The sequence below is a fragment of the Streptosporangium sp. NPDC001559 genome (assembly GCF_042893955.1).
In the GTDB taxonomy this organism is placed as follows: Bacteria; Actinomycetota; Actinomycetes; order Streptosporangiales; family Streptosporangiaceae; genus Streptosporangium.
Genome location: NZ_JBIAVG010000003.1, coordinates 565,377 through 610,946 on the forward strand (window position 1 = coordinate 565,377; position 45,570 = coordinate 610,946).

Here is a 45,570-nt window from a genome sequence, read left to right on the forward strand (position 1 = left end):
CGGACGCGGCGCGAACCAGAATCAGACATCCCATGCGAATCTGATCGACCGGCTGGTCGAGCGCGCTTCGCTGGCCGCGTTCGGCCCTGACCTGGCGCTGCTCACCTACGCGGTGCCCGACGATTTCCCTTACAAGACCGTCTCGACCTACCTGAACACGGTGACAGGCGGTAAGGCGCACAGCGTCGCGCTCTCCGGGCAGGGGCTGGGCGCCCCCTTCACCGCGTTGCGTGTCGCGAGCGCGTACGAGCGGACCGGCCAGAGCCTGAGATCGCTGGTCGCGGTCGTCGAATGCGCCACGCCCGCGGACGCCGACCGGCCGGAGCCCGCGGAGGTGGACTCGGGGGTGCTGCTGGCATTCGACGGGCAACCCGGTACGGGGGTTGTCGACACGGTGTACTTGTTCGACCGGCCCCAAGAACTGGCGTCCCGGTTGGCCGAGCTTGTGCCGGAAAGCGGGCGGCTGCTCGTGGTGCTGGGTCCGGGAGGGGATCCGGCGGTTGTGCCGGACAGCGGCTCGGATCTGCATCGTGCCGCGGCCGGAAGCTACTGCACCAGCGTGTGGCTGGCCCTGGCGCGCCATTGGGCCGTGTGGGAGGGCGTGTATCCCGTGGTCGCGCTCTGCGACACAGATCCTGTCTCCGGAACCAGTCACCTCGCCGTGCTGAGGAATCCGGGCGACGGCGTACGGCACCGGGACGGCGGCGCGGCAGCCCGCACGGCCACTGCTATCTAGGAGCCCGAAATGGGAGAAAAGGTTCGTAACGGACGTTTTAGTGTCAAAAACGATGATGAGATCGTGCTATTCCTTGTCGGGATCCGCATCAACAAAATACGAGCCGTTCGCCAGTGGCTTCCGATGATCACCGCGATGAAGCCGATGTTGCGTGAGGCGAGCGCGGACAAGGACAGCGGCCTGCTGGGCTACCGCATCCAGTTCCACGGACTGCGAGAGATGGTCGTGATCCAGTACTGGCGCAGCACGGAAGAGCTCATGAGGTTCGCGCACGGAGAGACGCACCGCCGGGTGTGGAAAGAGTTCTACCGCGTGGCCACAGCCGGCGCCGCGGCCGGGCTCTGGCACGAGACCTACGTCGTACCGCCGGGCCGCTACGAGGCGATCTACGGCATGGTGCCGCCGCTTGGGCTGGCCACCGTACGCGAGCTGGTGCCGGTCGGCCGTCGCAACGACAGCGCCGCGACCCGGCTCGGCGAGACCGGGCCCAAGGACCGGCGGCAGTAGCACACGCACGGCAGAGCGGTCCGCGCCTGGCGGTCCTGTGTCGCCGGCCGTTTTCCGCCGCACGGGACAGGCCGGGCCGCGGCCGTACGAGCGGCCCGGCGACCCGCGCCTTCGACACACCACGTGCTTCAGACAGACCGAACTGGAACGGACCTCAACTTCTAGGAACAACAGGTCTGAAAGGTCATCATGAAAGCGCTTGTACTCGCGGGCGGCACCGGTTCCCGGCTGCGCCCGTTCAGCCATACCACGCCCAAGCAGCTTGTCCCCGTCGCCAACAAACCGGTGCTGTTCCACGGCCTGGAGTCGCTGCGCGCGGCGGGGATCACCGATATCGGCCTCATCGTCAACGCCTCCGGCACGGCCATCCGTACAGCGGTGGGGGACGGGTCCGCCTTCGGGGTCGAGGTCACCTACATCCCGCAGGACGAACCCAGGGGATTGGCGCACTGCGTCATGATCGCGCGGGATTTCCTGGCCGACGACGACTTCGTGATGTATCTCGGCGACAACGTCTTCGCCGAGGGCATCGCCGGACCGGTGGCGCAGTTCCAGACCGAGCGACCGGCCGCCCAGCTGGTGCTGGTGAAGATAGCCGACCCCTCCGAGTACGGCGTCGCCGAGCTTGACTCCTCCGGCCGGATCGTCGGCCTGCAGGAGAAGCCGGCACGGCCACGTAGCGACCTCGCCGTGACGGGCGCCTATCTTTTCTCTCCGCAGATCCATGACGCGGTCCGCAGGATCCGGCCGAGCCGGCGCAACGAACTGGAGATCACCGACGCCGTCCAGTGGCTCGTTGAGCAAGGACGTGACGTACGCGCGCACATCTGCACCGGTTACTGGAAGGACTCAGGAAACGTCACCGACCTGCTCGACTGCAACAGGGCGTTGCTGGAGAAGCTCACACCCGGCGTCCGGGGCACGGTGGATCCGCTCACCCAAATCGGTGCCTCGGTGGTCATCGAAGCCGGGGCGACGGTGACGGCGTCCCGGATCGACGGACCGGCGATCATCGGCAGCGGTACCGCGGTCAAGAACAGCTACATCGGACCGTACACCGCGATCGGCAGCGGCTGTTTGGTCGAGGACGCGGGGGTCGAGGACTCGATCATGCTGGATCGGTCGTCGATCCGGGGCGTTCGCTCCGTCAAGGGGTCCCTCATCGGCCGGGAGGCCGACGTCCGGCAGGGACGGCAGGAAGTACGCGTACATCACCTGGTCGTGGGTGACGACAGCCTCGTCGAGGTGCCCGCGTGAGGCTGCTGGTCACCGGCGGCGCCGGCTTCATCGGATCCACCTATGTCCGTGACCTGCTCGACGGCCGCTACGCCGGGTCGCCGCAGGACGTCCGGGTCACCGTACTGGACGCGCTGACCTACGCGGGCAGCCTCGCCGGCCTGCCCGTGGGGGATCCGCGCCTCACCTTCGTGGAAGGCGACGTGTGCGACGCGCGACTGCTCGCCGACCTGCTGCCCGGCCACGACGCGGTCGTCCATTTCGCGGCTGAGTCGCATGTCGACCGCTCGCTGGAGAACGCGGCGCCGTTCGTCATGACCAACGTCGTCGGCACCCAGACGCTGCTGGAGGCGTGTCGGCACGCGGGAGTGGAACGCGTCGTACACGTCTCCACCGACGAGGTGTACGGCTCCATCCCGTACGGGTCGTGGACGGAGGAGACCCCGCTGGCGCCCAACTCCCCGTACTCGGCGTCGAAGGCCGCCAGCGACCTGTTCGCGCGAGCCTACTGGCGTACTCACAAGGTGGCGGTCTCCGTCACCAGGTGTTGCAACAACTACGGGCCCTACCAGTTCGTCGAGAAGGTCATCCCGCTTTTCGTCACCAACCTGATCGACGGCGGTGACGTTCCGCTCTACGGCGACGGTCACCACGTGCGCGAGTGGCTGCACGTGGCGGACCACTGCAGGGCGATCCACCTCGTCCTCACCCAAGGACGGGCCGGGGAGGTCTACAACATCGGAGGCGGTACCGAGCTGACCAACCTTCAGCTGACCGAGCGCCTGCTGGAACTGTGCGGCGCCGGCTGGGAGCGTGTGCGCCGAGTACCGGACCGCAAGGCGCACGACGAGCGTTACTCCCTGGACAGCACCAAGATCAGGCAGGAGCTCGGGTTCGAGCCTGAGATCTCCTTCGAACAGGGGATCGCGGCCGTGGTGGACTGGTACCGCGAGAACCGCCGGTGGTGGCAGAAAGGAAGGGGCCGTCAGTCTTCACCGGGACGCGATGGCGGTTCCGAGCCCGACGGCATCGTCCCGGTGCCGGAGAGACCGACCGCGGAACACCGCGCCTGACGACTTCACCGGGTGCCGCGCCGCCGTCCAACGTCGGCCTCGCGCGCCCGGCCCCCCTCCGGCAGGAGGCGGCCGGAGAACGTCTCGCGGGAGACCTGAAAGCGATGAAGTCCTACTGGGAGGTTGCCGTATGGAAACTGTCCGCGGGTTTCCGGATCAGCGGCGAGGCAGGGTGGGACCGGCCGCCGGATCCGCCCGTGCCGCTGAGGACGCCGCGCCGGTCCGGTTGGGCGTCCTGGGATGCGCCTCGATCGCCTGGCGGCGGATGCTGCCCGCCCTGGCCGGGCGGCCGGAGGTGGAGCTGGTCGCGATCGCGAGCCGGGAACTGGCGAAGGCGGAGCGCTTCAGCGAGCGGTTCGGAGGAGAGGCGGTGGAAGGCTACGAGCGCCTGCTCGCCCGCGACGACATCGAGGCCGTCTACATCCCGCTACCGCTCACGCTGCACGCCGAGTGGGTCGAGCGGTCACTGCGGGCGAACCTGCACGTGCTCTGCGAGAAACCGCTGACCGGCGACCTGGCGGACAGCGAGCGCCTGGTCAAACTGGCGGATGAGCTGGGCCTGACGCTCATGGAGAGCCTCATGTTCGTACGGCACTCCCAGCATCGCGCGGTTCGCGAGATCATCGATGCCGGGGTGATCGGGGAGATCCTCAGCCTGACGGCTGAGTTCGCCTTTCCCTCAAAACCGTCGGGGGACATGCGCCACCACCCCGTAGGAGGCGGTGCCCTCGCCGAGATCGGCGTGTATCCGATCCGTACCGCACTGCTCTACCTGGGGGATCGGCTCGACGTCCTGGGCGCCGGCATGCGCCGGGAGCCGCGCCTGGGCGTCGACCTGTCGGGAGCGGCGCTGCTGGCCACCCCGGACGGTATCCCCGCCCACCTGACCTGGGGCATGGAGCACGCCTACCGGTCGGCGTACGAGATCTGGGGCAGCGTCGGACGGGTGGTCGTGGAATGGGCCTACACCCTGCCCGCCACGCACGCCCCGGTGATTCGGATCGAAACGCAGGGCAGGGAGGAGCGACGCACGTTGGCGCCGGACGACCAGTTCGGGAATGTGCTCACCGCCTTCGCCCGCGCGATACGCACCGGCGAGGACGACGGCCTTCAGCGGGAGGAGATCCTCCGGCTGGCGGCGCTGCTGGACAGGATCCGCGCCCACGCCGTGGCGCCACCGGGCGGCGATGACGAGTGACGCCCATGAGCCCGTCCTCGAACACCACCGTGAACAGGAGCGGCAGCGGTGGTTCGTCCGGTCGCGCCGCCGGACGCGGCCTCCCTCCCGCGCCGTCGAGACATCGCCCGGCGGCGACGCGGATGTGGTGAAAGCCCGGCTTCAGGACTTCCGGTCCCCGAGCCTCTCGCGGAGGGAGTCCAGAGAGGTGAAAAGGTGTCCCCCCATGCCCATCGCCTCAGCGGCGTGGACGTTCTCGGCGCGGTCGTCGATGAAGACGGTCTCCGACGGTTGAACGCCGAGCGCCTTCAGACACCAGGCGTAGGCGTCCGGCTCGGGCTTGGCATGGCGGATGTGGCAGGAGAAGCCCCGCACTTCGAACGCGTCGAGCCAGGGATGGCGCCGTTCGAAGTGGGCCGCCAGGTCCGCGGGGATGTTCGACAGCAGGGCGAGCCGCACGCGGGAGCTCATGCCTGTGACGTAGTCGACCATTTCCTCGTCCACCTCGCTCCAGCTCTCCAGGTCCGCCGTGACCAGTCTCTCGATCTGGCCGTCGTCGAAGTGGGTCCCGACGGCGCGGGCTACGGCCTGCCAGTACTCCAGGGAGGAGCTGTCATCGCGGTCATAGGGCGGTCGCAGGTCCCAGTAGGCCCTCCAGAACTCGGGGCTCGACAGGCCGGCCGCGTTTTCGATCGCCGTCAGTCCCCTCCGGGACTGATGCCTGGCGATGACCCCGAACAGGTCGAAGACGAGTATGGGCATGTCGGCTCCTCGGAAGGTCTCGGCCGCGATCCCGATGCGGCGTAAGAAGATCACGGGTACAGGTTCCATGATCCCAACGCGGTGTAGGAGGATTCACGCGTACGGGTTTCACGCGGAACCGGCACCTTCGCGTGGAAGCCCCGCACGCCGGTGCGTCGTTCACCAAGGCCGTCCGAACGCGGTCCGAAGCCCCGCTCGTCGTCCTCTCGATCCGAGTGGAACCTCCCTGTGACGTGACCTGGAAAGGCGTGACATGCGAGTACTGTTCACGACCGCACCACTGGTCGGGCACTTCTTTCCGATGGTTCCTCTCGCGTGGGCGTTTCGGTGTATGGGGGACGAGGTGCTGGTGGCGACGGCCGTCGAAGCCTTCGGCGGGACCGTCACCCAGGCCGGGCTGCCTGTGAGCGTGGTCTCGCGGGCCATCGGCCCGGAGGAGTACCCCCGTGTGAGCGCCGCCGGCCTTCCCGGGGATCCGCTTGAGGCCGGCCTGGCCGCGAGCGGTCGAGGCTGGGGAGCCCTGGCGGCCAGAGCGGTCAAGGACATGGGCGAACTCGTCGACTCGTATCTGCCCGATCTCGTCATCAGTGAGCCCGGGGAGTTCGCGGGCCGGATCGCCGCGGCCGAACGCGGCCTGCCGTGGGTGGAGCACAGCTGGGCTCTGCCTTTCCCCCCGGGATACACGGCGGCGGCAGGCTCGTCGCTTTCCACGGAGTTGAGCCGCCTGGGCTTGGCGGACCTGCCGGCGCCGGTCGCGACCGTCCATCCTTCACCACCCAGCCTGTGGCCGGACGCCGAAGCCGACGCCATCGCGATGCGCTACGTGCCCTACAACGGCCAGGCCGTCTTCTCCGACAGGAACTTCGTCAAGAGCGCCTCCCCCCGCGTGCTGATCACCTTCGGCAGCCTCCAGCTCAAGTACGGTGACGGGCAGGTCTCCACGCTGGTGACGGAGCTGGTGGAACGGCTCACGGGCATCGGCTGCGAACTCGTCCTCGGCATGGACGGCGCTCTCGTCCCCGGCCTGCGGCCCCTGCCTGCGGGGGTGCTCCACGTGGGATGGACGCCGCTGAACCTGGTCCTCGCCGACTGTGACCTGGTCATCCACCACGGAGGCTCGGGCACGTCCATGACGGCGGCGGCCTTCGGCCTGCCCCAGTTGACCCTTCCCCAGGCGACGGACCAGTTCATCACCTCTGGGCGCCTGGCCGCCCATGGCACGGCGATCAGACTGGAGCCGGAGCGCTGTTCCTCCGCCCAGTGTCTCGACGCGGCCGTGCGCCTGCTCGACGACCCCTCCTACCGGACAGGAGCCAGGGCCCTCGCTCGTGAGCTCGCCGATCTGCCGAGCCCCGCGGCCGTCGCCGAGGGGCTACGACGAAGAGTCGCGATCTAGAGCGGCACCGGGCTCATGGCGCGTTACATGGTGCTGCCGGTTTCCAGGCGGTGGGCGAGGAGCCGCAGTCCCTCGGTGACGCGCTCGGCGCGGATGGAGCCGTAGCCGAGCACCAGGCCGAGGTGCGACCGGTCCTCGGCGCAGTACGACTCCAGACTCTCGATGGCGACGCCCGACGCGCGCGCCTCCGCCGACATCCGGTTGAGATCGACGGACACACCGGGCCTGAGCCTGGCGCACAGGTGCAGGCCCGCGGCCGACGGCACAGGCTCGAACCAGTCGGTGAGGTCGTCGCGCAGCGCCGTGAGGACACGTTCGCGGCGGTCCGCGTAGACGCGGGTCGCCTTGCGGACGTGCCGGGACAGCTCGCCCGAGTCGATGAAGCGGGCGAGCGCGGCCTGCGCGGCGTGGTCGCCCTGCCAGTCGGTCAGCCGCCTGGCCGCGCGCAGCGCCGGACGCAACGAGGCGGGGGCGACCAGGAAGCCGAGCCGCAGCATCGGCAGCAGCGTCTTGGAGAACGTGCCCACGTAGACGACCCGGCCGTCCCGGTCGAGGCTCTGCAACGGGTCGAGAGGACGCTGACCGAAGCGGAACTCGCTGTCGTAGTCGTCCTCGACGATCACGGCGTCGTGACGCGCGGCCCAGTCGAGCAGCGCGGCCCTTCGCGCCGGGGACATCGGCGTGCCCAGCGGGAACTGGTGCGACGGGGTGACGTAGACCAGCCGGGTGCCGGAGGAGAGCGCGTCCACGTCGAGTCCTTCGCCGTCCACGGGCACCCCGCCGACCCGGGCGCCGAGGGAGGCGAACAGCAGCCGCGCCGGGGGATAGCCGGGCTCCTCCACGGCCACCCGGTCACCTGGCTCGATGAGGACCCGGCCGACGAGGTCGAGGGCCTGCTGCGCGCCCTGGGTGACGACGACGTCCCCGGCGTCGGCGCGCACCGAACGGGACAGGCCGACGTGGCGGGCCACGGCCTCCCGGAGGGCGGGGTGGCCCGCGGGCTCGCCGTACCCGGAGGTCCTGACCGTCGAGGCGCGCAGTTCGGCGGCGAGGAGGCGGCGCCAGGTGGCGAGCGGGAACAGCTCACCGTCGGGCCTGCCGACCCGGAAGTCGTAGCGAGGGATCCCGGGGTTCTCCGCGGCGTCGGGGAGATCGTCCCAGAAGGGGCGGGGACGCACCCCACGGCCCTGCGGGGCGCCACGCCGTACGGCTCCGGCAGGTGTGGTGGGTTCGGCGACGAAGGTGCCCGCGCCGACGCGGGCGAGGAGGAAGCCCTCGGCCGTGAGTCGTTCGTAGGCCGCGCAGGCCGTGTTGCGCGACACGCCGAGGCGGCGGGCCAGCTCCCGCGAGGGCGGCAGCCGCTCCCCGGGGCGGAGCCTGCCGTCCAGGACCGCCTCGCGGAGCTGCCGGTAGATGCGGGAGGCCAGGTCACCGGGGCCGTCCAGGCTGACGTGCGGGTCCACGCGGAGACTCTACATTGGCTCTTTTCGTTTCCAGGGAATTGGCTCTTCTGAGGAGCCAATCGAGGCCGTTGGATGGACTCGACCAACGGGGAAACAGCCGAGGAGTTACGTCTTGACCGTCGCCGACATGTGGTTCGACCCGAAGTGCCCCTGGGCGTGGAACACCTCACGCTGGCTGCTGGAGGTCGAACGCGTCCGTGACGTGGAGGTCCGCTTCCACGTGATGAGCCTGTGGCTGCTCAACGAGGACAGGCAGGGCCTGGAGGAGTGGTACCGGCGCTGGCTCGCCGACACGCTCGGCCCGGTCCGGGTGCTCGTCGCCGCCGAGCAGAAGTACGGCACGCCCGTCCTGCGCGACCTCTACACCGCCTTCGGTGACCGGATCCACCATGGAAAGGTCCCGATCGGCCCCGGCCTGTACGGCGACGCGCTGGCCGAACTCGGCCTCGACCCGGGACTCGCCGAGGCGGCAGAGAGCACCGACCACGACGAGGCCCTCCTGCTGAGCCACCGGGCCGGTCTCGACCCGATCGGTGAGGACCTGGGCACCCCGGCCATCCATGTCCCCGGCCCTGATGGGCGGGTCAACGCCTTCTTCGGGCCGGTGGTCAGCCCGGTGCCGCGTGGTGAGACGGCGGGCAGGCTCTGGGACGGCGTGCTGCTGGTCTCGGCGACCCCGGGCTTCTTCGAGCTCAAGCGGAGCCGTACGGAATCTCCCCGGGTCGACTGACCCGTTGCCTCCGCGTGACCGGCCACGCGGATGATCGCCGCTTCGTGGACGGGGAGAGTATGACGCGATTACCCTCCTGGGTATGACCAAGCGGATCACGATCTCCCTGCCCGACGACCTCGCCGACGAGGCGCAGCGCTCGGGCAACGCCTCCGGCTACATCGCCGAGGCACTGCGGGAGCAGCGTCGCATCAGGGAGGGCATGGCGGCCCTGGAACGGCTGTGGGGACCCGGCTGGCAGGACGACATCACCGACGCCGACAGGGAGCGCGCCAACCGCCTGTTCGGCTCCGCACGGGAGGTCGCGTGACCCCGGGCGCGCGGGAGGCCGGGTGACCCCGGAGGACGACGGTCTGACCGGCCACGTCCTCGATCTCGACGCGGTCTGCCACCTGCTCGACGTCAGGAGCAACTACGGGCGTGAGATCGTCCGCCAGTCCGTGCTGCGAAACACCACACTCCTGCTGCCCGCGGCCGCCGCGCAGTGCGTGACGGCCCTGCGGCCCGAGCAGGCCGAGGCCCTGCTCGGGGTGCCGGTGGTGACGGTGGGGAGCCTGACGGCCGCCGACGTCGCGCACGCCGCCGGGCTCGGCCCGAGGATCGCGGCCAACCTGGAACGGCACATCCCGGGCCCCGTCACGGGAACCGACCTCGTGGCCGTCCTCGCCGCGGCCCACGCCGTACTGCTGGCCGAGTCCAGAGGCGGCTGGCGCGTCATAACCCCGGCCCCTCACCTCTACGACGACATCCCCGGCGTCCGCCTGGAAATCCTCCCCTGATTCTCCCGGATGATTCCCTGGGTTTCCCTCCCGGAGGGAAAACGTTCGGCTTTCCTGTCTTCGGGCATTTCTCGGTGAGAAGGACGGGTCACCGTTCGTGATATCGGCTGGGAAGAGGCGAAGCCCGACGTCACGCGGGGCAGAGGGGTGTGCACGCTCCGTCGCGGCGCATTCCGTGAATGTGTGGAGACGTAATGGGGTTGTGGTGTTAACCGGTATTGCCGCACGTGTTCACCTTGAATGTGAGAACACCTGGAAGGCCTCGCGTCAATATGGTGTGATAAATCTTACAAGAGGGTCGCTTTTAATATTTAAAATGTGATCATTGCCGATGAATCGCCCTGTGTGGGTGTATCCGTACCGATCGGAGTTCATCGGAATGCAGCTCAGGCGAAACCTCTCCTTGGCCGCCGCGTCGATACTCGCCGTGGTCGGCCTGGTCGCCTCACCCCCCGCGGCGTCGGCCGCGCCGCCGGACGGCGGCCAGTCCAGTGTCACCTCCGACGTCTTCCCCGGCGCCAGGCTCGGTGAGCGCGTCGGCCCCAAGGCCGTCAAGGACCTCGCGGGGAAGCCGGAGACCGCACGGGTCAGCCCCCAGTTGGTCGCCTGCGACGGTGACGGCACCAGCGGCAAGCGCGTCGAGACCCTGTACGTGCGCGAGGCGACGATGCCGGACCGCTACACGCAGCTCCTGCCCATGTTCCGGGCCTGGCTGGCCAACGCCGACGACCAGTTCAACGACGCCGCCGCGACCTCCAACCGCAGCAGGCACATCCGGTACGTCACCACGGCGGTCAGCGGCGGCTGCGTCCCCGTCGTGCGCAACGTGGTGGTGCCCGCCGGTTCGCTGGCCACCTTCGACACCGGTAAGACCGCCCTGCAGGCCCTCGGCTACAACAGCAACGACCGGCACTACCTCATGCTCACCGAGGCCACGGTGATCTGCGGTGTCTCCGACATCAAGAACGACGACCTGACCACCGGGTCGACCAACCTCAACAACGGCCTCGCCTTCTCCCGGGTCGACGCCAGCCCCAACTGCTTCGGGGCGAACGCCATCGCCCACGAACTGGGGCACAGCTTCGGCGCCGTGCAGCTCAGCGCGGCCCACTCGGACGGCTCCTGGCACTGCCTCGACCAGTGGGACATCATGTGCTACGGCGGCACACCCACCTGGAGCTGCCTGCAGTGGAACGACTACCGGCTGCCCGACTGCAACCGGGACGACTACTACAACGCGGTCCCGACCGCCGGAAGTTACCTGGCCACGCACTGGAACGTCGCCAACAGCGCCTACCTCATCGCGGGTTCGACGGCCGACAGCGACCCCCATCCCAAGGTGGGCAACACCTACGTCATAACGAACGCCTCGACAGGGGGCGCGCTCGAACCCATCGGCGGCGCGACCACGACGCTGACCGAGCTGAGCCAGCGCACCCGGGTGGACACCCCCAGCCAGAAGTGGCTGATGAGCTACAACACCGGACTGCAGTTCATCAACGTCGGCAGCCGCCTGTGCGCCGACAGCGCCTACAGCGGCACCACGCCCGGCACGACGCTGCTGCAGTACTACTGCAACGGCCAGGACGGCATGCGCTTCGCCTACCTGCAGACCGGCACGAACACCTACGCGATCTTCGACTGGCTCTCCGGGCTGGCGCTGACCGCGGGCGGCGCCTACCCGGCGGCCGTCACGCAGCAGACCTACACCGGCGCGGCCAACCAGCAGTGGGTGTTCAACCAGGTCACCGACGCCTCCCCGGTCAACGGCACCTCCTACTACCTGAACGGGTTCGCCAGCCACGACAACGTCGAGCCGGCCGGTGGTTCGACCGCCTCCGGCGCGCTGGTCACGCACAACGCGCCCTCCGGGGCCACCAGCCAGCGCTGGACCCTCCAGGCCAGCGGCTCCTACTGGAAGCTGGTGAACGTCAACAGCGCCAAGTGCCTCGACCTCGTCACGGCGAGCACGACCAACGGCACCCAGGTCAGGCAGGCGACCTGCGGCAGCGGGACCAGTCAGCAGTGGACCCTGCAGAGGGTCGCCGACGGCACGTTCTACCTGGTCAACCGCTACAGCGGCAAGGTGCTGGACGCGCCGTCCGGCAGCGGGACGACCCTCGACCAGCAGACGATCACCGGTAACAACGACTCCGGCGCCGGAGTCATCGCGGGCAACGAGATCTGGTACCTCAACCAGGTCTGACCAGGATCCGCGCGGGCCGTCCGCCCCTCCCCGGACGGCCCGCGCGGTCACGCGGTTACGGGTTTCCGCCATCGAGGTCGGAGGGTCGCCTCCATGGTCACCGTCCCGGGGCCCGCCTAGCGTTACGGACATGATCAGACTCAACGGCCTGCGCAAACGGTACGGTGACCGGACGGTGATCGACGACCTGTCCCTTGAGGTCAGGCCGGGCGCGGTCACCGGGTTCCTCGGCCCGAACGGGGCGGGAAAATCCACGACGATGCGCCTGATCCTCGGACTCGACCGCCCGACCTCGGGCACGGCGCTCATCGGCGGCCTGCCGTACCACCGGATCAGGAACCCGCTGCGGACGGTCGGCGCGCTGCTGGACGCGCGCGCCCTGCACCCCGGACGCAGCGGTCAGGCGCACCTGACGGCACTGGCCCGCAGCAACGGCATCCCGCGCCGCCGGGTCACGGAGGTCCTGGAGACGGTCGGGCTCGGGCAGGCGGCGCGCAGGCGGGCGGGCGCGCTCTCACTGGGCATGAGCCAGCGGCTCGGCATCGCGGGCGCCCTGCTCGGAGACCCCGAGGTGCTCATGTTCGACGAACCCGTCAACGGCCTCGACCCCGACGGCGTGCGCTGGGTGCGCGACCTGATGCGCTCCCTGGCCGAAGAGGGCAGGACGGTCTTCGTCTCCAGCCACCTGATGAGCGAGATGCAGCTCACCGCCGACCATCTCGTGGTGATCGGCAGGGGACGGCTCATCGCGGACGCGCCACTGGCCGAGATCATCGCGCGCGGCTCGTTGGGCGCGGTGGTCGTCCGCACCCCGCACACGGACGACCTGGCCGTACGGCTCGGCGCCGCGGGCCTGCGCTGGGAACGGCCGGGGGAGAACGAGCTGGTCGTCACCGGAGCCACGGCGGAGCGCGTCGGCGACCTGGCGCACGAGGCGGGCATCAGGCTGCACGAACTGCGCCACCGCGAGGCCTCCCTGGAGCAGGCCTACCAGGAACTGACCGCCGACAGCGTCGAGTACGGCGCGCGGAAGGGACGGGCGTGAACATGTGGGCGAGAGAGCTGGCTCAGGCGACCGGCGCCGAGTGGGTGAAGCTCCGCTCGGTCCGCTCGACCTGGTGGTGCCTGGCCTGCACCACGGCGCTCATGGTGCTGGGCTCGCTGGCGATCGGCGGCGGGACGGCGACGGAGATGGTGCGCCGGGACCTGGCCGGGACCCTGTCCGCCAGTGACCCGGTGACCTCGGCGACGGCGTTCGCCCAGTTCGGGCTGGTCGCGCTGGCGATGCTGGCGATCACCCCCGAGTACGCCTCGGGAGGCATCAGGACCACGCTGCAGGCGACGCCGATCCGGGGCCGGGTGCTCGCCGCCAAGGCGCTGGTGCTGGCGCCGGTGACGTTCTTCGCCGGGGTGGTCGCCGGAGGCGTGGCGACGGCGGTGGTCCGCCTGGTGTTGTCCGCGGAGGTGTTCGGCGGCCGGGTGACGGCGCCGCCCGCCGAGGTCGTCCCCGACCTGCTGGGCATGGGCGTCTTCCTCGCCCTGGTCTCGGTGACGACGCTGGGCGTGGGAGTCGCGACGCGCAGCGCGGCGGGCACCCTGACCACGGCGTTCATGCTGCTGATGGGCGTGCCGCTGCTGCTGGTCATGACGGGCACCTCGATCGGCTTCGAGGCCTCGCTGCGCATGCCGCTGTTCGCGGGCCTGGCCTTCATGGGCAGTTCGGACACCCCGATGGGCGGCCCGGTGCCCTACCCGGCCTCGCAGGGACTGGTGTGGCTGCTGGTCTGGACGGCGGCGGCGACGGTCGCCGGCTATGCCGTACTGCGCCGCAGGGACGCATAGACTGCGCGCCCGTGTCAGGTAACCGGATCGCCCGCGCCCTGGTCGGGGTGCTCGCGGGCGCCGCGCTGGGCCTCGCCGAACTGCTCTTCCTCTGCGCGGCGGCGCTCGTCCACCCGGTGCCCGCCGTACGGCCCGGCGTCGAGCGGGGCCTGGACCGGCTGACCGCCCTCGAACGGGCGAGGCTGGCGGCCTGGTTCGACCACGAGACGACCGGGCACCCCCGGCGGAACGGCCGTCGTTACCTCGCCGTCCGCGCCCTCTTCGGCCTCCTCGCCGGGTACGGCTGCGCCGCCGGACTGTTCCTCGGCGGCCTGTTCCTCTTCGGAGGACTGTGGAACCTGGCCGGGGACAGGGCGCGGGCCGTACCGGTGCACCTGCCGGGGGTGCGGCTGGTGACCAGCGACGGGGTGCTCGGCCTCGCCGGAGGGACGGTCGCGCTGGCCCTGACCGTGCTCTGGCTTCTCGCGGCGGGGGTCGTGGAACGGCGCCTGGCCGACCACTTCCTCGGCCCCGGCACGCGGGAGTTGATGCGCAGGCGCATCGCCGAACTGACCGCGACCCGCTCGGGCGTCGTCAGGGCCGTGGACGACGAACGGCGCAGGATCGAGCGCGACCTGCACGACGGCGTGCAGCAGCGGGGCGTCGCGCTGGCCATGCTGCTCGGCCGGGCCCGGGGCAACCCCGACCAGGCCAGGACCGCGGCGCTGGTCGAGGAGGCCTACGCCGAGTCGCGCCGCCTGCTCGACGAGCTGCGCAGCGTGGCCTGGCGGATCTACCCGACAGCCCTGGACGAACTCGGCCTGCGCGCCGCGCTCGCCGGTGTCGCGGAACGGTCTCAGGTGCCGGTCACCGTGCACTACGGGCTGGCCGGACGCCCCGCCTCCGCGATCGAGACGGCCCTGTACTTCGTCGCCAGGGAGGCGATCACCAACGCGGTCAAGCACGCGGACGCGCGTGAAATCCTGGTCGTCGTGGCCGAGGACGAACGAACGGTGAGCGTGACGATCTCAGACGACGGCGCGGGCGGCGCCGACCCGTCGGGCGGCGGCCTGTCCGGCCTGGCCAGGCGGGTCCTGGCGCTCGACGGCACCTTCGACGTCCACAGCCCTCCCGGCGGGCCGACCAGGGTCGTCGCGACGCTGCCGAGGGATGTGCCGTGCGGCTGATCCTGGCCGACGACTCGGTGCTGCTCCGCGAGGGCCTGGTCCGGCTGCTCGACGAGGCCGGGCACGAGGTGGTCGCGGCCGTCGGCGACGCGCGGGCTCTGCTCGACGCCGTCGAACGGCACCGCCCCGACGTGGCCGTGATCGACGTGCGGATGCCGCCGACCCACACCGACGAGGGGGTGCGCGCGGCCCTGGAGATCCGTGGGCGCAGGCCCGAGGTCGGTGTCCTGCTGCTGTCGCAGTACGTGGAGAAGACCTACGCCGCGACTCTTCTCTCCGGGGCGGGCGGACGGGTCGGATACCTGCTCAAGGACCGTGTCTCCGAGGTGGCCGACTTCCTGGAGTCGCTGGAGCGGGTACACGCGGGCGGGACGGTCTTCGACCCGGAGGTGGTGCGCCAGCTGCTCGCCCGAACCACCCGCACCGACCCGCTGGACGGCCTGAGCGGGCGCGAGCGCGAGGTGCTCGGCCTCCTGGCGCAGGGCTTCGTCAACGCGGCGATCGCCGGACGCCTGCACGTGTCGCTGAGCACCGTGGAGAAGCACATCAACGCGATCACGGACAAGCTCGGCCTGCCGCGTGACCCCGGCTACAACCGCAGGGTGCTGGCGATCCTGCGCTATCTCGACGACTGAGTACGGCCCGGCCGGGGAAACGCGGATGCCGCGCCCGATGGGTCGGGCACGGCATCCGGTTCATCTCCTCGCCCCCTGAAGGGGGCCGGACCCGTCAGGGCACCACCTCGTCACTGAACGGGGTGCGGTTGCCCGGATGGACAGGCGGTGGGAGCGGGCAGCGGTTCAGCCGACCCTGCTGGGCCCTGCGGTCCAGGCGACTCCGCTGGGGCCCGCGGTCCAGCCTGCCCCGCTGGGTCCTGCGGTCCAGCCGACTCCGCTGGGCCCTGCGGTCCAGCCGGGATTGCGGGGCTCGCAGGGATTGCGGGGCTCGCAGGGCTTGCGGGGCTCATGGGGCTTGTGGGGCCCATGACACCGAGGCTTCTCAGGTACATGACACCCAGGAGGTCCCTCGGGCCCTTCGGGCCCTTCGGGTCCTTCGGGCCCTTCGGGTCCTTCGGGTCCTCTGGGTCCTTCGGGTCCTTCGGGTCCTCTGGGTCCTTCGGGTCCTTCGGGTCCTCTGGGTCCTTCGGGTCCTTCGGGTCCTGCGGGTCCTTCAGGACCAGTGAGGCCTGTGGGTCCTTCGGGTCCTTCGGGTCCTTCGGGTCCTTCGGGTCCTTCGGGTCCTCTGGGCCCTTCGGGTCCTTCGGGTCCTGCGGGCCCTTCAGGCCCTGTGGGACCTGCGGGTCCTTCAGGACCAGTGAGGCCTGCGGGACCTGCGGGACCTGCGGGACCTGCGGGGCCGGCAGGGCCTGCGGGACCCCGCGGTCCGGCCTCGCGACCGGCAGGGCCTGCGGGACCGGCGGGACCGGCGGGACCGGCAGCTCCAGCGGGCCCGGGAGGCCCGGGAGGCCCAGGAGGTCCGGGAGGTCCGGGAGGTCCGGGAGGCCCACCCGGGGTTCCGGGGACACCCTGCGGTCCCTGAGGGCCTCGGGGCCCTGTCTTACCGTCGCGTCCATCCCGGCCATTGTGGCCATCCCGGCCATTACGGCCATTGTGGCCGTTACGGCCGTTGTGGCACCTGCAATGCCTTCTCCAGCACCCACACCATCTGGAGGAGAGGCTGCCGATATGGAAAGTCTCACCGCGCGTGGCGAGGCCCGCGGGCTTGCCCTGCTGGGCGCTTTCCGAGCCAGGGGTCGCGGCGTTCGCCAGCGACTGGGAGGCGAGCGCGAGGAAAGTGCCGATTGTCGCCGCCGTGGTGATCAATCCCCGTACGTACCTGCTGGAGTCGACGGTGGAAGCCCGTCTGGTACCGCTAGAAGTCATCACATTCCATGTCGTTGATGATTTCGGAGAATTTGAATTACATGATCCGCCTGATGGCGGCAGGGGTGAAGTACCCGGTGATCATTACAGTGACGCTTTTGGTTTATTAACGAAGATCAAAGAATCGACTGGTGTGTTCTGTCGCTTATTTCGGCTTATTGTGTCATATGGGCAACGGCTTTTATGCATATTTCCTGGATAGGCACAGTTGTCGCTCAACAGGATGGATATGGGTTCATGGCGCGATAAATCACCCAGAGAAAAGCCCGGCTACCGGAGAAAACCGGCGCCGGGCATGCGAGTCGGAAGGGGCCCAGGAGGGCCTAGGAGAGCATCGCCAACGGGTTGGCGACCGGGACGTACCCGGCCCGGCGGTCGGCCGAGCGCGTCCACCGCACCGAGAGATTGGCCTTGGCGGGCAGCGGCGCCCCGGCCAGCAGGCCCGCCAGCGGACGCGGCCACCCCCTGGAGTCCGCGTATCCGGCCAGCACCTCCCCGGCGACCGCCCACAGCTCCCGCACAGGGCCGTCGCCCGCGAGGGAGGCGGCGATCTCGGACAGATGGTTGACCATCAGGCAGTAGACCACCCGGTCCCACCCCGGCCCGGGATCGTAGGTGAGCGCCTCGGCGACCTGTGAGGGCAACCCGGACAGGTCGTGCCTGCCCGCCACGAGCTTGGTCCCCTCCAGGTCGCGGAAGATCGCCTCGACCGGCAGCCCCGACGCGTCCACGCCGACCAGCACGTTCTGCAGGTGCGGCTCAAGTACCACGCCGTGCTTCAGGTAGGCCTCAAGCACCGGAGGCGCGACGCACTCGACATAGGCCCGCCACCAACCGACCGGGTCGGCGGACCCGGGTCCGGGCACGGACCCCGGCACGGCCAGCGCACCACTCAGCAGCGGGGTCACCCCCGGCCTGCACACCGACCACGGGCTGGTACGGATGATCACACCGAGCCCTTCGAGCAGCCGGGTGCCCAGGTTCGCCGAGCGGTAGCCGGGCTCGCTCAGCCAGCGCGTCCCGGGGAAGGCGGCGGCCAGGTCGTCGAAGACCGGCCCGAGACGCCGGGTCAGCTCGACCGCCCCGGCCAGCTCGTACCACGCGTTCTTCCTGACGCAGTTGGTGATCCGCACATCCAGGCTGAACTTCAGGCACCGGTCGATCCCGGGGTCGTAGACCGTACGGACCGAGGAGGTGGGAACCGCGGGGCGGGAGCCGTACCCCAGGTCGACCAGGCGGCCGTCGGCCAGCGGTACGGCGAGGTCGTCGGCGAGCAGGTCGAGCTGCCACGGGTGCGCGGGCAGGATCGTGTACCCCTCGGGCACCGGGCCAAGCTCGTCGAGCCGCCCGGTCTCACCCGCCTCGGCCAGCACGTCGTCGCGGACCCCGAGCAGCCGGAGCGGGAAGCTCGCGTGCGCCTCGGGCGCGTAGCGCAGCCAGCCCGCCCCGTCGTGGGCCTTGGGACTCGGATGGAAGGGGTGCCCGAAGACCAGCCGCTGCTCGGAGGCCAGCCACGGGTCGGCCGGTGCCCGCCCGCTCCGCCTGGCCGCGAGCAGCGCCGCCATGGCCCGCCTGCTCGCGCCGACCTGGGCGGCGAACTCCTCGTTCGTCCCGCCCAGGTCGCTCTCCACGAGCCCGACGAACCGGTCGACGTCGAGCGGACGCCAGTCACCCCCGTCGAGCCAGTCGGGGCGGCCCTCGAAGCGCAGCGCGAGCCCGCCGTGCGTCCTGGCCCGCAGCACGGTGCCGCCGACCCGCAGCAGCACGTACGGCTCGGCGTGCCAGACCTGCCCGCGAGGCCCGGCGACCTCCCTGACGCAGCAGCGCAGCAGCGCGGCGAGCGTCGCCTCCTCGGCGACGGCAGCGGGGGAGACGGCCGCGGAGCAGGGGTCGAGCGCGAGGCCGGTCATGGAGTCCTTCGCATCGTCATGTTCTGGATGGCCGCAGGAGGGTGGCGCAGGTAGTTGGGGCCGCTGGTGCCGTAGAACTTGTTCACGTCACGGGCCCCGGTACGCGCCTTGTCGACCAGGGTCCCGGCGACGATCATCGACTTGCCGACGAGCCTGGCCGCCTCAAGGGTCCTGGCCCGCAGCAGCCGGGCCATCGGGTCGTCGCCGTACTCGGCCAGCGCCTCCCCGAGCGTGTCGCGGACCAGCCGGGAGGCCCGCGCGGGCGGCAGCGCGCAGAAGGCGACCGCCGCCGCGGCCAGGTGCAGCGTGATCGTCACGAACACGTCGGCGAGCGCGTGCGGGTCGTCGGTCAGCATCCGCTCGTCGGTGAAGTCCGGCACCGCGACGCCCTCGGCCAGCAGCCGGTCCGGTGAGGTCAGCAACCCGTCGTTGTCCTTGACCAGCAGCCTGGCCGGGCCGTTGCCCAGCACCAGGGCCAGGTTCTGCTGGTGGGTCTCCAGGGCGGTGCCGTACCGGACGAAGAGCCGCACCTGGAAGCCGAACAACAGCCTGAGGTAGGCGCCGAGCAGCGCCGTGACGTCTCCGCCGTACCACCGTCCGGCCAGCTCCTCGACGACGGGCACCCCCAGCGGGGCCGGCGCGGGCAGCGCGGCCACCGGGACGATCTCGCCGGGCGGCAGGCGGCGCAGGAGCCAGCCGAGATACTCGTGGTCCGCGTGACCGTAGGTCTGCTCGTCGGCCAGCAGCACCCCGGGATGCGGCAGCCGCCGCAGCAGCAGCTCCGCCCTGGCGCCGTCGGCGAGCGTGCCCGGCTTGATGGAGCGTCTGTTCCGCAGCCCAGCGTGCTGGTCGGCAGCGGCAGCTTCACGTGGGTGCCCGCGTCGAGCGCGACCGTGCGCGTCGACAGCGTCGGCCTGACCTCCAGGTACGGCCGTGCCCCCACGACCGCCCACGGGATCTCCTCGACCACGGGAACGGTGAGCGGGTGCACGGGGAAGAGCACATGTGTGCGCGCCAGGGACGGCGGCAGCCCGACCTCCACGAAGCCCGGCGCGTACGGCATGGCCGCGCCGCGCGCCCGTTCCCGGGGTACGGCCGCCCAGCGCAGCTCGAAGGAGGGCGCGAACTCGGGCGCGTAGGCCGTCAGCTCGTCGTCGGACAGCCCGCTCCTGCACCGCGCCGTCGGATAGACCGGGTGGTCGACGAAGGCGGCCAGCGTCTCGTACCGCACGGCGTTCAGCCGCTCCCCGGGCCCGGCGGCGGCCAGCAGGCCGAGCACCCGCTCGCGGTGGGCGGCGTGCAGGTCCAGGGCGCGCAGCGCCTGTTCGCACTCCTGGGCGAACGCCTCGATCCCCGGGCCGTCCTCCGGCGGGGCGACCTCCCCGAGGGTCAGCAGGACCTCGCGCAGGCCGAGCGTCTCCTCGGGGGCGACCACGAAGTCCTGGAAGAGCGACCCCGGCACCAGGCGCACCCCGCGCCCACCGGCCAGGGCCAGCGTGACGCCGTCCCTGTTCCTGGCGATCCGCCCGGTCAGGCCGCCGTAGTCCTCGCGCAGCAGCGCGTCCAGGACACGCGCGGCGAGGTACCGTTCCCGCGCGGTCACGCGACCACCCACGGTCTGTCCGTCGCGAAGGCCGTCAGGGCGGCGTCGACGCTCACCCGGTCGGGCCCGACCGCGCGGACGACCCCCAGATAGTCACGGTTGGTGTTGGTCGGTTCGATCCGGTCGCCGACGGCGCGCAGCGGCCGGTGCCAGAGCCTGACCCGGGCGCCGGGGGCGGGGGCGACCACTCCCGGGGCGGCGGTGACGGTCCCGGCCCGCTCCGCGACCACGCTCAGCGCGGTCCCGTGCTCCCGGGCGCCGCCCAGGTCCCCGGCCGGCAGGCCCAGGTGGACGCCGAGGATCCGCTCGAACAGCGGCACGCCGAGCAGGTCGCCGAGCAGGAAGTCGCAGTGGTCGCCGATCACGCGGTAGTTGACCTCGATGATCCTTGGCCCCGCCTGCGTCATCACGTACTCGGTGTGACAGGCCCCGAAGCCCACGCCGAGCGCGTCCAGCGCCCGCAGCATGTGGCCGGTCGCGGGCGGCGGCTCCCAGTCGAGTCGTTCCTCGACGAAGTACGGCAGCGGACCGAGCGTCGTCCTGAACCCGCCGAGCACCCGCGTCCCGCTCTCGTCGCCGAGCGTCTCCAGCGTGTGCAGCGGGCCTTCGAGGTACTCCTCGACGACCAGCGCCTCACCGGGCCGCCTGGCGCCGATCGCGCGCAGGGCCTCTTCGAGCTCACGGTCGTCCCGCACCAGGACGACGTCCTCACTGGCGACGCCCTCGCGCGGCTTGACGACCGCGGGGAACGGCACGTCCCGGGGCACGGGGTCGCCGGGGGCGAGTCGTACCGAGCGGACGGTCTCGACGCCCGCCTCCGCCAGGCGCGCGCGGGTGAGCGCCTTGTTCTTCGCGGTGACGCAGGCCCGCCAGTCCTTGCCGGGCAGGCCGAAGTAGGCCGCGGCCAGGGCCGTCTCCGCCTGCAGGTGGTCGGAGTTGGAGAAGATCGCGTCGGGCGTGTGGTGGCCGGAGACGGTGTCGATCACCGCGCGGGCGTCACGGACGTCGCAGCCGAGCACCTCGGCCCCCGAGCCCCGGTGGTGCTCCGGTCTGTCGGTCAGAACGGTGACGTCGCAGCCCAGCGCGCGTGCCGCGGGCAGGAATCCGTCGGTGACCGAGTCGGTCGGCTTGAGCGCGGTGAGGTACAGCCGCATGGAACCCCCGGGAATCAGGTAAGGCTAACCTAACTCGCCGCATCCTAGCCGTACGGAGATCATGTCGCTCGGGTGACTGGATATTCACCGCATATGCCCGGCTTGCCGCTCCCTGCGAAGCCGTCCCCGGTACGCGTCGTAGGATGCCAGTCGATCTGGGAGACGGGGAAGAACGTGGACATCACCACCCAAGAAGGACTGCTGGGGCCGCTGCTCCTCGCGCGCAGCGCGATCGACCGCTCCGCCGCCCTGCGCGGTGACGCCGAATGGCTCGAACGCGCGTGGGCCGACGGAGCGACCCGCGTCGTCGTGGTCGACGACGGGCGCGCGCTGGTCAGGCGACACGGAGACGGGGTCGACCTCGTCCTGCTGCCCACGGACGAGGCGCCGCAGGGGGAGCGTTACCTGCTCGGCCTGGACGCCAAGGGGATCGCCTACTTCGCCGTCTCGGGATCGCTCCCGGCCGACGGGCCGGCCGCGCTTCCCGGCCGGATCGTCTCCGCCGTCGCGCTCTCGGCCATCGAGGAGGGGGCGGACGTCGTCGCCGGGCTGCGGCAGGTCGGCTCGCTGCTGGGAGACCTGGACGCCGGGCTGCTGGTCTACGCGGTCGCGCTTGAGGCCTGGCACGCCACCCACGCCTTCTGCCCGCGCTGCGGGAGCCGTACCGAGACGCGCTCCGGCGGGCACGTGCGGGTCTGTCCCGAGGACGGCAGCCAGCACTTCCCCCGGGTCGACCCCGCGGTGATCATGCTCGTGCACGACGAGGCGGACCGGTGCCTGCTGGCCAGGGGACCGCAGTGGCCCCAGGGCCGCTTCTCGGTGCTCGCGGGCTTCGTCGAGCCGGGGGAGTCACTGGAGCACGCGGTGGCCAGGGAGGTCGCCGAGGAGGTCGGCGTACGCGTCGTCGAGCCCCGCTATCTGGGCAGCCAGCCGTGGCCCTTCCCGCGCAGCCTGATGCTCGGCTTCTTCGCGCGGGCGGTCACGACGGAGTTCACGGTCGACCAGGACGAGATCTCAGAGGCCCGCTGGTTCAGCCGCGCCGAACTGCGGGCCGCGCTGGACAGCGGTGAGGTGCTTCCGCCGCCCGAGGTCTCGATCGCCAGGAGGCTGATCGAGACCTGGTACGGCGAGCCTCTTGCCGGAAACTGGTGATCAGGCGTTCAACCGGGCCTTGACCTCGATCACCGAGGGATTGGTGAGGGACGTGCCGTCCTCGAAGAGCACGGTCGGCACGGTCTGGTTGCCGTTGTTGACACTCTCGACGAACTGCGCGGCGTCGGGGTTCTGCTCGATGTCGATCTCCCGGTAGGAGATCCCCTCGCGGGTGAGCTGGGACTTCAGCCGCTTGCATGGGCCGCACCAGGTGGCGGTGTAAACCGTCAGCGCCATTTCGTGAGATTTCCCCTCGTGAGATGTTCAGCGCTCAGTGGCAACAAAGTGAGAGCCGTTCATCTTCCCGTCCCCCGGATTTCCGTCGGTCAGAGGAGCTTGCCCGCGATCCAGTCCTGGACCGTCTCGGCGACCCCGGGAAGCCGGTACATCGGCGTGCTGTGCTCGCTTCCCGGCTCGGTCAGCACCGTCATGCTCACACCGACGGCCTTGAGCCGCTCCTTGAGCCGCAGGCTGTGCTCGGCGGGCACGAACTCGTCCTGAGAATGTACGGCCAGCTCCGGCACGTCGCCCTTGCTGGCGTGCCTCGGAACCTCCATGCTGGCCCAGATCTTCGGGCACTTGGCGGGTTCGCAGCCTCCGGCGAGCTGGATGGCCGACTCACGCAGCTTGCGCTTGTCCAGGTCGAAGACGTTGGTCGCGCCGTCCTCGTAGGCCAGCATCGGCGAGGTCACCGGCGAGATGCCGACGACCCCGCGCAGGCCGGACAGCCCGTCCCCGTAGGTGCCGACGGCGGAGGCCAGGTGCCCTCCCGCGGAGAAGCCGACGACCACGTAGTTGTTGGGGTCGAAGGACCACAGGGCGGCGTGCCTGCGGGCGGTGGCGATGGCGTCCAGCGCGTCGGTGCGCTGCGCGGGCCAGGCCGCGTCGCCGGACAGGCGGTAGTTGATGTTGAAGACCGTGTAACCCTGCTCGGCGTAGCTGGTGGTGATCGCGGTCATGTACTTCTTGTCGCCACCCGACCACCAGCCGCCGTGGATCAGGAAGACACCGGGCCTCCTGAGGCCGTCGGTCTGGTGCCAGACGTCCATGCGCTGACGGGGGTGCGAGCCGTACGCGACGGTGTTGATGACGGTGCCGTCGAGCAGCGGGTTGTCGGTCGAGGCGACCCTCGGGGTCGCGGTGGCCGACGGCTTCTTCGGCTTGGCGGTCGAGCCGGCGGACGGTTTCGCCGTCGGGCTGGGAGTCGGCTTGGCGGTCGAGGTGGCGGCCGCCGAGGTGGTCGTGGACGGCTCGGGGCTCGGATCGGCCTTCCTGGCGGAGCGCTTCGCCTTGGTGGAGTGCTTCGTCCTGGCCTTGCGCGCGGTGGCCGCCTTCGAGGCGGTGATGGACGCGCCGCCGTAGTGCGACAGCGTGGCGGGGGAGGCGTGCGCCGCGGAGGATGTCTGTAGCGCCACGGGGCCGATCACCAACGCCGCCAGGGCGAGAGCGCTCACGGTCGCCGCGGTTCTCACAGGTTTCTTCCTTCCCTCGGACCCCAAAATCCCCCCTCATTGTGGAGGAACTGCCCTTTTTACGCATCTTCTGGAACGACGTAGGTTGACGGCGGCATGTTGCCAGAATGGGCGGAGCTTGGCCACCGACTGCCAGGATGTTCACAGCTGGCCTGTACAACCCGTGTAAGGAGTCCCCGTGGTCACAGACGACGTCCTGGCGGGACTGGACCCGGAACAGCGGGCGGTGGCCGAGGCGGTACGCGGACCGGTCTGCGTGCTCGCCGGGGCGGGGACAGGCAAGACCCGGGCGATCACCCACCGCGTCGCCCACGCGGTGCGCAGCGGAGTGGTCGACGCCCAGAGCGTGCTGGCCGTGACATTCACCACACGCGCCGCCGGTGAGCTCAGGCAGCGGCTGCGCGCGCTCGGCGCCCCGGGGGTGCAGGCCCGCACCTTCCACGCCGCCGCGCTGCGCCAGCTCACCTACTTCTGGCCGCGCGTCATCGGCGGAGACCCGCCCAAGGTGATCGAGTCGAAACTGCCGCTGCTGGCCGACGCCTTCCGCCTCGTCAGAAGGGCCCCGGACCGCGCGGAACTGCGCGACGTCGCGGGCGAGATCGAGTGGGCCAAGGCCACCCAGATCGGCCCCGAGGACTACGCCGAGGCCGCGCGCAAGGCGGGCCGTACGCCGCCGGTGCCCGCGGAGGAGGTCTTCCAGCTCTTCGACGCCTACGAACGGCTCCGCCGCGAACGGCACCTGGTCGACTTCGAGACCATCCTCGAACTCACCGCCGCCGTGATGACCGAGCATCGTGAGGTGGCGGCACAGATCCGCCAGCAGTACCGCTACTTCGTCGTCGACGAGTACCAGGACGTCAACCCGCTGCAGAAGCTCCTGCTCGACACCTGGCTCGGCGGGCGCGACGACCTGTGCGTGGTCGGCGACCCCAACCAGACGATCTACTCCTTCACCGGCGCGACCCCCAGATATCTGACCGGCTTCTCCGTCGAGCATCCGGAGGCGGCCGTGATCAAGCTGGTCCGTGACTACCGCTCGACCCCCCAGGTCGTCTCCCTGGCCAACAGGCTGATCGACCGGTCGAAGAGCCCGCACCGGCTCACGCTGGTCGCCCAGCGCCCCGACGGTCCGGAACCCGGCTTCACCGAGTACGACGACGAGCAGGCCGAGGCCGCGGGAGTGGCACGCGCGATCCGCGCCCTCGTCGACGGTGGTGTCCCGTCCCGCGAGATCGCCGTGCTCTTCCGGGTCAACGCCCAGTCGGAGGCCTATGAGCAGGCCCTCACCACGGTCGGCGTGCCCTACCTGCTGCGCGGGGCCGACCGCTTCTTCGAACGCCCGGAGGTGCGCCACGCCGTCGTCCTGCTGCGCGGCGCCGCCCGCTCGGCCGCGCGGGACGACGAACTGGCACCGACCGTCAACGACATCCTCGCCGGAATCGGCCTGACCCCCGTGCCGCCGGGCGGAGGCGGGGCCAGGGAGAAGTGGGAGTCGCTCAGGGCCCTCGCCGACCTCGCCGAGGACATGGCCGCCGAGGGCGCCGACCTGGCCGCCTTCGTGGCGGAGCTGGAGCGCAGAGCGGGCGAACAACACGCGCCGCCGGTCGACGGCGTGACACTGGCCTCCCTGCACGCCGCCAAGGGCCTCGAATGGGACGCCGTCTTCCTGGTCGGTATGACCGAGGGCATGATGCCCATCGTCTACGCCAAGACGCCGGAGCAGATCGAGGAGGAGCGCCGCCTGCTGTACGTCGGCGTCACCCGGGCCAGGGAGCACCTGGCGCTGTCGTGGGCGCTGGCCCGCTCACCCGGCGGGCACCGCTCCAGGAGGCCCTCCCGCTTCCTCGACGGCCTCACGGGGCGTTCCGGAGGGTCCGGCCGTGCGACGTCGGCCTTCGCCGCGTTCGTGTCCGGAGGGGCGTCCCAGGGCTCGGCCTCGCGAAGGCCCACCGGGCGTCGCGAGATGGCCGCGCCGATCAACTGCCGTGTCTGCGGCAGGACCCTCGCCGCAGCCGCGGAACAGAAGCTCGGCAGATGCGCAACCTGCCCGGCCGACTACGACGAGGCCCTGCTGGAGAGCCTCAAGGTCTGGCGTGCCTCGGCCGCCAAGGAGGCCAAGGTCCCGGTCTACGTGGTCTTCACCGACGTCACCCTCCAGGCCATCGCGGAGCGCGCCCCGGCCACAGAAAGGGACCTGCTCTCTATAACCGGGATAGGACGCGTCAAAATGGACCGGTACGGCGAGGCGGTGCTGGCTCTCTGCCGTGCCGCCGCAGACCGGACGGAGGACGTGTGAACCAGGCGCTCAAGGAATTGCTCGACCTGCTGGACCTGGAGCAGATCGAGTTGGACATCTTCCGGGGACGCAGCCCCGCCGAGGACGTCCAACGGGTCTTCGGCGGCCAGGTCGCCGCCCAGGCGCTGGTCGCGGCGGGCAGGACCGTCCCCCCGGAGCGTCACGTCCACTCGCTGCACGCCTACTTCATCAGGCCGGGCGACCCGGCGGTGCCGATCGTCTACAACGTGGAGCGCGTCAGGGACGGCCGTTCCTTCACCACCCGCAGAGTCGTGGCCATCCAGCACGGCAAGGCGATATTCACCATGTCGGCCTCCTTCCACATCGACGAGCCGGGCCTCGCGCACCAGGCGACGACGATGCCCGAGGTGCCCGGCCCCGAGGAACTGGCGCCCTTCCCGGAGCGGATGCGGCAGGCCCTGGCGGACCTGCCCGAGGACTCCCCCTGGCGGGAACTGCTGGCCAGGCCGCGCCCGCTCGACGCCCGCTACGCCACACCCCTCACCTGGGAGGCACTGCGGGACCCCTCGCTGAGCCGTTCCACGACGAACGTCTGGTTCCGCTACGAGTCGGAGCTGCCCGACGACCCGCTGCTGCACGTGGTGCTGGCCGCCTACACCTCGGACTTCACCCTGGTGGACACCGTGCTGCTGGCCCACGGTCAGGCCTGGGGGACCCCGAACGTCTCCGGCGCCTCGCTGGACCACGCCATGTGGTTCCACCGCCCCTTCCGCGTCGACGAGTGGATGCTGTACGCCCAGGAGTCGCCCTGGTCGAGCTCCGCCCGAGGCCTGGCGAAGGGGGAGATGTTCACCCGGTCCGGAGAGTTGGCCGTGTCGGTGGTCCAGGAAGCCATGATCCGTGTGAGTTAGTGGTAAAACTGCAGGTAGAAAATATGTTGCCCCTCCCTGTCGCCGGGGTTTAGGGTCATGCTCAAGCAAGTCGGACGCTCCTGTCCGACGATCCACAAATGGAGGTGAGTCCGCTGTGAAGAACATCCTGATGCCGTCCCAGCTTGGGCTTACCTTCATGACCCCTGCCACGACCCTGTCGTTCGGCACCTGCACCATCCTCGCCGATGGTGCCGCGGCCAGACTCCGACAGGAGATCCAGGTCCAGCGGGAAGCCCAGCTCCGGCAGGACACGACTGCCCGTACCCAGGTTCTCGGCAGCCGCCCGGCCACTCCGGCCGCCTTTAAGGCGGCAGGCGCAGGCGCTGTTCTGGCTCCTGAGGGCGGCACCTACGCACTGACCAAGCACACCGGCAATGGTGGACGGCGTGGTCCGTATTCCTGGAGGCAACCTCCGGTCATAACCTGACCGAAGAAGAGCCTTCAGGCCGCGGATCCGCACCCAGGATTCGCGGCCTTCTTGTTTGTCCGCGTTGTTCCTGTCCCCCCACCTAGAGGTAATCGAAGACAACACCTAACTGAGAGGTGAAGCAGATGGGGGCCCAGACGATCATGGACCTGATCGACGAAGCCGCAATCCCCTGTCGTACCGACCCCGACCTCTGGTTCGCGGAGTCTCCGGAGGACGTGGAGTTCGCCAAGGCGCTCTGCGGAGGCTGCCCGATCCAGCAGGCCTGCCTGGCCCGCGCGCTTGAGCGCGAGGAGCCGTGGGGTGTCTGGGGCGGCGAGCTCATCCTGAGGGGCGCCATCGTCCCGAGGAAGCGCCCGCGTGGCCGTCCCCGCAAGACTCCCGTCGCCGCCTGACCGGCGCGGAACCTGATCAACCAAAAAACTGTACGTCCCGAAAGGACCACTTCCGATGACTTACCCCAACAGCGCCACCGCCGGTTTCAACATGCTGCCTATGCAAGAAGAACTGGTGAGGGACCGAATACGAACCCTTCACCGGGAGGCGGAGGAGCAGCGCATCGTGACAGGCATCCTGCGCCTGAGGCGTGCCCGCCGGAACGCGGAACGCGCCTCGGCCCGGCTGCGGCACGTGCTCCTGCGCCTCGTCTGATCGCCACCGGCCACCTGCCACCGGCCACCGGCCACCGGCGAGCGCCGTTGATCACCATTGATCAACGGCGCTCGTCGGCGACGATCACCGGTCAACGGTGATCGCCGGTGGCCAACGGCAGTGAGCGCCGGTGAACATCACTCAGTTCGGCGCTGGTGAGCGCCGCGCGGCACTGATCCCCACCGCGCGTCGCCGCCGGGCGTCTCCGTGCGCTGTTGATCAACGGCAAGCAGCGGTGAGCGGCGGCGAGCAGTGGTGATCAACGGCGCTCGCCGGCGATCAACAGCAGGCAGCGGCGAGGAGTGGCGAGCAGTGGTGATCAACAGCGAGTGACGGCGACCAATGGCGATCGATGGCGACCATGATGGCCATCGACGATTGGCGCCGGTTGGCGTCGGTGGTGCCGCACCGCGCCGATGTCACGGTCGGCGCAGCCGATCATGATTGGCGATCGATCGCACCCGATCAGAACCGGTCGCCGCTGATCGCTCCGTCCCGCGCTCGAACATCCCGTGTCAGGGACAAGCCGGCTCGAACGTCCCATGCCTGGCATCCCACGCCTGGACATCCCGTACTTTGACATCCCGTACTTGGGCATCCAGGGCTTGGGCATCCAGGGCTTGGACATCCCCGGCCCGGGATATCCGGGCTGGGGACGAGCCACCGACTGAGCGCCACGTCCAGTCAAGAAGCACCTCCAAGGGGTGACTCCTTCCCCGGGTCACCCCTTTCGCATGTCCTCCCCAGCAGGGACCCGGACGGGGACCCCCAAAAACGCGCGACGCTCTCGAACACATGGCTCTCCTGGATGTGTCGCCCTTCCGAACACATGGCTCTCCTGAACACACGGCCCCGAACACGTGGCCTCCTCGAACACGCGACTCTTCGAACGCGCGACTCTCCAAACACGTGCTCCTGAGAACGTGACCTCCGAGAACGCGACCTCCTCGAGAACGTAACCCCCGAACACGCGGTCCCCCTGAGCAGGAGGCGTTGCTGGACGCGTGACTCTTTTCACATACGCAGCCCTTTCGAACATGCGATGTCCACAGGTGGCCGACATTTCCGAGATATACGGCCTTGTGAATGCGGGGCCTTTTCAGATGCGCCGATCTTCTGGACGATCGACCCTTCCAGATGCGTGTCCCTTCCCGTGCGGTCCGTACTCTTCGGAACACACCGAGCTCTTCCGTGAATACAGTCCAACCATCTCTGAACAGGCAAGACAGCCCTGAAAAGGTAGTGTCTCCCGGGTCTCTACGGCCAAGCCCCAAGGCATGGCTGAGAAGAGGAACGACCAACAGGAACGGTGTCGAGACGCAAGGGGAAAAGAGCACCGGAACGGCCGAGGCCGGTCAGGAGCTACCGGGATCGGTGGGCTCCTTGGGCCTCGGGGCGTCGCGGAGGTCATGGCATCGCGAATGACGTGCGGCTTCGAAACGAATATCGGAACGAATGAGAAGCTGTTTCAGAACGAGGTGGAATCGGAATACGGGAGAGATGTCAGCTCGCGGCGATCGCCTGCTCTTCGGGGTCCTCCTCGACGAAACCGGGAACCCAGCGGACCACCTCCTCGCGGAAGCGGGCCGTGGCGCCGAGCTGGCAGAGCACGCCCAGCCCCGCCGCGTGCACACGGTGGATGAGGACGTACGACACCGGCAGGTTGAGCTGGCGTGCCACGTTTCCCGGACGCAGGTCCGTCACCGTGGCGGCCTGCTCCCGCAGCCACTCGCGGCTGAAGGTGAACTCCTCGACCGCGGTCGGCTCGACATAGGGAGCGAGGAAGGCCCGCAGCGCCTCGGCGTCCACCTCGATGTGGGGAAGGATGAACCCCTCGTCGCGCAACCCCTGAATCACGGTCTCCATGTCGCCGTTGTTGAAGATGCGGGTGAGCTTTCCGAAGGCCGGGGGGTAGCCGTCGGGCAGCCGGTTGACCGCGCCGAAATCGAGCACGCACAGCCGTCCGTCCGCGACGACGCGGAAGTTTCCCGGATGCGGGTCGGCGTGGAGCATGCCGACCCGCGCGGGCGAGCAGAACAGGAACCGGACCAGTTGGAGACCGGCACGGTCACGTTCCTGCTTGGTGCCGTCGCTGATGATCCGTGACAGCGGGACGCCCTCGACCCACTCGGAGACGAGAATCTGCTCGTTGGCGGCCACGACGTCCGGGATCAGGAAGTCGGGGTCGTCCTTGAACTCCAGGGCGAAGGCGTGCTGAGCCTCTGCCTCCCGCAGGTAGTCGAGCTCTTCGGTGATCCGCTCGCGCAGCTCGCTGAGGACGGACTTGATGTCGAGCCCGGGAAGCAGGACCCCGAAGAGCTTGCCGAGCCTGGCGATCTGATTGAAGTCGGACAGCAGCGCCTTGCCCGCGCCGGGATACTGAACCTTGACGGCGACCGTTCTGCCGTCGTGCCAAACGGCCTTGTGCACCTGCCCGATCGACGCGGCGGCGGTCGGACGGTCCTCGAACGACTGGAAGTTCTCCCGCCAGTCGTCGCCCAGCTGCTCGACGAGCACCTTGTGCACCGTCGCGACAGGTAGCGGTGGCGCGGCGTCCTGGAGTTTGGTGAGGGTCGCCCGGTAGGGGCCGACGACCTCGGCGGGCAGCGCCGCCTCGAAGATGGACAGAGCCTGGCCGAGTTTCATCGCCCCGCCCTTGAGCTCTCCCAGAACCTTGAAGATCTGCTCGGCGGTGCGTTCCTGTATCTCCTGGGCGACGATCTCCGCGGACTTGCCTCCGATCCGCTTCCCCAGTCCAAGGGCGGTACGGCCGGCGAATCCGATCGGCAGGGCCGCCAGCTTGGCGGATCGCGCGACAGCGCGGCGCGGAAGGTCACTCACCTTGGCTCGCGGCGTTTCCCCCGTGGCGAGACACCGCTCCCTCCCTTCGGTGTGGTATCCGTCAGCCGCGGTCAGCAGCCGACGCGACCATTGTTGGCGAACCCAACTCGTTTCGGAAGCAACGACATCGAGGATGAATACTCCAGGATCGCCGTTTCCATCGCCAGTCAGGCAATACATCCGTTGTGCCGTTGGTCACAGCGGACTCCTCCCCGTCGAGGAAAGCGAGCGCGTGCCCGGTCGCCACCGCCGCGACAAGAGACGACATGACCACGCCACACCCGATCTCCCCTGCGGGCAAGCCGCCGGGACGGGCACTGGCGACCGGCCACCCCGGGTCACGATCGCGTCGCGTCAAATCTAGACACCGTAGGCATGTGCTCTGTCCAGGCAGCACCAGAGGGCCGATGGACCCCAGGCCCTCGTAGGCGGTCACGAGCAGGTGCGGGATCCGCCGGGACATGAGCTCGTCGATCAGCAGGTCGTCGAGGGGGTCGACCGGCGAGAGCACCACCAGGTCAGGTGCCCTGGCACCGTCGGCCAGCCGGGCGGCCCGATCGCCGGTCCACGCGGTGATGGAGGGCGCGAGCCGTCTCACCAGCTCGACCGTGCCCTCTTGCCTGCTCCTGCCCACCTGCGTCCAGGTCAGGCCACCCGGTGTGACGTCTCGGCCCCGGGCCGTACCGGAGTCGACAACGCACAGGCCGCCGACCCCGGAGGCGGCGAGGAGGGCGGCGATCTGCGCGCCGACGCGACCTGCGCCGTACACCCGCACCTGGACGGCCCGCCTGCGCTCCAGCACGGCAAGGCCGCCGTCCGTCGTGCCGGGGGTGAGGGAGAGCGCCTCCAGATCGGGCTGGAGCAGGTCTCGCTCGGCGAGGGTGAGCAGACGCAGTGGGCCGGGCGGCGCCGCCGCGTCGTCGATCACCCCCTGGTCGATCAGCAGGTCGAGCAGGGCGCGGCCGTTCTCCCTGCCGAGCCCTGCCTCGTCCGCCCCGGCGAGCACCCCTTCGACGTCGCGCACGCCGTCGAGACTCTCGACCCAGCGGCGAACCTCGGGTTCCAGGTCGGTCAACACCACCGCGTGCCTGGGGCGCAGACCGAACTGCAGGGTGTGCTCGTCACGCGCGACCCGACGGAGAACGGGCTTCAGACGTGGTCTCATGTGACCGCCTCTCCTCAAGGAGCCCGAAGGCCAGAAGGGGAGGACCCCAGGTGGACGCGGAGCGTGAGATTCCGGTCACCCGGTGGTCCCGGGGCAGTCAGAGTGCCACGTCCTCAAAAGATCGCGAAGACGTTTCCCGCCGCCTGTGGATAACTTCCGGTGTACTACGCTCCCGCCATGGACGAGCTCTTGATCGACAGGCGCGACGACGGCGTCGTGGTGCTCACCCTGAACCGCCCCGACCGGCGTAACTCCATGACGGACGGCATGACGGAGCAGTGGCGGCTGGCGGTCTCCGACCTGCGTCGCGACAAGGACGTGCGATGCGTGGTCGTCACCGGGGAGGGCAGCGCGTTCTGCTCGGGAGGAGACCTGTCCTGGCTCGCCGACCGGGGAGCGGAGAGCGTGCCCGTCCTACGTGACAGGATGCTGGACTTCTATCGGACCTGGCTGTCGGTGGCAGACCTGGAGGTGCCGACCATCGCCGCGGTCAACGGTGCCGCCGTCGGCGCCGGGCTGTGCCTGGCCCTGGCCTGCGACCTGGTCTACGCGGCGGAGGAGGCCAAGCTGCTTGCCCCCTTCACCTCGCTCGGCCTGCACCCGGGGATGGCGGCCACCTACCTGTTGCCCAGGGTCGCCGGGGTCGGGGTCGCCAGGGAGATGCTACTCACCGGCCGTACCATGCTGGGCGCGGAAGCGGCGGCGTCGGGGCTGGTGACCAGGGCGTTTCCCCGAGAGACGCTGATGACGCAGGTGCTGGAGATCGCTTCGAGGACCGCGGCGAACGCACCCGTCGCCACCCGGCTCACCAAGGTGGCCCTGGCGGGCGGTGGGCACGCGGACCTCGACGCCGCGTTGCGCTGGGAGTCCCTCGCCCAACCCGTCACCATGGCCTCCGACGACCTGCTCGAAGGGTTGGCGGCGCAGCGGGAACGACGGTCTCCGAGATTCGGCGGCTCCTGAGAGGATCGACGGTCCGGTTAATTCCACGGGCTCCAGCCATAACCGATCGGTCTTGCTGAACAATCGACGAACGGGGATTGACCAGCCAGAACGTGTTCGGCCCTCTGGTGTGAATTCGTGATTCTCGGCTACCGTTCATATGTGCCCCCCGAGACAGTCGAGGTCCGTCGAAGTTCTCGTCGTCGGCGGACCGTATCCGCGTACCGTGACGGCGAGAAAACGATCGTGCTGCTCCCCGCCGGGCTGAGCAGTACCGATGAGGAGCAATGGGTGCGCCGGATGCTCGACCGGCTGGCGGCCAAGGAGCAGCGAAGACGCCCCTCCGACGACGACCTCTTCGAGCGGGCGAGTGAGCTCTCGGCACGTTATCTCGACGGGCGGGCAAGACCGTCGAGCGTGCGCTGGGTCGACAACCAGCAGCACCGATGGGGATCGTGCACCCCGGATCACGGCACCATCAGGATCTCCACACGGCTCCGGGGCATGCCGTCGTGGGTGGTCGACTACGTGATCATGCATGAGCTGGTCCACCTGCTCGTACCCAGCCACGGACCTCGTTTCTGGGCGCTGGTCGACCACTACCCCAAGGCCGAACGGGCACGCGGCTTCCTTGAGGGGTTCTCCATGGCGGCGGGCGTCGCGGAGGAGTGTTGACCTCGGACCGTACGGAGGACCGCCTGGTCGCGGTCGTCGTCACATCGTCGATGTCGGCCGGGGCACCACCGGGGATCGACCCCGGGAGCTTCCTGACGGCCGTCGTCGAGGACACCTACGAACTCGTCAGCACCCTCGACTTCGTCACCCCGGTCCTCGTGACGAGCGTGCCCGGGATGGAAGAGGTCGTCTGGCCGGGCACCCCGGTCCTTGAGATCCCCGAACTTTCCGGAGCGCCCCTGGTCAGGGCCACGTTCGAGGTGATCTCGGCTGCCGCGCCGTACGCGGGTCAGGTGGTTCTGCTGAGTGGGGACGCCCCCGACCTGCCGCCGTTGCTGATCGGAAAGCTCTTCCGCGCGCTCGGCAGCGCGGGACTGGCCGTGTGCCCGGCCGTCGAGGGCGGGGCCGTCGCGATCGCCGCACGGACACCGTGGCCCGACTGGGCCGAGATCGGCTTCGACGACCCCGAGCCGGTCAGGACCCTGCGCGCGCTGGCCCCCGCCTCCTGGCGGGTCGCGACCGGCCCAGGCTGGCACCGTCTGCGCGCTCCCGCCGACGTCCACAGGCTCGACCCCGGCCTTGAGGGCTGGGACAACACCCGGGCGCTGCTGTCGGTCTGAGAAGACCGGGCTCAGATCGAAGGCAGGCTGAGGTCGGCGAAGACCGCCCTGTGGTCGGTGCCGGGGACGGTGTGGATGCTCACCCCCCGCACTCCGATCCGCCGGTCGACCACGACATGGTCGATGGTGATGACCGGCGGGATCCTGCTGTTGACCGGCCAGGTCGGAACCAGACCCTGACCGGCCCGATCAGCCGAGTCGGCGTAGCCCCGGCTGACGAAACGGCGCATAGCGGCGTGGTCGAGACTGGCGTTGAAGTCACCGGCGAAGATCCGCAACCGATCCGGGGAGGCGCCGGGGAAGGCGGCGAACGCCGCGCTCCACTCGTGCACCTGGCTGCCCAGCGGCGGGAAGGTGTGCACGTCGACGAACTCGATGTTCCCCGCCCCCGGAACGCTGAGCACCGCGGCCGGCATGTTGTGCCCGATGGGCTGGAACAGGTTCTCCAGCGGGGTCAGCGGATAGCGGGAGAAAAGGCCGCTGCCGCTGGCGCTCCAGGCCGTCTGCAGCACGCGGTGCGACATGACGTCCTTCAGCCCGGCCGCGTCGAGCTCCTCGACCATCCCCGGCGTCAGCTCCTGGGCGCTGAGCACGTCCGGCCGCAGCTGCCTGACCAGGTCCATCACCGCGCCGGGATCGGCGTGACCGAACAACATGTTGAGCGTGAGCACCCGCAACGGCGCTCCGGAGGACGGCTGAGCCGAGGCGAACGCGCGGGGCAGGACGCTGAATCCGAGCGCCGCCGTGGTGACCAACGCCACAGCCGTGGCGGCCCGGCGGCGGGTCGTCGCGGCCAGGAGCAGAGGCAACAACGACCCGGCCGCCGCGTACGGCGTGGCCGTCATCAGCTGCGCGGTGAGCGAGCCGCGTTCGAGGCCGGTGACCCTGGCCGCCGCCCAGGCCGCGAAAGGGGTGATGGCAGCCCAGACCAGAGCGCTGGGAATCCGGGGCGAACGGCGTCGCCGTACCGGAGTCAAAATCGCGCCGCCGGCTGTGTCCGTGCTCACTACGCCTCGATTCATCGGTCACCCAATGTGACGACATTATCGATGGTCGTGTGAGACGAACGTAAACGGTTCAGACCTGGCGCATCACCTCACGGGCACGTCTGGCGAGCCTACGGGTCGCCTCGTCGGAGAGCTCGGGGATCTCCTCGATCGGGAACCACCGCAGGTCGAGGGACTCGTCGCTGATCACGGCCTCCACGCCGGCGGGGGCGACCGCGCCGTACTCCACGTCGAGATGGTGGCTGTGCGGAGGGTGACACCAGACCTTGTGGCGGTCGAGGGCGAGCGGACCGGGAAGCAGGCGCAGACCGGCGATGCCCGACTCCTCGGTCGCCTCCCGCAGCGCGACGGCGTCAAGCGAGACGTCCTCGCGCTCACAGTGCCCGCCCATGGGCAGCCACATCCCGGCCTTGGGGTGCAGCGTCAGCAACACCCGCTCGCCGTCGTGGGAGATCACCGCGGTCGTGGCCGTCAGATGGCCGGGCACGCACTCCCGCCACATCGCGTCCTCGTGGGTCCGCACATGATCGAGGAACTCCCTGCGCAGGCTCTCCTCATCGGCCGTGGGCGCGTTCCAGGCCGCGAGCATCTCCTGCGCGTGTGCGCGCAGGCTCACGCGGCGCCGTCCCGGGGGTCGTCGTCCCCGTTCTCCGGCTCCTTCGGGGCCTCGCCGAGCGACGCCTCAAGGGAGGACAGGTCCAGCTCGGGCTCACCCCTGACGAAACCCTCGGGATTGTCCAGATCGTCCGCGGTCGGCATCAGGTCGGGATGGCTCCACACCGCGTCCCGACCGTCGATGCCCCGGTCGCGCTCGATGGCCTGCCACAGGGCGGCCGCCTCACGCAGACGGCGCGGACGCAGTTCCAAGCCGACGAGCGTGGCGAAGGTCTGCTCAGCGGGACCGCCGGTCGCCCTGCGACGCCGTACGGTCTCGGCCAGGGCGGCCGAGGAGGGCAGTTTGCCTTCGGCGGCACCGTCGACGACCGTGCCGACCCAGCCCTCGACCAGCGCGAGCATGGTCTCAAGGCGCGCCAGGGCGGCCTTCTGCCGCTCGGTCTCCTCGGGTTTGAGCAGGTTGCCGCCGCTCAGCGCCTGCTGGAGCTGCTCGGGGTTGTTGACGTCGAGGCCGCGCAACTGCTCTTCCAGCGCGGACACGTCGACCGTGATGCCTCTGGCGTACTCCTCGACCGCGCCGAACAGGTGCACCCGCAGCCACGGCACGTGCTGGAACAGCCGGTGGTGCGCGGCCTCGCGCAGCGCCAGATAGATCCGGATCTCCTCGACGGGAGTCTCAAGCCCCTGGCCGAACGCGGCGATGCCGCCGGGCAGCAGGGCGGCGTTCTCCGACAGCGGAAGGCCGATGTCGGTGGAGCCGACGACCTCACGGGCCAGAGAGCCGAGGGCCTGGCCGATCTGCTGGCCGACCAGCATGCTGCCCATCTGCTTCATCATGCCCATCAGCGGCCCGGCCATCGCCTGAGCCTCGGCGGGCAGGCCCGTCGCGCCGAGCGTGCCGCTCATGGTCTCGACCATGCGGGCGGCGACCGGATCACACAGCTGCCGCCACACCGGGACGGTCTTCTCGATCCACTCGGACCGGCTCCACGCCTGCGGGTTGTTCACCCCGCTGGGCAGCGTGGTCGCCTCGTTCAGCCACAGGTCGGCGAGATTGAGCGCGTCCACGATCTGGCGCCGCTCGCCTTCCATGACACTCGGATCGCCTTCGGCGGCCACGACGTGCCGGGCGATATTCTTCGCCATGTCCCAGTTGACGGGACCGGAGCTCTGCGGGGCGGACAGCATGTCGGCGAACTGACGCATGGCCGCCGCGATCTGCTCCGGGTCGCCGAACATGGCGAACGGATTCTCGTTGGGGTCGTTTTCCCGACCTGGCAAGTCAGTCACCGCTCTACCTCGTGCAGGATGGAGGAGTCCACAACCGCCACGTTATCCGTCGCATGGTGGGTCAGTGCAAAGTGAGGACCTGGTGCCTACCTCGAAACGCCCCCGGCTCCCGGTCGTCGCCGTAACCGGCGCGGCCTCGGGGATCGGCCGTGCCTTCCTCTCGAAGGTCGCCTCGTCTGCGGATTTCCGCAGAGTCGTGGCCATCGACGAGCAGCGCGGCGACATACCCGACGTCACCTGGAGGGTGCTCGACGTCAGAGATCCGCTCTTGGCGAACCGGATCTCCGACATCGACGTGCTCGTCCATCTGGCGGGCGACTACGCGCTCGACGCCGACCCGGCCGAGCGGCGCGCCTACAACCTGCGCGCGGCACAGACGGTGCTCACCGCCTCGGCCGCCGCCCGGGTGCGCCGCGTCGTGCTGGTCACCAGCGCCATGGTGTACGGCGCCGCCCAGGACAACCCCGTCCCACTGCCAGAGGACTCCGCGGTCGCGGCCGAGCCGGACACCGGCATCGTCGGCGACCACCTGGAGATCGAGGCGCTGGTCAGGAGATCACTGCGCAGTCATCCCGGCCTTGAGGTGACCGTGCTGCGCCCGGCGGCCGTCGTCGGTCCAGGCGTCGACAGCGTGGTCACCCGCCACTTCGAGGCCCCCCGGCTGCTCAGCGTCAAGGGCTGCAGTCCCCGCTGGCAGTTCTGCCACGTGGACGACCTGATCTCGGCCCTTGAGCTGGCCGCGCTCGGCTCCGTCTCCGGCGTCGTGGCGGTCGGCAGCGAGGGCTGGCTCGAACAGGAGCAGGTGGAGGAGCTCTCCGGCCTGCGCAGGTTCGAGCTGCCCGCAGGACTGACGTTCGGTACGGCCCAGCGCCTGCACCGCCTCGGTATCACCCCGGCTCCCGCGACCGACCTGCACTACGTGGTCTATCCCTGGGTCGTCGACTGCGCCGGGCTCCGCGACGCCGGGTGGAAACCGGGCTGGAGCAACGAAGCGGCCCTGACGCAGCTGCTCGAACTACGCGAGGGCAGGCACGCGGTGGTCGGTCGCCGGTTGTCCGGCAAGGAGGCCACGCTCACCGCGGCCGGCGCGACCGTCGCGGTCCTCGGCACGGCGGCGATCGTCCGCGCCGCCCGCAAGAAGCGGCGCGTCTGAAGCCCTCCCGGGGGTGTGCCCCGAGCACGCCCCCGGCTGTCGCCGTCCCGGCCGTGCCTCCCGTGCCCGAATCGGGGGAGCTCCCCGCCCGCCGGGTAGCCTTTGAGCCGTGAACGTCATCCGCCTGCTCGGCATCCGCGACACACCGCTCTCGGTGGACGAGGTGTTCTCCGCGATCGGCGACCACGCCGCGGGCGGCACGGCGATCTTCGTGGGCACCGTGCGTGACCACGACCACGGCAAGTCCGTGACCCGCCTGTCCTACTCCGCGCACCCCAGCGCGCAGGACGAGCTACGCCGGGTCGCGGAGAAGATCGTGGCCGACTTCCCGATCACCGCGCTGGCCGCCGTGCACCGGGTCGGCGACCTCGACCTGGGCGACATCGCCGTCATCGTCGCGGTCGCGGCCCCCCACAGGAGCGAGGCGTTCGAGGCCTCCCGGCGCCTGATCGACGACCTCAAGGCCGAGGTTCCCATCTGGAAGAACCAGGCCTTCGCCGACGGCTCGACCGAATGGGTCGGAAGCTGCGGCTGAGGAGCGATCCTTACAATCTGGAAGGTGACGGCGCGGGGGTGCGGTCTTCTGACCGGTCACACGGAATAGGCTTCCTCCCATGTCCCGACGAGCGCTGACATTGATGGTGGCAGGCTTCCTCACGCTTCTGCTCGGCGTTGTCGGCGCCCTGCTGCCCGTGCCGTACGTCGTGCTGAGTCCGGGGCCCACGGAGAACACCATCGGTGACGTCAAGGGCAAGCCGGTGATCAGCATCGAGGGCCGGGAGACCTACCCGACCGACGGGAAGCTGAGCTTGGTGACCGTCGCCTACCAGGGCGGCCCGGGCAACAGGATCGACCTGTTCAGGGCGCTCAGGGGGTGGATCGACCCCACGGTCGCCGTCGTGCCCGAGGAGACGATCTTCCCGCCGACCAGCACGGCCGAGGAGGTCGAGCAGCAGAACTCCCAGGAGATGACCAACTCCCAGGACGACGCGACCGCGGCGGCGCTGACCGAACTGAAGATCCCCTACACCTCGGTCGTCACCGTGGCCTCGACCCAGAAGGGCCTGCCCGCGGACGGGCACTTCGAGACCGGCGACGAGATCGTGTCCGTCGACGGAGTCCCCGCGACGGACAGGGAGAGCGTCTCCGGCATCGTCCGCAGGCACAAGGCGGGCGAGACGGTCACCTTCACCGTCAACCGCGGTGACCGCAGCCTCACCGTGGCCGTCCCGACCGTGGCGGCCAAGGACGGCACGCCGATCGTCGGCATCACCATGCGGATCAGCTACAAGTTCCCCTTCAAGGTGAAGATCAACGTCGGTGACGTCGGCGGTCCGAGCGCGGGCATGATGTTCTCCCTCGGCATCGTCGACAAGCTCACCCCCGGCCCGATGACCGGCGGCAAGTCGATCGCCGGGACCGGGACGATCACTCCCGAAGGCAAGGTCGGCCCGATCGGCGGCATCTCGCAGAAGATGGTCGGCGCCAGAAGGTCGGGGGCGACGGTCTTTCTCGCGCCCGCGGACAACTGCGCGGAGGCGGCCAAGTCGGTCCCCGACGGGATGCGGCTCTACAAGGTGAGCACGCTGCACGACGCGGTGAAGGCGATCGACGCGATCCGCACGGGAACCGGTTCCGTACCGACCTGCTCGGCGAGTTGAGACCGCCCCTGCGGTACGGCCTTGGGCCCCGAGAACGACGTCGGGGCACTCATCCGAGGTCTCATACGTTGACCCGTTGAACCCTGGAACCTGCAGGGGGATGTGGCCGGACCCTGCCAGAGCGGCTTAGCACGGCCGTACCCCCACCGGTGTAGGTTTCCAGACACGGACCGTGCTCTTTTACGACAAGGGGTTGGCCTTGAGCTTCCGGACCCCCGGAGCCGGTAGGGCAATGCGCTTGCCCCGCCGGCCACGACTGCTGCTTCCTGTCGCGATAGCGATCGTCGTGATCGTCGCGCTGTTCTTCCTCTTCGCAGGTATATACACCGACTACCTGTGGTACGACTCGGTCGACTACACAGCGGTCTTCTCCGGTGTGGTCGTCACACAGATCCTGCTCTTCTTCGTGGGCGCCGTGCTCATGGTCGGCCTCGTGGGCGGCAACATGCTGCTGGCCTACCGCGCCAGACCCATGTTCGGCCCCGGAACGTTCGGCGGCGCGAGTGGCGCAGACCGCTACCGGATGGCCCTCGACCCACACCGCAAACTGATCTTCCTGATCGGCGCCGGAGTGCTGGCCCTGTTCTCGGGATCGTCGCTCGCGGGGCAGTGGAAGACGTGGCTGGAGTTCTTCAACGCGACCCCGTTCGGTGAGAAGGACGCGCAGTTCGGCATCGACCTGTCGTTCTTCATGTTCACCTACCCCTTCATCAGGATGGTGCTGAACTTCCTGTTCACCGCGGTCATCCTGTCGGCCGTCATGGCGGCGATCGTGCACTACCTGTACGGGGGCTTCAGACTGCAGTCGCCCGGCGTGCACGCCTCCCGCGCGGCCAGGGTGCACCTGTCGGTGCTGCTCGGCGTGTTCGTGCTGTTGAAGGCCGTCGCCTACTGGATCGACGGATACGGTCTGGTCTTCTCCGACCGGGGCTTCGCCTACGGCGCCTCCTACACCGACGTCAACGCGGTGCTGCCCGCCAAGACCATCCTGGCGATCATCGCCCTCATCTGCGCGATCCTGTTCTTCGCCGGCATCGTACGGCCCGGCGGCATGCTGCCCGGTGTGGCCTTCGGCCTGCTGGTCCTGTCGGCCATCCTGGTCGGCGGGGTCTATCCGGCCCTCGTGGAGCAGTTCCAGGTCCGGCCGAACCAGCAGGACCGCGAACAGCCGTACATCAAGCGCAACATCGAGGCCACCAGAAAGGCCTACGGGATCGACAAGACCGAGGTCATCGAGTACGCCGCCCAGGGCGACGCCTCCAAGGTCAACGTCACCACCGACAGCTCCATCTCCGGTGTACGACTGCTCGACCCCAACCTGGTCGCCAAGACCTACCAGCAGAAGCAGCGCATCCGAGGCTTCTACGACTTCCACGACCCGCTCGACGTCGACCGCTACCCCGACGAGACGGGCAAGCCGCGCGACACCGTCGTCGCGGTTCGCGAGCTCACTGGGCCGCCGAGGGAGCAGGACAACTGGATCAACCGGCACCTCGTCTACACCCACGGCTACGGCTTCGTGGCCGCGCCCGGCAACAAGGTCGACTCCCAGGGCCTGCCCGACTTCGACGCCAAGGACATGCCGGTCACCGGCTCTCTGGCCGACCGGATCGGCCTGAAGGAGTCGCGGATCTACTTCGGAGAGTCCCCGGCCGCCCCCGAGTACGTCATCGTCGGCGGTGACAGGAAGGTCGGCCAGGAGCTCGACTACCCGGAGAGCAGCGGAACCGGTCAGCAGAACACCACCTACACCGGTAAGGGCGGCGTCCCCGTCGGCTCGTTCTTCAACCGCCTGCTCTACGCGGCCAAGTACGGAGAGACGAACCTGCTGCTCTCGGGAGACGTCAACGCCAAGTCCAGGATCCTCTACGAGCGCAACCCGCAGGACCGCATCGCCAAGGTCGCGCCGTTCCTGAGCCTCGACGACAACCCCTACCCGGCCGTCATCGACGGCAGGGTGGTCTGGATCGCCGACGCCTACACCACCTCCAACTCCTACCCCTACTCCGACAGCAGGAGCCTGGAGTCGATGACCCGCGACACGGTCACCGACCCGCGCCAGGTGGTGCAGCAGCCACGCGACAACATCAACTACATGCGTAACGCCGTCAAGGCCACGGTCGACGCCTACGACGGCACGGTCACGCTGTACGCCTGGGACGAGAAGGACCCGATCCTGCAGACCTGGCGCAACGCCTTCCCGGGGATCATCAAGCCGAAGAGCGAGATGTCGGAGGCCCTCAAGCAGCACCTGCGCTACCCGGAGGCGCTCTTCAAGGTCCAGCGTGACGTGCTTTCCCGCTATCACATCCAGGACCCGAACGCCTTCTACAGCGGCCAGGACTTCTGGAACGTCCCGAACGACCCGTCCTCCGGCGGACACGACATCAAGCAGCCGCCGTACTACCTGTCGGTCAAGATGCCCGACACCCAGGAACCCACCTTCTCGCTGACCACCACGTTCGTGCCACGCCAAGGGCCGAACCTGGCCGCCTTCATGGCGGTCGACGCGACGCCGGGTGACGACTACGGCAGGCTGCGCATCCTGCGGATGCCGTCGAACACCACGATTCCCGGCCCCGGTCAGGTACAGAACAACTTCCAGAACAAGTTCTCCGGTGAGCTCAACCTTCTGGGCATCGGTGGGGCGAAGGTCCGCTACGGCAACCTGCTCACCCTGCCGTTCGCCGGCGGCCTGGTGTACATCGAGCCGGTCTACGTGGAGACGGCGGCCTCCTCGGGACAGGAGCCCTACCCGATTCTCCGTCGGGTCCTGGTCTCCTTCGGAGACAAGGTCGGCTTCGCCGAGACCCTCCAGGGTGCGCTCGAGCAGGTCTTCGGCAACAGCGCCCAGCAGAACAAGCCGGAGGCGAGACCTGACGTCCCCGTCCAGTCGAGCACCGTGCTGAGCCAGGCCATCGGGGAGGCCCAGAAGGCCTATGACGACGCCCAGCGTGCCCTGGAGGCCAAGCCGCCGAACTGGACGGCCTACGGTGAGGCTCAGAAGGCGCTGAAGGAGGCCCTGGAGAAGGTGAAGAACGCCTCGGCCTCCACAGCCCCGGCCGCGACCCCGTCGCCGACTCCGAGCTCGTCTCCCTCGGGGACGGCAACCCCTTCGGCGACTCCGTCAGCCACCCCTTCGACCACGCCGACACCGTCTCCCTCGCCGAGCTCCTAGGGGCACCGCGGCTATTGAGTTCGCATTCATCGCCAAAGCCGGGTAGTGTGAAAGCACGCCGACGCGGGGTGGAGCAGCTCGGTAGCTCGCTGGGCTCATAACCCAGAGGTCGCAGGTTCAAATCCTGTCCCCGCTACCAAGGGAAGGCCCTGATCTCTCAGAGATCAGGGCCTTTCGCTTTGTTCCAGACAGGGCACCCAGCGGTTAGCGTGCAGGTGTGGCTGACATGGCAGGACCGACCCTGCGCTGGAGAGTGCGTAGAGAACTGCTCATCGCCAAGGTCGTTGCGGCGCTCGTGTTCGCGGTGCTGGCCGTACTGAACCTGGACGACCCGCGCGGGACGATCCTGGCGGGCGCCGCGGCCCTGGTGGCCGCCACCCTCGCCCTACGCGACCTCCTGGCCCCGGTACGGCTCAGCGCGGACGGTGAGGGACTCATCGTGGTGCGAGGCTTCGCCGGCGCCCAGAGAGTGCCGTGGAGCGCGGTCGAACGGATTCGTGTGGACACCCGGACGCGCTTCACTTCCCGCACGGAACTCCTGGAGATCGACACAGGAGAGGAGATCTTCCTTCTCAGCAGGTTCGACCTCGGAATCCCGTGCCGGGAAGTGGCGGATGAACTGCGCGTGTTCAGAACCGGCTTCTAGTCAGGCCCTGACCCTGCGGTGCCGTGCTTTGTGCCGGGGGCGGAGGCGAAGCAGCAGAAACGTCTTGTGCAGCGACCAGCCGATGAGGAAGGCCCCGAAGACACACTGTCCGAGACTCGTCCACACCGGCCTCTCGGCCACTGCGAACACCACCACGCCAACCCACAGGACGCCGAAGACCCCTACGAGGGTCGTCGCGCCCCAATCCAGCCCCCGCTGCCACATGCCTGAAGTCTTACAGATCTTGGTTCAAGCCCAGGTCAACGGCGCGGAACGCCTCATCTGGGGAGAGTGCGACTTGTGCCGGCACACCTGCGAACGCGCGGCCCGCCTCCGGTCGTGACCGGCGCGGGGGCCTGTTCGAGCTGAGTCAGCAGAGTGGTCGCGGTACGGGCGTCCAGCAGGATCTGGTCCACCTCGACCTCGGTGGCGGGGAGCTGGCCCTGCCGGGCGAGTTCCTCGGTGATGTAGGAAAGCGGGTTCGTGCGCCCGGCCGCCTCCGCGGCGGCCGTCGCACGGGCTGCGGTGAGAAGACGTAGGTGCTCGGCGCGGAGCATGGCCTCACGCATCCGCGCGTCCTCAAGATCACTCAACAGGGACCTGGCGACCCTGAGCAGATCACCGGGGCGATCGGCTTCCGCATCGATGTGTGCGCGGATGTCGTCGAACTCTGAACGGGTCATGGTGCTCACCTCCACGGTGGAGTCAGAATCCTGACCCTCGTGCCAACTTCGTATCCGGGGGCGATTGCGAACGGCTTGATAAGCGCTTGCGCGGTCGACTCCCTACGAACGTTTGGGACGCGCAGGTGCTGGGGATGGTTGGCAAGTTGTCTCTGGGACCCGTGGGGCCTGGTAATGTTCTTCTCGCAGAGCGGCGAGCCGCAGAGGCCAAAGAGCTTCGAAGACAGCGACCCGCTCGGTACCCCACCTCCTTGCTTCGGCAGTCGTTTGTCTGAATCGTCCACGGACGATTGGACAAGAGCCGGATGTCAGAGTAAGTTGGAAGGGTTGCTCCGGAGACGGGGTGAGCGAGATCCTAGTGGGTCTGGCGGGTTGGTGTCGAGTAGCTGCGAAGGCGGCGGGTTGACACGGACCGGCCGGAAATGATAGGATGGGAACACGGAAGTTTGTGCCCCTGAAGTGGTCACACCGGATGGTGTGGCGGCGGACGGTGAACGCGTCCGTTTCTTGAGAACTCAACAGTGTGCTAAAAGCCAGTGCATGAAGCACAAACCCGTCCTAACGCGCGGACATGATCCGT

General features: G+C 69.4%; 43 protein-coding genes, 1 tRNA gene and 1 pseudogene (1 of these 45 cut by a window edge). 30 read left to right on the forward strand and 15 right to left on the reverse strand.

All coding sequences use genetic code 11. The features are described from left to right. The 5 genes from ACFYY8_RS09710 to ACFYY8_RS09730 all read left to right on the forward strand — a co-directional run. A protein-coding gene (locus tag ACFYY8_RS09710; protein WP_390038974.1) for a hypothetical protein crosses the window boundary here: on the forward strand, positions 1-736 show its 3' portion. 17 nt of this gene lie to the left of the window's left edge; only the last 736 of its 753 coding nucleotides appear in the window; its start codon lies off the left edge, out of view; it ends in the stop codon at positions 734-736. Positions 737-745: 9 nt separating this feature from the next. Then, entirely contained in the window at positions 746-1,243 is a 498-nt protein-coding gene (locus ACFYY8_RS09715; protein WP_390038976.1) for a DUF4188 domain-containing protein, read from the forward strand. 189 nt (positions 1,244-1,432) lie between these two features. After that, entirely contained in the window at positions 1,433-2,500 is a 1,068-nt protein-coding gene (locus ACFYY8_RS09720) for a glucose-1-phosphate thymidylyltransferase (RefSeq protein ID WP_390038978.1), read from the forward strand. Beyond that, entirely contained in the window at positions 2,497-3,552 is a 1,056-nt protein-coding gene (rfbB, locus tag ACFYY8_RS09725) for a dTDP-glucose 4,6-dehydratase (RefSeq protein ID WP_390038980.1), read from the forward strand. Before ACFYY8_RS09720 ends, rfbB begins: the two co-directional genes overlap by 4 nt. Before the next feature lie 172 nt (positions 3,553-3,724). Further along, on the forward strand, positions 3,725-4,750 hold the full coding sequence (locus ACFYY8_RS09730; RefSeq protein WP_390038982.1) for a Gfo/Idh/MocA family protein: 1,026 nt from the start codon (positions 3,725-3,727) through the stop codon (positions 4,748-4,750). Positions 4,751-4,891: 141 nt separating this feature from the next. On the opposite strand, the gene ACFYY8_RS09735 is transcribed toward ACFYY8_RS09730, so the two are convergent. Beyond that, the gene (locus ACFYY8_RS09735) at positions 4,892-5,545 is read right to left on the reverse strand and encodes an HAD family hydrolase (RefSeq protein ID WP_390038984.1); all 654 of its coding nucleotides are present in this window, start codon (positions 5,543-5,545) and stop codon (positions 4,892-4,894) included. A 247-nt stretch (positions 5,546-5,792) separates the two neighbouring features. On the opposite strand from ACFYY8_RS09735, the gene ACFYY8_RS09740 reads away from it, so the two are divergent. Continuing rightward, the gene (locus ACFYY8_RS09740; protein WP_390039071.1) at positions 5,793-6,887 is read left to right on the forward strand and encodes a nucleotide disphospho-sugar-binding domain-containing protein; all 1,095 of its coding nucleotides are present in this window, start codon (positions 5,793-5,795) and stop codon (positions 6,885-6,887) included. Between the two features lie 23 nt (positions 6,888-6,910). Here the strand turns inward: ACFYY8_RS09740 and ACFYY8_RS09745 are convergent, their stop codons facing one another. Continuing rightward, a complete protein-coding gene (locus tag ACFYY8_RS09745; protein ID WP_390038986.1) occupies positions 6,911-8,350 on the reverse strand; it encodes a PLP-dependent aminotransferase family protein in 1,440 nt (479 codons plus the stop codon). A 127-nt stretch (positions 8,351-8,477) separates the two neighbouring features. On the opposite strand from ACFYY8_RS09745, the gene ACFYY8_RS09750 reads away from it, so the two are divergent. The 9 genes from ACFYY8_RS09750 to ACFYY8_RS09790 all read left to right on the forward strand — a co-directional run bounded on the left by ACFYY8_RS09750 (position 8,478) and on the right by ACFYY8_RS09790 (position 17,158). Then, a complete protein-coding gene (locus ACFYY8_RS09750; RefSeq protein WP_390039073.1) occupies positions 8,478-9,080 on the forward strand; it encodes a disulfide bond formation protein DsbA in 603 nt (200 codons plus the stop codon). Positions 9,081-9,162: 82 nt separating this feature from the next. Continuing rightward, positions 9,163-9,390 (forward strand): hypothetical protein, encoded by a 228-nt coding sequence (locus ACFYY8_RS09755; RefSeq protein WP_352016238.1) that lies wholly within the window; start codon positions 9,163-9,165, stop codon positions 9,388-9,390. Between the two features lie 22 nt (positions 9,391-9,412). After that, positions 9,413-9,859 (forward strand): hypothetical protein, encoded by a 447-nt coding sequence (locus tag ACFYY8_RS09760; protein ID WP_390038988.1) that lies wholly within the window; start codon positions 9,413-9,415, stop codon positions 9,857-9,859. Positions 9,860-10,238: 379 nt separating this feature from the next. Next, positions 10,239-12,065 (forward strand): RICIN domain-containing protein, encoded by a 1,827-nt coding sequence (locus ACFYY8_RS09765; RefSeq protein WP_390038990.1) that lies wholly within the window; start codon positions 10,239-10,241, stop codon positions 12,063-12,065. Between the two features lie 130 nt (positions 12,066-12,195). Then, a complete protein-coding gene (locus ACFYY8_RS09770; RefSeq protein ID WP_390038992.1) occupies positions 12,196-13,110 on the forward strand; it encodes an ATP-binding cassette domain-containing protein in 915 nt (304 codons plus the stop codon). Continuing rightward, the gene (locus tag ACFYY8_RS09775; RefSeq protein WP_390038994.1) at positions 13,107-13,907 is read left to right on the forward strand and encodes an ABC transporter permease; all 801 of its coding nucleotides are present in this window, start codon (positions 13,107-13,109) and stop codon (positions 13,905-13,907) included. Before ACFYY8_RS09770 ends, ACFYY8_RS09775 begins: the two co-directional genes overlap by 4 nt. An 11-nt stretch (positions 13,908-13,918) precedes the next feature. Beyond that, positions 13,919-15,073 carry a sensor histidine kinase gene (locus ACFYY8_RS09780; protein WP_390038996.1) on the forward strand — a complete coding sequence of 385 codons (1,155 nt, stop codon included), beginning with the start codon at positions 13,919-13,921 and terminating at the stop codon, positions 15,071-15,073. Next, positions 15,064-15,708, forward strand: a complete 645-nt coding sequence (locus ACFYY8_RS09785; RefSeq protein WP_352016232.1) for a response regulator transcription factor — start codon at positions 15,064-15,066, stop codon at positions 15,706-15,708. The genes ACFYY8_RS09780 and ACFYY8_RS09785 overlap by 10 nt, the downstream gene beginning before the upstream one ends. Positions 15,709-16,867: 1,159 nt before the next feature. Further along, the gene (locus ACFYY8_RS09790) at positions 16,868-17,158 is read left to right on the forward strand and encodes a hypothetical protein (protein ID WP_390038998.1); all 291 of its coding nucleotides are present in this window, start codon (positions 16,868-16,870) and stop codon (positions 17,156-17,158) included. A 121-nt stretch (positions 17,159-17,279) separates the two neighbouring features. On the opposite strand, the gene ACFYY8_RS09795 is transcribed toward ACFYY8_RS09790, so the two are convergent. The 3 genes and pseudogenes from ACFYY8_RS09795 to ACFYY8_RS09805 form a co-directional block, all read right to left on the reverse strand. Beyond that, a complete protein-coding gene (locus ACFYY8_RS09795) occupies positions 17,280-18,866 on the reverse strand; it encodes an IucA/IucC family protein (RefSeq protein WP_390039000.1) in 1,587 nt (528 codons plus the stop codon). Beyond that, entirely contained in the window at positions 18,863-19,615 is a 753-nt protein-coding gene (locus ACFYY8_RS09800; protein ID WP_390039002.1) for an IucA/IucC family C-terminal-domain containing protein, read from the reverse strand. Before ACFYY8_RS09800 ends, ACFYY8_RS09795 begins: the two co-directional genes overlap by 4 nt. A gap of 146 nt (positions 19,616-19,761) precedes the next feature. Next, a pseudogene (locus ACFYY8_RS09805) lies at positions 19,762-20,145 on the reverse strand (IucA/IucC family protein); the annotation flags it as partial. Here ACFYY8_RS09805 and ACFYY8_RS09810 point away from each other — a divergent pair. Continuing rightward, on the forward strand, positions 20,062-20,562 hold the full coding sequence (locus ACFYY8_RS09810; protein WP_390039077.1) for a hypothetical protein: 501 nt from the start codon (positions 20,062-20,064) through the stop codon (positions 20,560-20,562). The pseudogene ACFYY8_RS09805 and the gene ACFYY8_RS09810 overlap by 84 nt on opposite strands. Here ACFYY8_RS09810 and ACFYY8_RS09815 read toward each other — a convergent pair. Further along, positions 20,466-21,623 carry an ATP-grasp domain-containing protein gene (locus tag ACFYY8_RS09815; protein ID WP_390039004.1) on the reverse strand — a complete coding sequence of 386 codons (1,158 nt, stop codon included), beginning with the start codon at positions 21,621-21,623 and terminating at the stop codon, positions 20,466-20,468. The genes ACFYY8_RS09810 and ACFYY8_RS09815 overlap by 97 nt on opposite strands. A 174-nt stretch (positions 21,624-21,797) precedes the next feature. On the opposite strand from ACFYY8_RS09815, the gene nudC reads away from it, so the two are divergent. Then, positions 21,798-22,775: an NAD(+) diphosphatase gene (gene nudC / locus ACFYY8_RS09820; RefSeq protein WP_390039006.1), complete on the forward strand. Its 978-nt coding sequence runs from the start codon at positions 21,798-21,800 to the stop codon at positions 22,773-22,775. On the opposite strand, the gene ACFYY8_RS09825 is transcribed toward nudC, so the two are convergent. Beyond that, complete coding sequence (locus ACFYY8_RS09825) at positions 22,776-23,012, reverse strand: mycoredoxin (protein ID WP_184718882.1); 237 nt, start codon at positions 23,010-23,012, stop codon at positions 22,776-22,778. A gap of 89 nt (positions 23,013-23,101) precedes the next feature. Beyond that, a complete protein-coding gene (locus tag ACFYY8_RS09830) occupies positions 23,102-24,247 on the reverse strand; it encodes an alpha/beta hydrolase (RefSeq protein WP_390039008.1) in 1,146 nt (381 codons plus the stop codon). Positions 24,248-24,425: 178 nt separating this feature from the next. On the opposite strand from ACFYY8_RS09830, the gene ACFYY8_RS09835 reads away from it, so the two are divergent. The 4 genes from ACFYY8_RS09835 to ACFYY8_RS09850 all read left to right on the forward strand — a co-directional run bounded on the left by ACFYY8_RS09835 (position 24,426) and on the right by ACFYY8_RS09850 (position 28,258). Further along, positions 24,426-26,543, forward strand: coding sequence for an ATP-dependent DNA helicase UvrD2 (locus tag ACFYY8_RS09835; RefSeq protein ID WP_390039010.1), 2,118 nt, complete (start codon positions 24,426-24,428; stop codon positions 26,541-26,543). Next, positions 26,540-27,415 carry an acyl-CoA thioesterase II gene (gene tesB, locus ACFYY8_RS09840; protein ID WP_390039012.1) on the forward strand — a complete coding sequence of 292 codons (876 nt, stop codon included), beginning with the start codon at positions 26,540-26,542 and terminating at the stop codon, positions 27,413-27,415. The genes ACFYY8_RS09835 and tesB overlap by 4 nt, the downstream gene beginning before the upstream one ends. A 115-nt stretch (positions 27,416-27,530) precedes the next feature. Further along, entirely contained in the window at positions 27,531-27,863 is a 333-nt protein-coding gene (locus ACFYY8_RS09845; protein WP_390039014.1) for a hypothetical protein, read from the forward strand. A gap of 125 nt (positions 27,864-27,988) precedes the next feature. Next, positions 27,989-28,258, forward strand: a complete 270-nt coding sequence (locus ACFYY8_RS09850; protein ID WP_184718892.1) for a WhiB family transcriptional regulator — start codon at positions 27,989-27,991, stop codon at positions 28,256-28,258. A gap of 1,759 nt (positions 28,259-30,017) precedes the next feature. Here ACFYY8_RS09850 and ACFYY8_RS09855 read toward each other — a convergent pair. After that, positions 30,018-31,355 (reverse strand): ABC1 kinase family protein, encoded by a 1,338-nt coding sequence (locus ACFYY8_RS09855; protein ID WP_390039016.1) that lies wholly within the window; start codon positions 31,353-31,355, stop codon positions 30,018-30,020. Positions 31,356-31,416: 61 nt separating this feature from the next. Beyond that, a complete protein-coding gene (locus ACFYY8_RS09860) occupies positions 31,417-32,520 on the reverse strand; it encodes a ThiF family adenylyltransferase (RefSeq protein WP_390039018.1) in 1,104 nt (367 codons plus the stop codon). A gap of 177 nt (positions 32,521-32,697) precedes the next feature. On the opposite strand from ACFYY8_RS09860, the gene ACFYY8_RS09865 reads away from it, so the two are divergent. The 3 genes from ACFYY8_RS09865 to ACFYY8_RS09875 all read left to right on the forward strand — a co-directional run bounded on the left by ACFYY8_RS09865 (position 32,698) and on the right by ACFYY8_RS09875 (position 34,757). Then, complete coding sequence (locus tag ACFYY8_RS09865; RefSeq protein ID WP_390039020.1) at positions 32,698-33,483, forward strand: enoyl-CoA hydratase/isomerase family protein; 786 nt, start codon at positions 32,698-32,700, stop codon at positions 33,481-33,483. A gap of 141 nt (positions 33,484-33,624) precedes the next feature. Next, positions 33,625-34,137, forward strand: a complete 513-nt coding sequence (locus ACFYY8_RS09870; RefSeq protein ID WP_352016220.1) for a M48 family metallopeptidase — start codon at positions 33,625-33,627, stop codon at positions 34,135-34,137. Continuing rightward, positions 34,134-34,757, forward strand: coding sequence for a DUF2064 domain-containing protein (locus ACFYY8_RS09875; RefSeq protein ID WP_390039022.1), 624 nt, complete (start codon positions 34,134-34,136; stop codon positions 34,755-34,757). Before ACFYY8_RS09870 ends, ACFYY8_RS09875 begins: the two co-directional genes overlap by 4 nt. An 11-nt stretch (positions 34,758-34,768) precedes the next feature. Here the strand turns inward: ACFYY8_RS09875 and ACFYY8_RS09880 are convergent, their stop codons facing one another. The 3 genes from ACFYY8_RS09880 to ACFYY8_RS09890 form a co-directional block, all read right to left on the reverse strand. Continuing rightward, positions 34,769-35,764 (reverse strand): endonuclease/exonuclease/phosphatase family protein, encoded by a 996-nt coding sequence (locus ACFYY8_RS09880; protein WP_390039025.1) that lies wholly within the window; start codon positions 35,762-35,764, stop codon positions 34,769-34,771. Between the two features lie 70 nt (positions 35,765-35,834). Beyond that, on the reverse strand, positions 35,835-36,380 hold the full coding sequence (locus tag ACFYY8_RS09885) for an NUDIX hydrolase (RefSeq protein WP_390039027.1): 546 nt from the start codon (positions 36,378-36,380) through the stop codon (positions 35,835-35,837). After that, entirely contained in the window at positions 36,377-37,669 is a 1,293-nt protein-coding gene (locus ACFYY8_RS09890; RefSeq protein WP_390039029.1) for a zinc-dependent metalloprotease, read from the reverse strand. Before ACFYY8_RS09890 ends, ACFYY8_RS09885 begins: the two co-directional genes overlap by 4 nt. 79 nt (positions 37,670-37,748) lie before the next feature. On the opposite strand from ACFYY8_RS09890, the gene ACFYY8_RS09895 reads away from it, so the two are divergent. The 6 genes from ACFYY8_RS09895 to ACFYY8_RS09920 all read left to right on the forward strand — a co-directional run bounded on the left by ACFYY8_RS09895 (position 37,749) and on the right by ACFYY8_RS09920 (position 44,307). Then, the gene (locus tag ACFYY8_RS09895) at positions 37,749-38,822 is read left to right on the forward strand and encodes an NAD-dependent epimerase/dehydratase family protein (protein WP_390039075.1); all 1,074 of its coding nucleotides are present in this window, start codon (positions 37,749-37,751) and stop codon (positions 38,820-38,822) included. 109 nt (positions 38,823-38,931) lie between these two features. Then, entirely contained in the window at positions 38,932-39,357 is a 426-nt protein-coding gene (locus ACFYY8_RS09900; protein WP_390039031.1) for a molybdenum cofactor biosynthesis protein MoaE, read from the forward strand. 79 nt (positions 39,358-39,436) lie between these two features. Further along, positions 39,437-40,483 carry a PDZ domain-containing protein gene (locus ACFYY8_RS09905; protein WP_390039033.1) on the forward strand — a complete coding sequence of 349 codons (1,047 nt, stop codon included), beginning with the start codon at positions 39,437-39,439 and terminating at the stop codon, positions 40,481-40,483. A 232-nt stretch (positions 40,484-40,715) separates the two neighbouring features. Beyond that, positions 40,716-43,661, forward strand: coding sequence for a UPF0182 family protein (locus ACFYY8_RS09910; RefSeq protein ID WP_390039035.1), 2,946 nt, complete (start codon positions 40,716-40,718; stop codon positions 43,659-43,661). 62 nt (positions 43,662-43,723) lie between these two features. Then, positions 43,724-43,800 (forward strand) — tRNA-Met (locus tag ACFYY8_RS09915). A gap of 87 nt (positions 43,801-43,887) precedes the next feature. Next, a complete protein-coding gene (locus tag ACFYY8_RS09920) occupies positions 43,888-44,307 on the forward strand; it encodes a PH domain-containing protein (protein WP_390039037.1) in 420 nt (139 codons plus the stop codon). Here the strand turns inward: ACFYY8_RS09920 and ACFYY8_RS09925 are convergent, their stop codons facing one another. Together ACFYY8_RS09925 and ACFYY8_RS09930 are read right to left on the reverse strand one after the other, a co-directional pair. Further along, on the reverse strand, positions 44,308-44,532 hold the full coding sequence (locus ACFYY8_RS09925) for a hypothetical protein (protein WP_390039039.1): 225 nt from the start codon (positions 44,530-44,532) through the stop codon (positions 44,308-44,310). It abuts the gene before it with no gap. A gap of 53 nt (positions 44,533-44,585) precedes the next feature. Further along, on the reverse strand, positions 44,586-44,990 hold the full coding sequence (locus ACFYY8_RS09930; protein WP_390039041.1) for a hypothetical protein: 405 nt from the start codon (positions 44,988-44,990) through the stop codon (positions 44,586-44,588). Positions 44,991-45,570: the final 580 nt, after the last annotated feature.

Coding starts and splice junctions, on each gene's coding strand:
- ACFYY8_RS09930 (WP_390039041.1), bottom strand. CDS start 44,990: ATGACCCGTTCAGAGTTCGACGACATCCGCGCACACATCGATGCGGAA.
- ACFYY8_RS09920 (WP_390039037.1), top strand. CDS start 43,888: ATGGCAGGACCGACCCTGCGCTGGAGAGTGCGTAGAGAACTGCTCATC.
- ACFYY8_RS09825 (WP_184718882.1), bottom strand. CDS start 23,012: ATGGCGCTGACGGTTTACACCGCCACCTGGTGCGGCCCATGCAAGCGG.
- ACFYY8_RS09910 (WP_390039035.1), top strand. CDS start 40,716: ATGCGCTTGCCCCGCCGGCCACGACTGCTGCTTCCTGTCGCGATAGCG.
- ACFYY8_RS09765 (WP_390038990.1), top strand. CDS start 10,239: ATGCAGCTCAGGCGAAACCTCTCCTTGGCCGCCGCGTCGATACTCGCC.
- ACFYY8_RS09740 (WP_390039071.1), top strand. CDS start 5,793: ATGGTTCCTCTCGCGTGGGCGTTTCGGTGTATGGGGGACGAGGTGCTG.
- ACFYY8_RS09750 (WP_390039073.1), top strand. CDS start 8,478: ATGTGGTTCGACCCGAAGTGCCCCTGGGCGTGGAACACCTCACGCTGG.
- ACFYY8_RS09925 (WP_390039039.1), bottom strand. CDS start 44,532: ATGTGGCAGCGGGGGCTGGATTGGGGCGCGACGACCCTCGTAGGGGTC.
- ACFYY8_RS09860 (WP_390039018.1), bottom strand. CDS start 32,520: ATGAGACCACGTCTGAAGCCCGTTCTCCGTCGGGTCGCGCGTGACGAG.
- ACFYY8_RS09720 (WP_390038978.1), top strand. CDS start 1,433: ATGAAAGCGCTTGTACTCGCGGGCGGCACCGGTTCCCGGCTGCGCCCG.
- ACFYY8_RS09815 (WP_390039004.1), bottom strand. CDS start 21,623: ATGCGGCTGTACCTCACCGCGCTCAAGCCGACCGACTCGGTCACCGAC.
- ACFYY8_RS09715 (WP_390038976.1), top strand. CDS start 746: ATGGGAGAAAAGGTTCGTAACGGACGTTTTAGTGTCAAAAACGATGAT.
- ACFYY8_RS09795 (WP_390039000.1), bottom strand. CDS start 18,866: ATGACCGGCCTCGCGCTCGACCCCTGCTCCGCGGCCGTCTCCCCCGCT.
- ACFYY8_RS09770 (WP_390038992.1), top strand. CDS start 12,196: ATGATCAGACTCAACGGCCTGCGCAAACGGTACGGTGACCGGACGGTG.
- ACFYY8_RS09905 (WP_390039033.1), top strand. CDS start 39,437: ATGTCCCGACGAGCGCTGACATTGATGGTGGCAGGCTTCCTCACGCTT.
- ACFYY8_RS09850 (WP_184718892.1), top strand. CDS start 27,989: ATGGGGGCCCAGACGATCATGGACCTGATCGACGAAGCCGCAATCCCC.
- ACFYY8_RS09865 (WP_390039020.1), top strand. CDS start 32,698: ATGGACGAGCTCTTGATCGACAGGCGCGACGACGGCGTCGTGGTGCTC.
- ACFYY8_RS09755 (WP_352016238.1), top strand. CDS start 9,163: ATGACCAAGCGGATCACGATCTCCCTGCCCGACGACCTCGCCGACGAG.